The sequence below is a fragment of the Bacteroides rodentium JCM 16496 genome, assembly GCF_000614125.1.
GTDB lineage: Bacteria > Bacteroidota > Bacteroidia > Bacteroidales > Bacteroidaceae > Bacteroides > Bacteroides rodentium.
On the sequence record NZ_BAKJ01000005.1, the window covers coordinates 1 to 57,671 of the forward strand.

Sequence of the window (57,671 nt, forward strand, 5' to 3'; positions counted from 1 at the left end):
ACTCTTCATTACGATGCGAACGGCAATCTGACGAAAGATTTGAATAAGAATATCGCTGATATCCGATATAATTTCTTAAATTTGCCGATATGCTTCAGTTTCAATACCGGAGGTTTCCTTCAGCACGGTTATACTGCCGATGGTGTACGCCGACGGACGATATACAAGGAACTGGACGATCCCACCAACCCGGTTATCACGGTGTATTGTGGAAATGTGATCTATGAAAACAATGTCCCCCGGCTTCTCCTGCACGAAGAGGGCTATGTGGACCTGACGGGCAACAGCTATCACTACTACGTGAAAGACCATCAGGGAAACAACTGCCTGGTGGTGGACAGCAGCGGAGCCGTGGAGGAGGCAAACCATTACTACCCCTTCGGCGGAGTATTTGCAAGCACCGGCAACGTCCAGCCTTACAAGTACAACGGCAAGGAGCTGGATACGGAAAAAGGCCTGGACTGGTATGATTACGGGGCAAGGATGTACGACCCGGCGCTGGGACGTTTCACTACCATCGACCCTTCGTCGGAGAATTATTATTCCACTTCCTTGTTTGCCTATTGCGGTGCAGACCCCGTGAACCGCATAGACCCTACCGGGACGGACTGGTACCGGGACAGTGACGGCAACTATCATTGGGTTCCGGATGGCGGGGATAAAGGTGAGTGGACTTGGGTCGGCCAGACCATTTCAGTTCAATTGAGTGAGGACAGTTTCATCAATTACTATGAGAATGGTGCATCAAGACCAATATGCCAGTAGACGCCTTCGATCTGATTGCCGCCCATCCCCGTTTGCAGAACCTTTTCCTGGGCAAGAACAGCGTGCTGTCCGAGGCGGACAAGTCGAAATTGTTCAACGGGATCGTATCCCGTGAGAACGATAAGATAGGAAGACCGGTAGGGGAATTTCTCGTAGAGAGCGGAGCTGCCGCATTGACCGGAGCCGCCTTGGACAAATTGACCGGATGGGCTGCTAAAGGTGTTGCAGGGTTACTGGGGAAAGGAGGTAATAGAGTAACCTTATGGCCTGCTGCAAGTGTAGATAACACTGTTCTAAATGGTATAGAATATACAAAACATGCTTTAGAAAGAATGCAACCAGTGGGAACCGTTTTTAAAGGAACGGAATTAGGTAGTCGAGGCATACCTCCTTCCGTTGTAGAACATGCTATTAAATATGGGAAAGTGACACCTGGTAAAACTGCGAATGAGGTGGTACGAACATTTGAAAATGTTCGTGTAGTAACAAATCCACAGGGGAATCGTGTTATAACAGTCATAAAAATTGGACATTAAGATGTTAAATGAATATCAATTAAGCTTTTATGCCACATGATTAAGTTTATAGAATTGTATCGCAATAATGTTCTTCGATATTCAAACTTAGTAAATGGGATGGAAAGCGTTTTAGATTTAGGCGATTTCCAAGATGATTTTGTAAAACAGTGGTATGATTATTGGCTGCCTTTAGAAATATTGAATGCTACTCAAGGTGACAATGTTACTTTAAAAGAAGTTGATGCATATCTCTCCGATATGGAATCTTTTTTAAAAACTTTTTTTCAGTCGGAAGAAGAGTTACATAATTGTCTTAAGGAATTGGAATTGTAACCTGTTTTGCAATATTATTTAGAGCCTGTTAAAAATTTCTTGAAATAATTTCTTATGAGCCTTTTCTAAGCTTGTTTTCGTTCTTTTTCTCCTTTCCCATTCGTCACAAGCCTGCTATGCTCCTCATGGGAAAGAAGAAAAAATCCTCAAAAACAACTCTTAGAAAAAAGCTCCAAGAAAATTTAAATAGGCTCTACGCGTATTTAAAAATTGTATAGCAAGGTCACGTTTAGTGATAGAAGAAGGTATGAATTGGAAAGTTCCAGGCGTATTTAGAGAAGCAAATGGTATATGGGAATTAGGAATAAACCCTAAAACAGGAGTTATTTATCATTTTAATTTTGTTTATTAATTATGAAGTTTATAGTAGATTATACAGATTATAATGAACCCAAAAAAATTATATATAACCAGACTGAATATAGCTTAGATACTATACCATGTTGTCATGAGATAGATTTCGAGATAGCTGTAAATTCTATAACCTTGACTGTCGTAGATTCAATTGTTGTTCAACTTTGGGGTATGTGTGGTTTATCTGACGCACAACAAATGATAGACTGTCCTCCTGTAAGCAGAAAAGGATTACTTAAAATAGCAGATGTGGAATCGTATATTGGAAAATCTGGTAGTTTTTTAATTCATGATACGGATTTGCCAATATTCATCAATTCTTTAACGGGTTGGTTATGTATAGGTGATTCCAAAGCGGTAGGTGTTTCTGTTGAATTTATAGATAATTGTATTTTCTTGATAGATGAAAAACAAGAATTTATCGCTCTTTGGATACATCCCTCTTTCGTTTGACAAAATCCTCAAATGGTCATTTTACTAAATATCCGTTCAGATAATTCCTTGCTTATATCGTTGTATGTAAGCAAGGAATATCTCTAATCAATCTATATGGCTTGGGTAAGAATGGCGGCCAGTTACTGAATAAAATAAACTCAATCGCTCCTAAACATTGGAGTCAATATGGTATAAAATGATGAAACGTATAAGAACAAAAATCGGTGATGTGTTTTGCGTGAAACTCTCAGATAAAGAGAAACGCTATTTTCAATTGGTGGCTTATGACCTGACACAATTGAATAGTGATGTGATCCGGGTTTTTAAGCGAGTGTATGACGTGGATGCGAATCCTCCATTATCCGAAATAATCAAGGATGACGTGGACTTTTATGCACATTGTGTGACCAAATTTGGACCAAAATTATCCCTATGGGACAAAGTGGGGTATATTTCAGATGTTGGGGATACACGCCATATATTGTTTAGAGATACTTCTGATATGACTGAAAGGCCTGAGGATAAACCTGTTGAAATATCACACAATTGGTATGTCTGGCATATAAATGACGAAAAGTTTACTTATGTGGGTAAATTAAAAGGCGCAAATAGAAAAGCCGATATTGGTCTTGTAATGAGTCCTTATGAAATCGTACATCGCCTAAAAACGGGAAGATACATGATTCCACTCCCTGGTTTTTAATTGTTTAGGCCTATTAATCCATGGATTATGCATTCCCCATGATGTCAAATATTGATTTCAATCACTCTCATACTCCCGTCTCCGCTGGTATGTTGCAGCAGGAGGCGGGAGTTTTTTTTGCACGGCAATCATTACTGTTTGTACAGCAGTTCTGTAATAAAATGAAAATGTATTCTGCTAGTAATGTAGATTTGTAACAATGTTTTAAATTCACTGACAGCAGGAGCATACTGTGCTCTTCCGGCAGGTATCGGGCGGCGGGCACCACGACACCTATTATATATATGACACTAAAGGGAACCTGTGCTTCGTGCTCCAGCCCATGTACCAGGAGGTGGCGGACCTGGGCAAGTATGCTTTCCAATACAAGTATGACGAGCGCGGCAACTGCATCTGGAAGAAACTTCCGGGAGCGGAACCGGTAACTTACGAGTACGACAGCAACAACCGCCTGGCCTTCTCGCAAGACGGCAACCAGCGTGGGCAAAGCACCCCCAAGTGGGCCTACTACAAGTACGACCACCTGGACCGACTGACGGAGCAGGGGGAATGCACCGGCAAGTCCGATGCTTCAAGCTATCAGCTACAGATACGGAACCATTATGACAACTACAACTTCGTGGGGACCACCGGCTTTACCGACAGCCGCTTCACCCAAGACACGTCGGGCTATGGCAAAGGCTCGCTGACGGGCAGCGTGGCATGTGGCACCGGCGTATGCAGCACTGTTTACACTGCCTACTATTACGACGCCCGCGGGCGCGAAGTGAAGCGTGTGGAAAGCAACGCCATGAGCGGCGGATACGACGTAACCACTACCGCCTACACCTTCACCGACAAGCCGCAGACCGTGACCCATGCGCATGCTTCAAGCTACAAAAGCCTGACGGAAGTCACCACCTACAGCTACGACCACGCCGACCGCCTGGGCAAGGTGCAGCACAAGCTGGACGGCGGTGCCACCGTGACCCTGGCAGAGTACGCCTACGACAACCTGGGCAGGCTGCAAAGCAAGAAGCTGGGAGGCACCGAACAATATCTTAATAATGAACTATCAACAAAAAAAATATTTGTGTAATTCGTGTAATTTGTGTTCCTTTCTCCCGTTTTGACACCACATTTACCCCAAAGGGTGTAGCCATGTTTAATGTGCCTAACCAGTGCCTGCGGCACACATAATCCGTCATTGATTCATGAAAAATCCGTGCCCGTCATCGGTGGGAAGAAAGAAATTTGTTTCAAATCTCCCCGGAATCATGTACCTTTGTGGCGATACCTAAAAAAGGAGGTAACAAGATGATGAACAAGATAAATTCCGTATGCGTATATTGTGCTTCGAGCACAAAGATAGATTCCGTTTATTTCGATGCAGCCCGTGAGTTGGGCACTCTGCTGGGGCGGCGGCAAATTCGCCTGATTAATGGTGCGGGAAATATGGGACTGATGTCCGCTGTGTCCGATGCGGTGCTTCGGGCAGGGGGAGAGGTGACGGGCGTCATTCCCCGCTTCATGGTGGAGCAGGGGTGGCATCACACCGGACTTACCCAACTCGTGGAAGTGGAAAGCATGCACGAACGGAAAAAGACAATGGCCGACTTGAGCGATGCCATCATTGCCCTGCCCGGTGGTTGCGGCACCCTGGAAGAACTGCTGGAAATCATCACCTGGAAGCAACTCGGACTGTATCTGAACCCGATTGTGATACTGAATGTCAAGAACTATTTCGACCCTCTGCTCGATATGCTCCGGCAGGCGGTGGACGAAAACTTCATGCGCGTGCAGCACGGTGACATCTGGCATGTGGCGCAGACACCGCAGGAAGCTGTGGAACTGATATATACCACTCCCTTGTGGGACGCCTCCATCCGTAAATTCGCTGCAATATGATAGGGCTGTTGATGGCTTGGGCAGTAGTGGGGACGGAGGGGATTCCTATTCCATATTCTCCGAGAATGGACGATGGCATCACCGTGGTCCTTTTGTGCTGTTTCTTTCTGTCGGCCTATGTCTTGTCACGCAGCCGCAAGTTCCTGCTGCAACTGGTGAAGGATTTCCTGCTTCATCGCGAACGTACCAGCATATTTGCTACTTCCACAGCCGCCGATATGCGTTATCTGCTGCTGCTCATCCTGCAAACCTGCATTCTTGCGGGTGTCTGTATCTTCAGCTACTTCAATGATATACAGCCGGAACTGGTACACCATGTGCCGCCGGGACTTCTGCTGGGGATTTACATCGGTGTGTGTCTCCTCTATTTGTGCTTGAAGTGGACGCTCTACTCTTTTCTGGGTTGGATTTTTTTTGACGAAAGTGTTACAACGCTATGGCTTGAGTCCTATTCTACGCTACTTTATTACTTGGGATTCGCCCTTTTTCCATTTGCTCTGTTCATAGTCTATTTTGATTTGAGTTTGCAGTTGACGATAATAATCGGATTGATTTTAGCCTTTTTTGCTAAAATATTGATGTTATACAAGTGGTTAAAGCTTTTTTGTGGTAATTTATATGGCGGTTTGCTTTTAATTGTGTACTTTTGTGCCCTTGAAATCATGCCTTGTTTTGTGTTATATCAAGGCGTGACGCAGCTAAACGATTATTTGATAATAAAATTTTAGGACGTTGAAAATTAAGAAAGTACTTGTGTCGCAGCCGAAACCGGCATCAGAGAAATCTCCTTACTACGACATCGCCGAGAAGTATGGTGTGAAAATAGATTTTCGCCCATTTATCAAAGTGGAGAGCCTTTCAGCGAAAGAGTTCAGACAACAGAAAATTTCGGTCTTGGATCATACTGCCGTTATTTTTACTTCGCGTCATGCTATTGATCATTTCTTCCACTTGTGTACAGAATTGCGTGTGACAATTCCCGAAACAATGAAGTATTTCTGCGTGACGGAGGCCGTTGCTCTGTATATCCAAAAGTATGTGCAGTATCGTAAGCGTAAGATTTTCTTCGGAAACACCGGGAAGATTGACGATTTGATACCTTCCATTGTTAAGCATAAGACTGAAAAGTACTTGGTACCAATGTCAGATGTACACAATGATGATGTGAAGAATCTGCTGGATAAGAATAAGATTCAGCACACGGAAGCTGTCATGTACCGTACTGTCAGCAATGACTTTGCTGCGGATGAGGCTTTTGATTATGACATGCTGGTGTTCTTCAGTCCGGCAGGCATCAGTGCCTTGAAGAAGAATTTCCCTGATTTTGACCAGAAGGAAATCAAGATCGGAACATTCGGCTCTACCACTGCCCAGGCAGTCCGTGATGCCGGACTTCGTCTTGACCTGGAAGCTCCCAGCGTGCAGGCACCCTCAATGACGGCGGCGCTTGACATGTTTATTAAGGAGAATAATAAAGGAAAGTAAAAAGAGAGAAATAAAGAGAGAAATAAGGATTAGGGATTAAGGATAAAGGATTAAGGATGAAAGAACCTATTCACCTCCACCTCCTTTATTCTTTATCCCTAATCCTTTATCCCTAATCCTTTATCCCTAATCCCTAATCCTTGTTTCTCATGCCAAATACCTTGCGTAAGTCCGAACGGTTGGACAAGAAGAAAGTGATAGAGAAGATGTTTGCGGGCGGCTCACGCTCGTTTTCGGTTTTCCCTTTGCGTGTGGTGTATCTGCCGGTGGAGGAGCTGGAGGCACCCGTTTCCATTCTTGTAAGTGTTTCGAAGCGCCGTTTCAAGCGGGCGGTGAAGCGCAACCGCGTGAAACGCCAGATACGTGAAGCCTACCGCATGAACAAACACGGACTACTGGCCGTGCTGACGGAAAAAAAGTGCCGTCTGGCCGTGGCCTTCATCTATCTTTCGGACCAGTTGGTAGACTCTTCTGTCATTGAGGACCGTATGAAGACAGCTTTGGCACGCATTGCCGAGAAGGTAGCGGCAAATGCTGAAGCTGAGCAAACTCCGCAGGTGTCATGAAGCGTCTGCTTTCATATCTGCTGCTGCTTCCCATCTATTTCTATCAGAAGTGCATATCGCCCATGATAGGGCCTTCATGCCGTTTTACCCCCACTTGTTCGCAATATGCGGTGGAGGCCATCAAGAAACACGGACCTTTCAAGGGGTTTTGTCTGGCAGTCAGGCGCATTCTGCGCTGCCATCCCTGGGGAGGTTCCGGATATGATCCCGTTCCATGAATATTCCAGTTGACATACATACACACCGGCTTCCGCAAGTACCCGGAACTGCCATTGCAAATTGCTATCCCGAAACGTTCTCTCCACAGAGCGGCGGATGGTATTCGGTGGGGATACATCCCTGGCATATAGGTCGGAGTGGAGGTGAACACTCAGGAGTTGAAGGTGCTGTGGCTAGCAGGGTGTGCGGCCTGGAGGAGTTAGTGCGCCATCCCCAAGTACTTGCCGTGGGCGAAGCCGGGCTGGACAAGCTGGCAGATGCTCCGATGGATTTGCAGGTGGAAGTGTTCAGGTGCCAGGCATGTTTGGCAGAGGAAGTGGGAAAGCCGCTGGTGATTCATCTGGTGAAGGCGGTTGATGAACTGCTGAAGGTGAAGCGGGACTTGCGCCCGTCGAATCCGTGGATAATACATGGTTTCCGTGGCAAGGCGGCGCTGGTGGAGGAATATCTGAAACATGGCTTTTACCTTTCATTCGGGGAGAAATACCAGGAAGCAGCCTTGTGCCGGGTACCTGCCGACCGGCTGTTCATCGAAACGGATGAAAGCGAAGTTTCCATCGGGGAATTGTATGCACGCGCTGCCGAAGTGCGCGGCATCTCTCCCGAGGAGCTTGGAGAAACACTCCGGAGAAATGTCTGCAAAGTCTTTTTTAAACCCTAAGAGTTGTTTCTTCGAATAAAGAGTCGTATTTTTGCGCAGATTAAAATAGGAATCAAACAATTCATAGATAATCACTTAAATAATTAATCAGATAACTTAATCATTCGATGAATTTTGTAGAAGAATTAAGATGGCGTGGCATGCTCCACGATATGATGCCGGGTACGGAAGAACTTCTGGCTAAGGAACAAGTGACTGCATACATTGGTTTCGACCCTACTGCGGACTCTTTGCACATCGGGCACCTTTGCAGTGTGATGATTTTGCGTCACTTCCAGCGTTGCGGACACAAGCCGTTGGCACTGATTGGCGGTGCTACGGGTATGATTGGTGACCCTTCCGGAAAGTCTGCCGAACGCAATCTGCTTACGGAAGAGACGTTGCAGCGCAACCTGGCCGGTATGAAGGCCCAGCTCTCCAAGTTCCTGGATTTTGATTCGGATGCCCCCAACCGTGCCGAGTTGGTGAACAACTACGATTGGATGAAGAACTTCACTTTCCTCGATTTTGCCCGTGAAGTGGGTAAGCACATCACCGTGAACTATATGATGGCGAAAGATTCTGTAAAGAAGCGTCTGAACGGTGAGGCACGTGACGGTCTTTCCTTCACGGAATTCACCTACCAGCTGTTGCAGGGGTACGACTTCCTTCATCTGTATGAAACCAAAGGCTGCAAGCTCCAGATGGGTGGCAGCGACCAGTGGGGTAACATCACCACCGGTGCCGAACTGATTCGCCGTACGAACGGCGGGGAGGTATTTGCACTGACCAGCCCGCTGATTACGAAGGCCGACGGTGGCAAGTTCGGCAAGACAGAGTCCGGAAACATCTGGCTCGACCCGCGCTACACTTCTCCATATAAGTTCTACCAGTTCTGGCTGAACGTGAGCGACGAGGATGCCAAACGCTACATAAAGATATTCACTGCACTGTCCAAGGAAGAGATTGACGCTCTGACGGCCGAGCACGAGGCTGCTCCCCATTTGCGCGTCCTTCAGAAGTGCCTGGCGAAGGAAGTGACTATCATGGTTCACTCCGAAGAGGACTACAATGCCGCCGTGGATGCATCCAACATCTTGTTTGGCAATGCAACTTCCGATGCACTGAAGAAGTTGGACGAAGATACGCTGCTGGCTGTGTTCGAGGGTGTTCCCCAGTTCGAAATATCCCGTGACGCACTGGCTGCCGGTGTGAAGGCGGTTGATTTGTTCGTGGATAATGCTGCTGTATTCGCTTCCAAGGGCGAGATGCGCAAGCTGGTGCAAGGCGGTGGCGTTTCTCTGAACAAGGAGAAACTGGCTGCTTTCGACCAGGTGATTACGACAGCCGACCTGCTGGACGAGAAATACCTGTTGGTACAGCGCGGCAAGAAGAATTACTATCTGGTTATCGCTAAATAACGGTATACTGAGGAATAGTAATCAAGGAAATAATGCTTCGGCAATAAAAATAGCCCTGAAATATTTGCATATTTCGGGGCTTACTCTTATCTTTGCACCGCTTTTTAACAGAAAGCCCTATGTTTGGACTATGGTGTAATGGTAGCACAACAGGTTTTGGTTCTGTTTGTCCAGGTTCGAATCCTGGTAGTCCAACTACGATACAGCTAATTGCAGCTAAAAACCCACTAAAATCGCAAGTTTTAGTGGGTTTTTTTGTTATTCTTTCCCCCTCTTGTTGGCACTATAGGTATAGATTTTTTCTTTTTACGAATCTTTGAACGATATTGCTATATAATTGACACAAATTTATACGGTTTCTCCATTTTCTTTTGTTACATTTGCATCGTGTACGCAAACGATGTGTATTTGATGGCTGAAGTTATAACCTATTAAATGTAGTGCAATCATGAAAACGAACTATGAAATTCGCTATGCTGAGCATCCCGATGATGTGAAAAGCTACGATACGAAAAGCATTCGCTGCGATTTCCTTATAGGGAAGGCATTCTCCCAAAATAAAGTTTCCATTGAGTATAAACTACTTGCAAATCGTACATAAATAGAATATCACTTATTTAAACTTAATAATTTAACGTTATGAATCCGTATTTGAATTTTTCTTTGGAAGGTAAAGTAGCCCTTGTTACAGGTGCTTCTTATGGTATCGGTTTTGCTATCGCTTCAGCTTTTGCAGAGCAAGGAGCAACTATCTGTTTCAACGATATCAACCAGGAGTTGGTAGACAAAGGCTTGGCTGCCTATACTGAAAAGGGTATCAAGGCACGCGGTTATGTATGTGATGTGACAGACGAACCTGCTGTTCAGGCCATGGTAGCCCAGATTGAAAAGGAAGTAGGCTCTGTTGATATCCTCGTAAACAATGCCGGCATCATCCGCCGTGTTCCTATGCACGAGATGGAGGCTGCTGACTTCCGTCGTGTAATCGATATCGACCTCAATGCTCCGTTCATCGTATCAAAGGCTGTTCTGCCTGCCATGATGAAGAAGGGCCACGGTAAAATTATCAATATCTGCTCTATGATGTCCGAACTGGGTCGTGAGACTGTGTCGGCCTATGCCGCTGCCAAGGGTGGCTTGAAGATGCTGACTCGCAACATCTGCTCTGAATATGGTGAATATAACATCCAATGTAACGGTATCGGTCCGGGTTACATCGCTACCCCGCAGACTGCTCCGCTGCGTGAAAAGCAGGCCGACGGTAGCCGTCACCCGTTCGACTCGTTCATCTGCGCCAAGACTCCGGCAGGCCGCTGGCTGGCTCCGGAAGAACTTACCGGTCCGGCAGTGTTCCTGGCATCGGAAGCCTCTAATGCGGTAAATGGTCACATCCTCTATGTAGACGGAGGTATCTTGGCTTATATCGGAAAGCAACCGAAATAAATTTAAGGATAATTGAGAAGGTGATAAAGTGGCAGGATAATGTCACTTGTCACCTTTTTCTTTTGGGCGCGGATTACGCGGATTTCGCGGAAAGGATAAGGAAAATCCGTATAATCCGCGAAATCCGCGCCTAAAAGAAAGTTATACAACTGATTAGGAAAAAGCAATGATTATATGAGAAACTTTCTTTTATTATGTATGGCGGCCCTCTGCTGTCTTGCTTGCAACGATAGCAAGATAGTGACTGTTACGGTAACCAATCCGTTAGCGATGGACCGTTCCGATGAGATGGTAGAGGTGTCCATGACCGAAATCTCAAACCTTCTGAATCTGGCAGACACCGCACAGATTGTGGTTCTGAATGTCGAAGGGGAGCAGGTGCCTTACCAAGTGACCTACGATGACAAATTAATCTTCCCTGCTACGGTAGCCGCCAATGCATCGGCTGCATATACCGTCCAGGCCGGTACTCCCGTCGATGTGGAGGTAAGGGCTTGTGGGCGGCAGTATCCCGAACGTCTGGACGACATGGCTGGGAGAACGACTTGGTAGGCTTCCGTGCCTACGGTCCTGCATTGCAGGCAAGGGGTGAACGCGGTTTCGGCTACGACTTGTTCACGAAGCGAGGCACTGCTGCACCGGTACTGGAAGACATGTATGCCAAGGAACTGGATGCAGACTCCTGGAAGCAGGTTAATGAATTGCGCAAGACAGACCCGAAGGCAGCCGATGAGCTGGTACGCACATTCTCCTATCATATAGACCACGGTTATGGCATGGACTGCTATGCAGTAGGTCCAACATTGGGAGCTGGAGTGTCTGCATTGATGGTGAATGATACCATTATCTATCCGTGGTGCTACAAGACGCAGGAGGTGCTGGACAATGGTCCTTTGCGTTTTACGATGAGGTTGAAGTTCAATCCGCTGGCTGTGAAAGGGGATACTGCGGTGGTGGAAACACGTCTGATTACGCTGGATGCCGGTTCTCATCTGAACCGTACTGCCGTTTCGTATAGCAATCTAAAGGAATCTTTGCCCATTGTTACCGGTATTGTGCTGCACGAACCGGACGGTGCTGTGGTGGCTGATGCCGCCGGTGGCTATATGACGTATGTAGACCCCACTACCGGACCGGATAATGGTAAGATATTTATGGGGGCCGCTTTCCCTGCCGTTGTGAAGGAAGCTAAAACCGTGCTTTTCCCCATAGAGGAGAAGAAGATGCGTAACAATGCGGACGGTCATGTACTGGTTGTCAGCGACTATGAGCCGGGCGCTGACTACGTGTATTACTGGGGCTTTGCCTGGGACCGCGCGGACATCAAGACTGCTGAAGCCTGGAACCGATACATGGCTGATTTTGCACAGAAGGTGCGCAATCCGATGACGGTGAGTATCCGCTAAGTTGATTTTCTTCCTTTTCAGACGGAGAAGATTGAGAAGTTGGAGGTTTGTAACTGTCCGGACGAATGACAAATGTTCTCAGAATAAGCTCTTCCCCTTGTAGACAAGTTCTGCAACGTTTTTGGCCTCCAGTTTTTCCATCAGGCGCTTCCGGTAAGTCTGTATTGTATTGATGCTGAGAAATAGTAATTGGGATATTTCAGAAGTGCTCAGTCCTTGCGAGAGATAGGCGAGCACTTCTTTTTCACGTCTCGACAATTCGGGAAGTGCATATGGTAGGGTGTTTTGTTTTTCCTTGTCCAGTTCGCTGAAAACATTGCTGAAGTATCTGGTTCCGTTTTTCAGTGTACTGATGGCGTCTCTCAATTCGCTGGTGCTGGCATTTTTTGAAACAGCTCCGTTGATGTTTAGGGTGGATAATTTGGCTATGATCCAAGGTTCTTCATGCATGGTATAGATTAAAATGCCGCATTCGGGTATCTGGCTGTGAAGGTGGGATATGAGTTGGAATCCATTCATATCCGGTAGTTCAAGGTCAATGATGCAAAGGTCGAATCTCTCTTTGAGGGTCAGTTGTTCCACGTCTTTTGCACAAGTGGCTCCTTTGCACGTCACTCCTTCGAGTTGCGAGGCCAATGCGATGATGCCTTCAGCAACAATCGGGTGGTCATCTATTACCAGTATTCTGTATGTTTCTTTGTTTGGTTTCATTCGTTTATGTTAAGCAGTAGGGTGAAAACGTTGTTTTCTGTTGACGAGCATACATTGGCGGTAGCGTTGATGGCTCTGATACGGTCGTTTACGGTGCGCAATCCTATGCCGTCATTGTTGTTTGTTGCTGTTTGTTGCTTGTTTGCATTCTTACCGTTGTCTGTAATTTGCAGGGTATATTTATTTTCATTGTCGGCACGGAGACTGATGACTATATGACTGGCTGAGGCATGTTTCACGATGTTCATGGTGAGTTCTTGTACGATGCGGTACAGCTCATAAGCGGTTTCATTGGGAAGATGGCGTGATGCGTTGTTCTCCGTTGGATGATAGCTGACCTCTATGCCGGTGTTCTCGGTCAGTTTGGCAGCATAACGGTCGAGTATCTGGTCTAGACTGAGATGCTCGAATTCGGGAGGCATCAGTTCGTGTGAGATATTCCGCACGTTGTTTCTCAGTTTGCTGACGAGTGAGGCCAGTTCCTGCTCATTCCCTTTGCCGGCAGAAGTTTCTATCTTCATTTGCAGCCCCAGCAGGTCGTTGGCTATACCATCATGCAGTTCCTTGGCAAAATATTTGCATTCCTCTTCCAACCCTTCAATGTAGCGGCGTGCCGAGTTCAGTTCGTTTTCTTGCTTTAGCAGTTCAATCTTCTTTTCGGCTATTCGTTTCTTGTGGCGGAGCGTCAACAAAGTAATGAGAGCAAGACCAGACAGAAGGGCTACAGCAATGGAGGCTTTTAGCAGGAAGGCTTGGTGTTCCAGTTGTTCTTGTTGCAGGTGGGCTATCTCCAATTCCTTTTCTTGTGTGTGATATTTCACGTTGAATTCTGCCATTTGTTGCGTCAGATTGTGCTGTGCCAGCGTATCAGTCCACATGCGGGCACTATCCATATAGGTGTAGGCCAGTTTGGGGTTTCCCAAGGCATCGTAGCATCGTGCCATTTGTGTAAATAATGTTTTGGGCTCGGTACCGGTTTTCCGGTTACGCAGCCAGTGGAAGTCCTTCAAGGCGCGGGCATAGTTTTTGCGGTTTGTTTCGGTGGCTGCCCTCGATTGTATGAATCCTATGGCAGCGATGGAGTTGGATGGTACCCGTTGTAGTAGTTTGTTCCCCAATTTCAAGTAGTGTCTATGGAATCGGGTTGTTCTTTTCGTTCAAAGAGTCTCAGCATGCCGGGCAGGCAGCGTATCTTCCATAAGTCTTCGTTTCCCTCTCCGTGGCAGGCAATGTTCCAGGCTTTGCGGTTGGATTTTTCAGCATCATCCAGCTTGTTCAGCTCAGCCTTTATGGTTGCTCTGATTTGCCAGGTGGTGAAAGCTACGAATGGGTCTTCGGTTCTGGCGGCATGTTCGGTGGCCATGTCGGTATACTTTTCTGCTTCGTCCAGCTGCCTGATATTGAAGTATAGGATGGACACATTGTTGCAGATGTGGGCTATCCAGCTTTCGTCCCCATATTGCAAGGCACTGTCCAGTGCTTTATTGTAATAGTAGAGTGTAGAGTCATTCATTTGGTGCTGACGGTAGAGGAGGCCCAAATCGTTGTATACGCTGATGTGCTTTTCCAAATCATTTATCTGCGGCAGGTAGGGGAGCACATTTTTTTTCATGGCAAAGGCTTCTTCTGTCTTTCCCACATAGATCAGTAGTGTGGCTTGTTCGTTCAGCAAGATGGGATACATGAAGGAGTGCTTTACGTTCCGGGTGGCAAAGGCGCTGTCGAAGCTACGTTGCGCTTCATCGTAGTGTCCTTCTTCCATGAGATTGGCTGCCCGGTTGTAGAAGTGTGCCAACAGAGTGTCTGTTGGTATTTCTCCGGCGTGAAGCAGGATAGTGGTTAAAGAAAAGAGGAGTGATAATAGCTTAGTATGGCGTACCCTCATATCGGTATATTTTAGTGGAATTCAATCTGTGCTTAGTTGTTGCAAATATACGTCTTATTCATTTTGCTTTTTATTGGAGATGCTGAATTTTTTCTGTATGTGGCTGAAAAATCACCTTTTTCAGTGACAAGGAGTGAAAGGAAAAGTTTATTACTTTGCAAAAAATATTAAGCTTTGTCTGGGAATGATAAATGGCCAAAAGTATCTGTCCGGGTTTGAATGGCAGAGTCTTGTTGTCGTGAGATACGGACGGCATTCCTTATACTTTTGTTATTATGGATTTTCCTTAGAGGGATGGGGATAAAACAAGATTTGTAACTTATGAAAATGTTTAAAATGATGGCTGCCTCCATGTTGGGTGTGGCGTTGTGCTTGGGATTCACTGCTTGCAGTGACGATGACGAAAATGAGAATGGTGAGGGTGGCGAAAACACCGCCACTGTGGTCAATCCTTCGCAAGTGTTTACGGGAGGGCTTCCGAAGTCGGTTTCGGGCATGGCGATTTCTCACAATGAAGAAGGGCTGGTGACGAACATTACAACTGAGGATGGGGATAAAGCCGTCTTTGAGTACTTTCCCGCTACTACAAAGGCAGATGTTGCAAAGGACCGAGCAAGAATCACCGTGACGGATGAAGAGGGCGATGTTACAGAACTGAACTTGCAGCTCAACAGCGATGGTTATGTGGAATTTTGCAACTCAATAGACCACGCTGGTACTCCCGATGCCGATGAGTTTACTTGGGAGATGGAATACGACACTGAAGGCCATCTGGTTGTAATGAAACGCTCTGAAAGCGATGGTGAAATAACGAACATCACCTATAAGGATGGAGATGTGGTGAAGACTTCCACACGTTATGTAGCTAGTGGGGATCTCAATGGTGACGGAATTATCGACAGCAATGACGAGTGGGAGTATAGTGCTGCCATAGACTATACGACGGATAATATAACAGCTCCTATCGAGAATAAGGGCTGCCTGATGTTGTTTGATGAAATACTGGATGTGGATATGGACGAGATGATATATGCCTATTATGGAGGCATGCTTGGTAAGGCTACGAAACATCTGCCGCTTGTAGGGCATTATACATACAATGGCGAGGACTCTGTGTCCGATATGTATTTTACATGGACATTGAATTCCGACAGTTATCCTACGGAACTGGTTGTAAAAGACCAGTGGGATGAATACAGATGTACATTTACTTGGTAATTATAAAACATCTGTTTATTCTTGTGGAACAGGACATGAGCCTATAAAATGTAAGGGGTTGCCTTTTGCCGAGACAACCCCTTCTTATTTTATGTGGAATTTATTGTGACAGCAGATGTTGGTAACTTTCTGCTGTTTCAAGTTTATAATACTTTGAATTCATATCCCTCTTCCTTCAGGAAGTCAATGGCGCGCGGCAATGCGTACTGCAGGTTTCCGTTGCACCAGGATTTCAAGGAATCGTGGAAGGTGATGATGGAGCCGTTGCGGGCGTAGCGCATCACGTTGGCTAGCACTTGCGGACCGCGCAGCTTCTTGCTGTAGTCGCGGGTCACGAGGTCCCACATCACAATCTTGTAGGTTCGTTTCAGCGTGAGATACTGGTTGGCGAACATATGGCCGTGGGGAGGGCGGAACAAGAGAGGGTAGAGAACCTTCTCCACATTGCAATTGATGTCCCCACCCATTTCCATGAAAATCTTCGCCTGTTCGGTATTTCCCAGATAATTCTTGGCCGTGTATTCAAATCCACGGATATGGTTGAAGGTGTGGTTACCGATGCGGTGCCCACGCTCAACGACCATCCGGAATTCGTCCGGATGCTTCCGTATGTTGTCACCTACCATGAAGAAGGTGGCTTTGATGTTGTGCTTATCCAGCAGGTCGAGCACCCAGGGAGTTACTTCGGGGATAGGGCCATCGTCGAAAGTCAGATAAACGGCTTTTTCATTGGGGTCCATCCTCCAGACTGCACCGGGATATAGTTTGCGAAAAAACTCAGGAGGTTGTTCTATAAACACGTGATTAAGGATTAAGGGATTAGGGATTTTAAGGATTAGGGATTTTAAGGATTAGGGGTTAAGGATTAGGGTTAATGATTAGTGATGAACTGCACAGGCTAATCCCTAATCCTTTAATCCCTAATCCTTATTCTCACTCCTTCATTCTGTCCACATACATATTATACAGTTCTTCCACCTTCGGCTCGTAGATTTCGGCGAGCTTGGAGTTGTACTTCTTCATGGCCTTCACCTCGGCATCGAGTACAGCCCAGTGGTATTCAAATTCACGGGTAGAAATCATGAAGCGGTTGTCGTCCAGGCTCAGATACCAGGTCAGGTACTCTACAGCCTTGTCAGCAAGGGCTTTCATCATCTCGTCCGCCTTGGCGGTTTCGCCCAGTTGGTAGTAGGCTTCCGCCATCTGTACGGCACCGTTCTGCCAGTCGTAAGGCACGTTGTAGGCGGGAATCATCTTTTCGGCATAGTCCAGGGCGGCTTTTGCCTTGTCTTTCTTGCCCTCACGCATCAGCTGCTGCACGAGTTGGGAGAAGATGCGACGGTGAGAGTGACACATGCGCATTGCGTTCTCGTCGATATAGATGCCCGGCTTGTCGATGCCACCGAACTTGAACTTGTTCATCAGGTTGTCGTACATCTTTTCGGAGTCTATTGTCACGCCCGTCTTACTGGTGTCGAACGGAGTGAAACGATAGGCAAGACCTTCCTGAACGAAGTGGTTTTCCATATTCAGCTGGTTCTCCCTGCCTACGCTGACAGCGATATAGATGGGGCGTTCCCAGTTGGCCTCGCTCAGCATTTCGAGCATCATCAACTCGCTCTTGTAGAGGGCGCGTTTGCCTTTCAGCGAAATGTGCATGTAGTCGGGGATTGAGTCGCCCGGTATCATCATGCCGCTGCGGCGCACGGCTTCCTTGTCTACCTTGATGACGATGCTGTCGGTAGGAATCACCTTCAAGTCCTGATTCTTGTTGCGCACCCAGTTCTTGAGGATATTCTTTAGCTCATACGGGTTGTCACCGAATTCTTTCTTTACATTGACTAGTGCTTCGGGATTACCGTCCAGTGCCTGCTTCTCGGCTTCGGCATAGAGCTGGTCGATGCTTTTCTTGTACTCAGGCTGGATGGGGACGTATTCGTTGGTGCCTTCTACGTACTCCATACGGTCCCAGGTGATGGGGAGAGAAGGACTGTCGTAGGCGGGGCGCTTCATCTGGTCGATGTACCAATCGGTCTGCAGGTACGAGAGGTTGCAGGTACGGGCGTCGGTACGGAAACCTTCGGTCTCCTGGTTGTACCAGAGGGGGAAGGTATCGTTGTCACCATTGGTATAGATAATCGGGTTGCCGCTTTCTTGCAGGGACATCAGGTAGTTCTGGCCGAAGTCGCGTGCCATGTAGCGGTCGCTGCGGTCGTGGTCGTCCCAAGTCTGGCTTGCCATCTGCACGGGGACAAAGAGGCAGGCTACGGAAACGATGGCGGCAGCAGGCAGTTCCTTCATCTTGGCATAGTCTTGAAGCAGACGGACGAGTCCTGCCACACCCATACCAATCCAGATGGCGAAGGCGTAGAACGAACCGGCGTAGGCATAGTCACGTTCGCGCGGTTGGCTCGGAGTCTGGTTCAGGTAGAGCACGATGGCAATACCGGTCATGAAGAAGAGGAAGAAGACCACCCAGAATTGCTGGATGCCTTTCTGCCCACGGTAGGCTTGCCATAGCAGGCCGATGATACCTAGCAGCAGGGGTAGGCAGTAGAATACGTTGTGTCCCTTGTTGTCTTTCAGTTCCTGAGGCAAGAGGCTCTGGTCGCCCACCAGCCAGTTGTCGATGAACGGGATACCGGTAATCCAGTTGCCGTGTTCAATTTCTCCGCTGCCTTGTATGTCGTTCTGGCGTCCGGCGAAGTTCCACATGAAGTAGCGCCAGTACATCCAGTTGAGCTGGTAGGAGAAGAAGAACTTGATGTTTTCCCACTGTGTGGGCATGTTTACCATAATCATGTTGCCGCATTTGTCATAGGGCACATCGTAACCCTTGATGTCCTGCCAGGCATGGTATTGTTGTGTATGGGCACTGCTGTACATACGCGGGAACAGCATGTTCTGGGCGTATTCGTACTCAATGCGTCCGGGGATTTCGATGTACGAATCCTTTTCGTCGGGCGTAGCTTTCTCCTTGCGGATGAACTTCGTGCCGTTGTACTTGATGCGCGGTTCGCAGTAACCGTCTTTCACGTCCAGCGCCACTTGCGAGGAAAAGGCAGGGCCATAGAACAACGGGCGTGTGCCATACTGCTCGCGTCCCAGGTATTCGCCCAGTGTGAAGATGTCCTCCGGAGAGTTCTGGTCCATCGGCGTGTTGGCGGTGGAGCGGATGACGATAAGTGCATACGAGGAATATCCGATGACAATCATCATGGTGCAGAGCAGCGAGGTGTTCAGCGTGCGTGCCGATACGCGGAATTTCTCTTTGACGGCTGCCTGCGTCTTCGGACGGAGGTAGAGCCACAATGCGGCAATGACAATGACACCGATAACTACCGAGCTGGTACCGTGTCCGTAGAACGGGATACCCAGCATGGCGATGGTGAGTATGAACGAGAGTGCCATACGTGCCTTGTTGCGTTCGGTATAGCTTTCGTAGATACCCCAGATGAGGCAGGCTGCCAACAGGATGATATATACGATGACACCCGTGTTGAAGGACATGCCCAGCGTGTTGACGAAGAGCAGTTCGAACCAGCCGCCCACTTTCACGATACCCGGCACGATGCCGTAGAGCACGGCTGCAACCAGTATGCCCGAAGCGAGCAATGCCAGCAGGGAGCCTTTCGCATTGGCATCGGGTACCTTCTTGTAGTAATATACCAGTACGATGGCGGGCAGGCAGAGCAGGTTCAGCAAGTGCACGCCGATACTCAGGCCGGTCAGGTAGGCGATAAGAATCAGCCAGCGGTCGCTGTGAGGCTCGTTGGCAACGTCCTCCCACTTCAGTATCAGCCAGAATACCACGGCGGTGAACAGTGAGGAGAAGGCATAAACCTCGCCTTCCACAGCACTGAACCAGAAGGTATCGCTGAACGTGTAGGCGAGTGCGCCCACCAGACCGCTACCCATGATGGTGGCCATCTGTCCGCGTGTGATATTGTTTTCGTCTGTCACCACGAGTTTGCGTACCAGATGCGTGATGCTCCAGAAGAGGAACAGGATACAGGCGCCGCTCATCAGCGCGCTCATGTAGTTCACCATCTTGGCCACGGTGGAGGCATCGGAAGCAAATTGTGAGAACAGGTTGGCTACCAGCATGAAGAACGGTGCGCCGGGCGGGTGTCCTACTTCCAGCTTATAGCCGGTGGTGATGAACTCCGGGCAGTCCCAAAAGCTTGCAGTGGGTTCGATGGTCATGCAGTAGACCGTCGCTGCAATGAGGAAGGTAATCCAGCTACAAGGTTGTTTACGGTTTTGTACTGTTTCATTCAGATGAAATTCGTTATAATTCAGTTTTGTTTTTTACAAGTTGTTTTGCCATCCGCTTAGTTAACATAACGGCATATATGGGTGCAAATATAATGATTTCGCTTCTAAATAGGTGACAATAAGCTGCATTATTAGGATAGGTTAAGGGATTTGCTGCATCTATAGATGCAGCACGGTGGAAGTATAGATGCAACGCGGTGGATATATAGATGCAACAATGATGATTCTATAGAAGGAATATCCGGCCGATAAAAGGGGATGCGGAAAGGAAGTATCTTCCTTGCTTGTTTAAATGAATCTTTCGTTTATAACCGAAAATCTTGCCTTTTTCACCAACTTTTTGGGTTATGGACGAAAGAATGGATATACTTAGGAAGTACAATCTCTGGACAAGAGGAGATTTATATTTTCATCGACGAAGTGCAGCTCATCGAAGAATGGGAAAAGTCGGTCAATTCTTATTCGCAGGACTATACCGAGGAGTACGAGCTCTTTATCAGTGGCTCCAGCTCACGGATGCTGTCCGGTGAGCTTGCCACGCTGCTTTCCGGGCGATACGTCCAATTCCCGGTATATCCCTTCAGCTATCAGGAGTATACAGAGATAAGGCATCTGGAACAGAACCGTGAGAGCTATATGGGCTATATGAATACGGGCGGAATCCCAGAACTTTTTGTCTTGCCCGAAAAGCAGGAGGTGCAGCGCAATTACTTGTCTGCCTTGAAGGACACCATCTTGCTGAAGGACATCATCCAACGCTACAGCATACGTGACCCCCGGCTGCTTGAGGACCTTTTTGCGTTTCTTGTAGGCAATGCCTCTAATTTAGTGTCCATCGGCAACATCGTGAACTATTTCAAGAGCCAAGGCCGGAAGACGGGCTATGATGCCGTGGCTGCCTACATAGGCTATATCGAAGACTCGTTCTTGGCGTATCGTTGTGAACGCTTCGACTTGCGCGGAAAGGAAATACTGTCCGGTACGGCGAAATATTACATCAACGACCTTGCCTTTAAGAATTTCCTTTATCCCGGAACGGCCTATGGTGTGGGTTATAAACTGGAGAATCTTGTCTATCTGGAGTTGCTCAGGGCAGGCTATGATGTCTATACCGGATGTGCCAAAGAAAAAGAGGTGGACTTCATCGCCTGGAAAGGCGACCGTACGATATATCTGCAATCCACCTACATGCTGGTATATGAACAGACGGTGCGCCGTGAGTATGCTTCGCTGGAGGCGATACAAGATAATTATGAGAAACTGGTTGTCTCGCTTGATGACTTCTGCCTGCCGTCTCATGAAGGAATACGGCATGTGCGGGCGTGGGAACTGCATGGGTTGTTGTAAAAGGTGCTGAAAGACGGAAATATCCCTATAACCTTGACAAAAAGTAATGCTTTTCCCGGTTTTCCTGCCGCACTTGGTTTTATAGAAGAACGGATTTGGGATATATTGTGGATATTCAGCTCATAAAGATGCGTTCTTTTTGCATATTCTTCCGCTTTTGTGGGGCTTTTATGCAGAAATTGGCTGCACCTTTAAGCTAAAAAGAGTATACCGTTTTACTAAAAGGGGAGTTGTGTTTTAGTAAAACGGTTACTCTGTTTTAGTAAAACGTTCTTTTGCTTTTGCCTTTTCGGTGCATCGAGGCTTTCGGAGAGGTGATTCCGATTTATCGTAAGGACGTTCGTTTTGGTATAATGCTTATAACCTGACACTTACGGATTTTCGCTCTCGTATTTACTGCTGCGTGGGCAATGGGACGGAAATACGGGATTCTCGTGCGATAGAAAATACAAAGTGTCAGAATGACAAAATCATATTTATCTTCTGTAGGTATCAGCCTCAAAAATACTTTCCAATCTTTTTCTTGTTTTCATTCTTTATCGTTAAATTTGCCATCGAAGCAAGGAAGTGTCCTTAGCTTCAATGTTTTGTGAAATGATATTGTAAGAAGCGTTGTGCTTCATTCTTGTCTTTGAGAACCTGAGAAATTTTCGAAACTATACAAGAATGGCATGGACTGCTCCTGCGCTGGTTTCGGCGTGGGTCTGCTGTCTGTTCATTTGTATAGTGGGGTTTTCTCAGGACCTTCAAAGACGATGGATAGCACGCAGTTCCACGTTCTTTTTTTATATTCAGCAATACTCCCTCCTGAACCAAAGCTCGAATATCGGATCGGAGAAAGCATACTTGTTTCCTTCTTTCTCAATGAAATCACGTTCTGTCAGCATACGCTTGTTGCGTGTGATGGTCTGTGCACTGCCCAATTCATATTTCCGCACTACGGGGATGGAGTTGAAGCGGTATTCACCATCGGCTACAGCACGAAGCATGGCAGTTTGGGCAGCAGTCAGGTTCTCGGTGTCGTTCATGAACATAGGCATGTTGGTGTCTATCAGTTGGCGGGTACGGATTTCGATAATCTCATCTGTCACTTTTTCAGACGTACCGCTCCAGATGAAATAGCACAACTGTTGCAAATACCACGAATGGCATTTCACGATGTCGCACAGTTGTTCTGCTTGCTGTTCGCTGATTTCTTTGTTCGTCCGGTGGAAGGCATTGACGATGAAGGGCACCCATTCCTCTTTCTTTATCTTTTGCAGGAACAGTACTTGTCCGAAGCGGTAGAAGGGGTTAGAAGAATTGTTGAAGATGTCCATCATCATATGCCGCTTGCTTCCGTAAAAGCAATAGGAAACTTGTTGCTGCTTCTGCCAGGCAGAGCGCATTTTTCCCTCCATACTTTTGTAGCCGGGTAGTAGTGCCAGTTGTTGGAACTCGTCGATGCAGACAATCAGGTGTATGCCTTTGGCAGCTGCTATCTTTTCGGGTAGTTCCAGTATCTCCATGACACTTTTTTCTTCCAGTTCCAATTTCAGGTCAAAGGAGAGGGTATCGGTTGGGTCGCTTTTCAATGTGATACTGGGAGAAACGGCTTTAAGAAACTGTTTCACATCTTCAAGCCTCTTTTCAAGGGTGGAGGCGGCGCAAGAAATGACTTCTCGCGCAAAGATGCGGTAGAATTCAGCTTCCGTCTTGATGCTGAATGCATCAATGAAGCAGACACGGATATGCTTGTCTTCTTGTGTCAGTTCGTCCATAGCTACTTTTACAAGCGACGATTTTCCCCATCGGCGCGGTGAAATAAGCATTACGTTGATGCCCGATCCAAGTAATTCTTTCAGTTGCTTTCGTTCTTCTACCCGATTGACGAAACTTTCTTTATCAACCAGTGTGCCGTATTGAAAAGGTGATTTCATAAACTTTCTGTTCTTGATTTAATGACAAATATACAAATTATACATCAATGTATAATACATCAATGTATAATTTTGTTTGAGCACATGTGCAAAAACACCCACTTTTTGCACATGAAACGGAGAACGTGAGCAAAAAAGCCTTATTTTTGCTCGCGTTATTGATTCCGAATATAATGTTAAATACAAATATACTATGAAAAGTAAGGTTCTTGCATTGATTCTATTATGCGGTGCCGCCTCGTTGGGCGCCAAAGTAAAACTGCCTGCACTGGTGGGCGACAACATGATACTCCAGCAGCAGACTGAAGTGAAACTGTGGGGAACGGCTGCTCCGGAAGCCGAAGTACGCGTTACGCCTTCGTGGAACGGACAGACAATGACTTGCCGTGCCGATAAGGATGGCGGTTGGACGCTTGCCGTGGAGACTCCGGCAGCAGGATACACGCCTTATGAGATAACTTTTGATGACGGAGAAAAAACTACGTTGAAGAATATCCTAATCGGTGAAGTATGGCTTGCTTCCGGCCAGAGCAATATGGAAATGCCCCTGAAAGGTTTTGCTGGCTGTTGCATCATGAACGGAGCGGATGACATCATAGTTTCTGCCGAGAATAAGGGGGTGCGTATGTTCACCGTTCCCAAGCACCAGACTTATGAACTGCAAACCGACTGCAAAGGTAGCTGGAACATATCTTCCATAGAAACCGCACCCGATTTCAGTGCGACGGCCTACTATTTTGCCACTTCGTTGAGCCGTGCCCTCCGGATTCCGGTCGGCATCATCTGTAGCGCTTACGGTGGATCCACTGTAGAAGGTTGGATAAGCCGTGAACTGCTGGAAAACTATCCAGACATATCTCTCAACCCCGATTCCATCGAACGCCTGCATCCCATGCTCCGCCCCATGCTGATGTACAATGCCATGCTGAAGCCGCTTCAGAACTATACCATCAAAGGGTTCATCTGGTATCAGGGAGAGTCGAACGTAGGTCGCCATGAAACATATGCCGAACGCTTGGCCGACATGGTGCAGCTGTGGCGCAAGGAATGGGGGCTGGGCGAATTGCCTTTCTACTTTGCCGAAATAGCGCCGTACGCCTATGGAGGTACCCAGCAAGAGAAAGCTGCTTACCTACGTGAAGCGCAATTCCGTGCCCAAAGCCTGATTCCGAACAGTGGTATGATTTCGACAAACGACCTTGTAGAGCCTTATGAGATGTACAATATCCATCCCCGCAACAAGACAAAGGTAGGTCAACGCTTGAGCTATCTGGCATTGAACCTTACCTATGGATTGAAGCAGATACACTGTTTCGGCCCACAATATAAGTCATGGACTGCTAAAGGCAGTGAAGCATGGGTTTCCTTCGACCATTTGGAAATGGGTATCTGTCGCAACTATGACCTTCGCGGTTTCGAAGTGGCGGGTGAGGACCGTGTGTTCCATCCTGCCGACAAAGTATGGCTGCACTGGCAGACGAATGAAGTGGTAATCTCTTCAGAAAAGGTATCCCATCCCGTCAGCGTGCGCTATTGTTTCCATGATTTCCAGATTGGTACGATGATTGGCGGAAATGAATTGCCTACCATTCCGTTCCGTACGGATAATTGGTGAAAGAACGGAAAGTAGATAAACACTTTCATTATACTATAATATTAGGCGCGGGTTACGCGGAATCCATGGATGCAGTAAACTAAATCCGTGAAATCCGTGTAATCCGCGCCTAAAAGAAAACATCCAGAGGGTTTTGTTCCCCCTCTGTCTTTCTTATTGTTTCAGCAACTGTTCTGCTGCAAGTACCAGGAACATATAGTGGGATGAACCTCCTCCCAGCACATATTCAGTTTGCTGCCAGAGGAACGGGAACGTGAGGAGTTCCGGGAAGTCGGGACGGATAAGAGCTGTACCGGAAATGACTCCACCGGGAATATACGACCAGTCTGCGCGGTTCAGTCCGTAGCCCACAGTGGCTGATTGTGCGCCGACACCCGAGGCGAAGGAAGCTTGGTTGGAGCCCGGGTGGCATCCGAGAATGAAGTTGAGGGCATTGAATACCGGTGCTTTCGGGAATATTTCCGGATAGGCGGTTGTCAGGAAGTAGTGCTGGAAGCCGAAACGCTGTATATCCCAGCCTGCACCCCAGATATGTGGACGGTAGGGAATGCCGTAAGGAGTCTCCTGCACTTGCTTGTTCAGCTCTTGTTCATATCCGGTCAGAGCTTTGCGGAAAGCGGTGGAGAAAGCTTTGGCTTTCTTGTTCTTCATTTGTGCAAACTGTTTTTCCACACGTGCCGTGTACCAGCCGATGCGGCCTATCTGCTTGATGATGAGCTCTTTGTTGTCCAGAATGAAGTCCATATAGGGTTGTTCGCCCGTGGTGAGGTACAGTTCTACGGCTGCCTGCACTTTGGGGAACAAGGCTCTGTTGTTGCCGTTTCCGGTAGAAGCATATACTTTGCGGGCAATGTCGAGACAATGTACACTCAATGTATCATTGAAGCCTTTCAATACGCGTGATACGGCAGCAAGTTGGGCGGCTGTCGACAGTTCTCGTCCGGGGTTGTCCTCTGTAAATATCCAACGGTCGTCTTCATTACCGATTTTTCCGTCCGTCATGGCGGCGGCATCACCCAGAAGTACGTATTGGCGAAGGTCGTTGCAGATGATTCCCCGGTAGAGACGTCCCAGTGCCAGGTAGCCGTTGACTACCGTAAGGGCGCCGTTCTCTACTTGTTGCAGCAAGTCATTCTTACCGTCGGGCTGGTGGATTTCCGTCACACGGTTTATCTGGTCGATGGAAGTCACGTCGAGATTCGGGTGGAAAGCTTCGTAGGCCAGTGCCAGGATATAGGATTCTCCGGCTTGGGATTCGATGCGGAGGTCAAAGTCTCCGGCATCGTGCCAGCCGCCTATGTTCACTCCGGGAACCACTTCACCCGGTTTGAACTTGGACAGGCCCTCTTTCTGGTCGTAGCCGTCGATATGATTGTGTGCCGGTGCCATCTGGGCATCGTCCATGTGGCAGCAGTCGTGCCATACGCGGTATTTTTCGTTGACGCGCATGTGGCACATCTGTACGGGAAGGAAGTATTCCAGTACGGGCTGCCATACGCCACGGGCATATACGTCATTGTCGATGCGGAAGATGGGAGACACGGAGGTATTGTATTTAATCTTATAAAGCCCCGGTTCCTTTACATCTGTGAAGTTTACTTTCAGATAGTTATACCTCAAGAATTTACCCCAGTTGGCAGGAGTGACGTTCTTGACAACCTTTTCGCCGTCGGCATCAATGCGGATGATTTGTGCCGTTTCCTTTCTGTTGTCACGTATATCCATTTCGATGACGGCTTCCTTGTCCTGAGTGGGATGATAACCTATCTGTGAAGTCTGGATAACCGGCTGATACATCCAGTCGGCCACTACGTTCGGAGTGATAATCCATTTGACGGCACCTTTGGTGACACCCGGTTTTATGTTGCTGCGCAGTACGAACCAGCCGTTGTTGTGGTTCATACGCCCGTCAAACAGTTGCAGGTCACCGCTCAATGATTCGATGGTAACTTTGTTGTAAGGGTCATCGGGCCGGGAGGTGAACTTGGTTCCTTTGGCATAAGGTTCGCTGATGATGTCGTCTGCCACAATCGGGCTGTAACCTTTTCCTATCAGTTTGTTCATGTCTGCCAGCGATTTTTTGCCGTCATGGTAGTTTCCTGTATGCAGATAGTTGGGCTGGGTTGTCATCAGGGGGAGTTGGGCTGTTGCGGGAAGATGCCGCTCTGACCGTCCATAATCCAGGGCTTGCCGAAGAGGGAACCCGGGAAGAATTCAAGGTTGAAGCCTACTTTTCCGATGAATTCCTGGGGAATGGGGCGGTCAAGGTCTACGGTCACCTCTATGTTTTTACCTTTGCTTTCCACGTTTACCGTATATATAAGGTGGAGGTCCGGGTAAATCATCGGGTTGAATCCGGTGAGATGGCGTGAGGAGTCGGGATAGCACAGCGTGGCGGTGATGCTGTTGTCACCGAGCTTCCGGTCGAGCTGTTTCGGTACGGGTTGCCATTGTCCGGGCGTGGCTTCCAGGCGGATGTCTCCGTTTGTTGCCACACGGTGTCCGTTCATAATGATGCATACCCCTCCCTGGTGTCCTTCGGGATAGATGTCATCAAAAGCCATGACGTCGACTCCCTGGTTCTTGAAATAACCGGAGGATGTCAGCTTGAAGTCTTGCGCATGCAGCGTACTGCTGCCGCAAAGCAGTGCCAAGACTGATGCAAATAGGAAATGTTTCTTTCTCATAGTATCTATTTTTGAGTTACGAAATTTTCTACTAATATACGGACTAAAAAGGAAACGGATGGCTTTTGTTTGTAGCCAATAACGTTATGAAATGTGTCTTTTTCCTCTATTTTTATGATATTCATTGTTATATTTGTCATACAATGGTGTTTGAACTGCCAGATACCAACGTTTGAGCTAATAAAAGCTGATGTCTGGTAAAACAAGGACTCAGTACCCAAAAACAGCCTTTATCGGAACCAATTGTATCCATTGAAAAAGGATGGTAGTGAGTAGTGGCAACTTGTTTTTTTGTACATTTGCAATGTAACTATGATTAATTCCTTAAATCGCTATATTATGAAACGTATGTTTTCCGTTTTTTTGCTGATTACAGTATGGTTGCTGGTTACACCTTTCCTGCAAGCACAGTCACACGTAGACAAGGTTTTAAAAGATGAAATAACCTCGGACTTGAAAGAGAATATCCTCTCTTTTTGGGAAAGATACAGCGTAGATTCTTCCGGAGGCTTTTATGGTTCATTGGGACGTGACGGTGCCCCGATAGCGGATGCTCCCAAAGGTGGTGTACTGAATGCCCGCATCCTTTGGACTTTTTCAACCGCCTACCGGATGTATGGCGATACTGCCTACCGTAAATTGGCTGACAGGGCGCAACGGTATTTCATAGACCACTTCATTGATTCGCAGTATGGAGGCGTATATTGGCTGATAAAAGCGGACGGTACCCCATTGGATACGAACAAGCAGACTTACGGCTGCTCTTATGCTATCTACGGTTTGTCCGAACATTTTAGAGCAACGGGCAACAATGAAAGCCTGCAAAAAGCCATAGAACTTTACCGGACCATGGAGAGCAGAATCAAAGACCCCGTAAACGATGGTTATATAGAATCTTTCACCCGCGAATGGGGAGTTCCCCAAAAGCTGGGATATGATGGAGATGGCGTTGCCACCAAAACAATGAATACCCATATCCACGTATTGGAGGCATACACAGCTTTATATAAAGTATGGAAGGATAATGGCCTACGCGAACGTCTTACAAAAGTAATAGATTTGATAATAACCAAGCTCTACAATCCACAAACACATCACCTGATATTGTACTGTGATTCGAATTGGAACAATCTGGATGACATCGACTCTTACGGGCATGACATCGAAACTTCCTGGTTGCTGACGGAAGCTGCAGAGGCTCTGGGTGACCCGGAGGTTATCGGGAGGTGCAGGAAGGTAGCATTGGAACTTGCAGACGCCTCCTTGAAAGAGGGCATCAACCGATGGGCGCCATGATGTACGAACGGCATAAGGACAAAATCAGGAAGGATGCTTCCTGGTGGTGCCAGGCGGAAACTGTGTCGGTTGTATCAATGCCTGGCAACTGACTGGTGAACAATCTTATTTGGACAGTGCCGTCCGCACTTGGAACTTCATCAAATCACGGATGATAGACAAGGAGTATGGTGAATGGTTCAGAACGGTGCTGGAAGATGGAACTCCCCGCTACAAGGAGCCTAAAGCAAGTATGTGGAATTGTCCCTATCATAATAGCCGTATGGGGTTTGAGATTGATACCAGACTGAAATGACAACCTTTTATAGATTTGATATTATGAAGAATTTACGAATTTTCCAGTTTGGAATAGTTGTATTGCTGTGTGGTATATTATCTCTGCCGCTTTCTGCCCAGACGGAAGTGATGGCATGGAGCAATATCACGGGTGTCCGTGTAGACGGTGAATTGATAGACTTTGAGTCATCCCTGCGTGTCGGAACCTTGAAAGGAGATATGGAGATTACTGGAAAGGAGAAGCAGGTCCGTCCCGTTTTCCATCGTGAGGGGGATATGCAGGAAGTGACGACTACTCTGCGAGGTGTAAAGTTCCATCAGAAAGTGACTGATAAGGGAAAAGGCTTGGTGGAGATTTCTATTGATGCGCTGTCGGACACGACTTTGAACCAGACAGCCTATTACTGTATTGCTTTAAGTCCGGAAAACTACGTTGATGCCAAAGTAAGGACAAGTGGCAGGAAGCTGACCGTTACTTCGGCCAATAGGAAGTTGGAATTCAAGTTCAATAAGTCTGTAAAGGCCACGGTTGAAAAAGAGTCTACCGGTACTGTTGTGTATATCTCGCTGATGTCGATTCTGAAAAAGGCTGGGAGAACAGCATTGTCTATGGAACTGCATGCTTCCGGAGTGATAGATCACAGTGACGCGGAAATTACATTGGATATGCAGAATCCGGGAAGTTTGTTTGCAGGCTTTGGAGGGAATTTCCGCCTGCAGAATCCTGCTGCCGACCCTAAAGTGATAGATTACTGTCTGGAAAATTTGCGCGTAGCTTATGGCCGTGTGGAATTTCCGTGGAGATTGTGGCAACCCGAAGAAGAATCCGATCCTATTGCCGTGGCACAGAATGGGGGACTGAACAAGCGGGTGGAGGAAAGTCTCCTCATGGCAAAGCGCTTGAAGGCGATGGGAATGCCGGTAATACTAAGCTGTTGGTTTCCGCCTGCATGGGCCATTGACGGAGGTCCTGCAAGTTATGCCCGTCAAGGTGGTGTCATTGCTTATCGTCTGGATAGCCGGAAAAAGGAGAAGATTTATAAATCCATGGCAGATTATCTGTTGTATGCTAAACAGCATTATGGTATTGAGTTCTCCATGTTCTCGTTCAACGAATCGGATTTGGGTATTGATGTCCTTCACACGCCGCAGGAGCATGCAGATTTCATTCAGGAATTCGGTGCTTATCTGGCAGGTTGAATCTTCCTACCCGTATGCTGCTTGGCGACAATTCGGATGCTACGACTTTTGATTTCATCCTTCCTGCTTTGAACAATCCTGAGACTCATAAGTATATTGGTGCAGTTTCTTTCCATTCATGGCGTGGTTGTGATGATGTTACGTTAAGGAAGTGGGCGGATGCTGCCAAAGCGATTAATGTACCACTCTTGGTTGGTGAGGGTAGTACGGATGCCGCTGCTCATGGTTATGCCGAGATATTCAATGAGTCGACGTTTGCACTTTATGAAATCAATCTGTATACGCGTATTTGTGCTATTTGCCAACCACTGTCCATCTTGCAGTGGCAGCTCACTTCAGACTATTCGTTGTTGTGGGGAGACGGCATTTATGGCTCCAAAGGTCCTTTGCGTCCTACACAACGTTTCTGGAACATTAAGCAGCTGGCCTCCACTCCGGCCGATGCCTTGGCCATTCCAGTCAGTAGCAGCAAGAAAAATGTAAACTGTGCAGCTTTCGGAAATATGGTGCGCGGAGAATATGCCGTCCATATGGTCAATAATGGGGCGGATTGTGAGGCTGTCATCTCCGGTATCCCTGCAGAAGTGAAGGAACTGAAAGTCTATGTGACCAATACAAAGGACTGCATGAAGGAAACTGCTGTGAAGGTGGAGAATGGACTGGTACGGGTACACTTGCCGCTATCAGTTTCATTACCTTATTGTCGGATAAATAATTTTGAAATGGAATAATATTAATATATAAAGAATAGTGATATGAATATAACTACATGTCTGTTTACAGTTCTGGGAGGAATGGCCACTTTAGGGCATCCTTCAGAAACTGTACGTTTGAATCAGTTAGGGTATTATCCCCAGCAGGAAAAAGTAGCTGTGGTGAATGCCGGTGAGGTACGTGAATTTACCATAGTAGATGCAGCCACGGGCAATCGGCTACTTTCCGGCAAACCCGGATATACCGCTTCATCCGCTTGGTCGGATAAGAGCAGGACAATATTGGATTTCAGTGACATCACGGTACCGGGAAGATATCTTCTGTTGGTTAACGGCGATTCAGTGGCATTCGAAGTAAAGGAAAAGGTGCTGTCCCCTTTGGCCGATGCCGCTTTGAAGTCTTTCTATTACCAACGTACGGGTATGCCCATCGAAGCGACTTATGCGGGTCGGTGGAGCCGTCCGGCAGGCCATCCAGATGACAAGGTGCTGGTACATCCCAATGCTGCCGGGCCGGAACGTAAGGCGGGAGCGGTGATTTCTTCTCCGGGAGGATGGTATGATGCCGGAGATTATAACAAGTACATTGTGAACTCCGCTTATTCCATCGGATTGATGCAGGCGATTTATGCCCGCTTTCCTGACTATTTTATCCGTCAACGGGTGAACATCCCGGAAAGCGGAAACCACACGCCCGATTTGCTGGACGAGATGTACTATAACCTGAAATGGATGCTGACCATGCAAGACCCTGCCGACGGAGGAGTCTACCACAAGCTGACTACCCCTTCGTTCGAGGGATTTATCAAGCCTACGGAGTGTAAGCAGCCCCGTTATGTAGTTCAGAAATCAGTAACGGCGGCATTGGACTATGCTGCGGCTTTAGCGCAGGCTTCCGTGTTGTTTGCTCCTTACGAAGAGGATTATCCTGGCTTTTCGGAAGTGGCTTTGCAGGCTGCCGAACGTGCTTATGCCTGGGCAGAAGCACATCCGCAGGCACTCTATCATCAGGATCTTCTCAACAAGCAATATCAACCTGCCGTAGTTACGGGAGCTTATGGTGATCGCAGTGCTGATGACGAATTCTTCTGGGCGGCTTCCGAGCTCTATCTTGCTACGGGAAAGACCGTTTACCGGGAACAAGTGAAGAAGCATCTCCCCACCGCATATAAGACTCCTTCTTGGGGCAATACCACAGCGTTGGGCGTGTTTGCCTGGCTGCAACCGGGCAGGGAATATCAGGGTGAAGACGTGGAGTTGGCAAATGCATGAAGGACCTGCTACTGGACTATGCTGCCGAGGCTGTGCGGGGTGCTGACCGCTCTCCTTTCCACGCTCCTTACGGCAACGATGCCAAAGATTTCTTTTGGGGATGCCTTGCCGAAGGGTGTGCTAACCAAGCCACTTCACTGGTTTGCGCCTATTTGCTTACGGGTGAGAAGTCGTACCTGACGAACGCCTACCGCAATATGGACTACATTTTAGGAAAGAATGCCACGGGATATTGTTATGTCACCGGTTTCGGGATGAAAAGTCCTCTGTATCCGCACCATCGTCTTTCTGCATCGGATGATATAGAGGCACCTCTTCCCGGTTTCCTTGTTGGCGGTCCCAATCCTGGCCAACAAGACGGTGTACCCTATCCTTCCAATCTGCCGGATGAGTCTTATGCAGATGTGGAAGGTTCGTATGCTTCCAATGAAATAGCCATTAATTGGAGTGCTGCTTTGGTGGCGTTGGTGTCTTCGTTGGATGCTTTGATGTCAAAATAATGTTTCTATTCAGCCTGCTGCCTTATAAATTCGGATGGGCTGATGTTGAACTCTTCTTTAAAATGTTTGGAGAATATCTTGGGGGAGTTATACCCCAAGGTATATGCAATTTCCGAAACTTGCATCTGGCTTTCTGTCAAGAGTTGTTGTGCACGTTTCATACGGATGGTCCTGATGAATTCGATGGGTTTCTTTCCCGTTATCTTAATCATTTTCTTGTAGAAATAGCTGCGTGATATATTCAGGCTGCTGGCAAGCTCCTCGACGGAAAACTCGGTTTCGCTGATATTGTCCTCTACAATCTGGATGGCTTTTTCCACCAGCTGCTGGTCAAGGGGAGTGATGGTGATACGGCTTGGCTCGATTTTAATGTCCTGATTGAATATTTCCTGACGTTTGACGTTCATCTCGATAATCTTGTTGATGCGCAGCTTGAGGACTTCCATATTGAAAGGCTTGGTGATATAGTCGTCTGCGCCAACGCTAAGCCCTTCCAATTGGTGTTCTTCACTTGCTTTAGCTGTCAGGAGGATAATGGGGATATGGGAGTAGCGTATGTCATTCTTGATGGTTGAACATAGTTCCAGACCATCCATCTCGGGCATCATGATGTCACTGACCACTAAATCAATATCTTCCTTTTCCAGTACATTCAGTGCATGTTTTCCGTTTGTGGCTTTTAATACATGATACTGCCTGGCAAGACTTTCAGAGAGAAATTTCAAGAAGTCGTAGTTGTCATCTACGAGTAGTATGGTGAATGGATGGGATTCTTCTTTTATTTCCGGTCCTTCGACCGGTTCTCCGTTTTTGGTTTCATTACTGTTCTGGTGTAGGGGTAGGGTAATCAGGAATACAGAACCACAAGGCTGGTTATCCCTGACACAGACAGTACCCTGATGCATCTTTACGTATTCGGAAACAATGTGCAGTCCAATGCCGCTGCCTCCGTTGTTCGACTGGTTTTTGCCCGACTGATAGAATCTTTGGAATATTTTCTCCTTGGCTTCATCCTCTATGCCGCAACCGGTGTCGGTAAAGGTCAGTTCCAGATTTGTGCCTCTTACGGCAATATCCAGTGAGATGCTTCCTTTATTGGGAGTGAACTTGAATGCATTTGACAGGATATTTGTGCATATCTTGCGTATCTTGTCATAGTCGAAATCCATGAATACAGAATGTTGTGGAGCGGTAAGGCTATAGCTGATGTTCCGTTTCTGTGCTATCGGATCGAAAGAGTGGAATATTTCACTCAGAATGATAAGGATGTTGTCATGTTTGCATTTCAGGGTTTCAGCCTTGGCATCCAGCTTTCTGAAATCCAGCAGTTGGTTAATCAGTTCCAGCAGATAGTCGGCATTTTGTTTGACCATATCCAGAATGCCTTTACGATATTCGGGATGGTCTACGAAAAACTCTTCAAGCGGATTGATGATAAGTGACAAGGGGGTCCGCAGTTCGTGACTTATGTTGGCAAAGAACTGCAGTTTCATATTGTTGATTTTCTGCTGCCTTTCATTTTCCACCTCGATGGCCTGCATGATTTGTTTCTGCTTTTGGCGTAAGCGCAGATTGCGGATAATGGACAGAAGGATGCACAAAACGATACCGCTATATATGGTATAAGCCCACCAAGTGCGCCACCAAGGAGGGAGTATCTTTATTTTCAGTTCCTTGACGTTGGGGCTCCATATGCCTTGTGAGTTGCATGCCTTGACGGATAAAGTATAGTTTCCGGCAGTCAGCATGGATAGGTTTACTTTGTTGTTTTCAGCATAAATCCAGTTGGAATGAATCTTATAGGCATATTTTATCTTATCCGTTTCCACCAGGTCGAGGGCAGAGAAGGACAGAGTGAATGAATTTTCCTTTTCAGTGAAGGAAAGATGTTGTGCACATTCAAGTGAGCTGCCGTTCAGGATGTCCGGATGGGTCATTCCGGATTTGAGCTCAATACCGGTAAGGTAAATATTGGCATCATAACTTGTGGTCAGGATGTCTTGTGGAATGATAGTCTGGTAACCTTGTGGCGTGCCTATCAGTATATTGCCGTTCTGTAGCTTGAGGATGGCGTGGACATTGGTATCGTTGCATATCAGTCCGTCGCTTACGGAGTAGTTCACGATGGCGTATGTACCGTTTGTTATTTTGATTCGTGAGATGCCGTTGCCGGTACCAATCCACATCTGGTTGTTGTTGTCTTCCGTGACGGCTCTGACGAGGTTGGCGGCAAGTCCGTTTTTCTGGTCAAGGAAGTAGATGGAGTCGTTCTTCTGGTTCCATATACTCAGTCCGTGTGGATGTCCTATCCAAAGAAGGTCTCGGCTGTCCTTATAGACAGTGAGCATATTGTTCTCCTTGAAGCGGCCGGCTTCGGCGTAGATATTATAGGCTTGGGTTTCCGTATCGATGATAATGAGTCCTCCTTTGGTCGCTACGTAAAGGGTACTGTTTTTATCATAGTACATATCTCGGACAAAGAATTCTCCCGGACGGTACAAGATGGTGTCAAACTGCCCGGTTTCCGGATTTAACCTCTGTATGTATCCTTTCATGGTACCTATCCAGATGTATCCGTGTTTGTCTACCTTTACTGTATACACATTGTTCTCGAGAAGCTGGCTGTTACTTACTGTGTATTGTTTGATTTGCCCTTTCGAGTAGCATAGCAGTCCTTTCTGGAAGGTGCCTATCCATAGGCGGTTTTTGGAGTCGATGGATAAGTCGACTACAATATTGGCGGGAGTTGCTATCTTTTCGTATGAATCGGTCACTAGTGAACGTCGGATTAGTCCCGTACCGTCTGTTCCGTAGTAAATGTATTCCTGGCTTGTGTCTTCGCAGAAGGTCAGGATATCATCATATTCCAGGGATTTGTTGCATAGTATGATTTGGGACATGGGGCTATAATAGGAAATACCGTGTTTGAAATTCCCTATGTATATGGTTCCGTCTTTGTCCCGGTAAATGGTATTCAGATTGTTGCTGGCAATGGTGTGCGGTTTCAATGGATTGTGCACCAAGTTGGTAAGCGATTTGGTCAGGGTGTTGTAAACGAACAGCCCCATATGGCTGGTAAGTATCCATACGTTGCCGTCTCCCAGGTCGAGGATGCGTTGCACGCGATTGTACTGTATGTGAGTGTTATTGTTCAGGCTGATGTCCTCCCATTGCTGTGTAAAACTGTTCTTGTGCAAAAGTAGGCTGTTTTGGAAGGTGTATACCCATAGGCTTTCGTTTTGGTCTATGTAAATGTGTGGCTCATGATTCTCCAGCAAAGGTCTATAGATGGTGGGAATGGCTATTTCCTTGACTTCGGAAGTCTGCTTGCTGATACTGTATAGGGTACCGTTGGAGTACATTATATAAATGAACTGGACACCTATATAGAGGTTTGAAATCTTTTCAACTACCAGTGGATAGGCTTTGATGGAGCTGTTGTCCATGCTTCGTATGTAAAGTTTGGAATAGTCGTAGGCCCAAAACTCATTCTTGGATGTTTTTCCCATCCTCAGAATGTTTTTACTGGGGATTTGCAGCCCATCGAGTATGGGTTTATAGTCATTGTCGAATTCACCGGTCTTATAATTATAGATACTGTAGCCGCTGGAAGTCCTTATCCATACATTGTCGTCCGGTCCTTCGAAAATTTCGCTGATGGCATCGTCCGGCAGGTCGGAGTTGTTCTGGTAATACTGCTGGAAGGAGTAGCCGTCGTATTTGTTGAGTCCTGATTCTGTCCCCACCCAGAGGAATCCCCTATTGTCTCTGTAGATGCTTCGGACACTGTTGTTGGAGAGTCCTTCTGTTGTAGAGAGCTGCTTGAACATGACAGCCGGCGGGATTTCCGCTGAGTTACCTTGAACAGTAAGGAGGAAGGCCAGGTTGCATATAAGGAATAGGAGCAGTTGTTTCATGTATTTTCTTTATTAGAAGGATTAACAATATTGTAACTGCAAACTTAAATATAATCCTTCGAACGAGCAAGGAAAGATTTGCGTATTCGTGTGGGATGATATCCTCCGTTTGGTGAAAAATAGTATGCATTTTGTTTCCAATGGCCCTATATGGGTTCTATGAAACAAAACCGGATATTAAAAGACATTTTTAAGGCATCTGTGTTTCCTTTAAGAAAAATACATTTGCAGGCGAGATCATTTAAATCCTAATAGTATGAAGAAAGAACTTTTAGCAGTGGCGATGCTGTTGTTTGCCGGTGGCAATCTGTTGGCACAGCCACATGTCAATGACGGTACTTCGTATTTGATGAACCAACCTCTGGACATGAGTACCGATTTCCGTGACTTGAGTAATACCTTGTTTTTTGCAGATCACCTGGAGTCATTCGATGCCAAGTCGGGTGAAGGGCTGGTGAATTGGAAACGCGGGCATCTGATGCCCCGCCAAGCCTTCAATACCAACGGTGCACAGCCCCGTAAAATGAGAATGCTCGATTTCCCCTTCACTGCCTATGAAAATGACCCTAACCTCAAATTCAAGATTGACTTTGTAACTCCGCGTACGGTACGTATCCGTATGCTAACGACCCCGGTGGAACCCAAACCTGCCGCTTCCATCATGTTGGCAAAGGAACCGGGCAGGGATGGAAGCTGGAAAGTTATCGAGACGAATGACAAGATTATCTATTCCAGCGACTATGGAACCATTCAGATTAACAAGAATCCTTGGAGAATCGTCTTGAAGGATAAAGCCGGACGTATCTTGAGCCAGACTGCCGCTTTGAGCGACGCGGACTCTACGCAGGTAAAATATACGCCGTTCTGTTTTGTGAAGCGGGGAAGCGACAATGCTCGCCGCATCAATCCGGTATTTACCTTGACTGCAGATGAAATGATTTTTGGTTGCGGAGAGTCTGCCACTGGGCTGAACAAGGCCGGACAGAAGGTGAACTTGTTCGTTACAGACCCACAAGGGCCTGAGACGGACCAGATGTACAAACCGATTCCTTTCTTTATGAGTAACCGGGGATATGGTATGTTTATGCATACATCCGCTCCCGTGACTTGTGATTTTGGTGCTACCTATATTGGGCTGAACAAAATGTTCATGGGTGACGAGAACCTGGATTTGTTCGTTTTCTTCGGCGAGCCGAAAGATATTCTGGACGAGTACACCGATTTGGTAGGAAAGCCGGGCATGCCCCCCTTGTGGTCTTTCGGTACGTGGATGAGCCGTATTACCTATTTCAGTGAAAAGGAAGGTTATGATGTAGCGGCCAATATCCGTAAGAACAAGTATCCGTGCGATGTTATCCATTTCGATACCGGCTGGTTTGATGTGGACTGGCAGTGTGACTATAAATTCTCCGAGAACCGTTTCCAGAATCCACAGCAGATGTTGAAGGATTTGAGGTCACAAGGTTTCCATGTATGTTTGTGGCAGTTGCCTTATTTCACTCCTAAAAACCGTTATTTCTCTGAACTGATAGAGAAAGACATGTATGTGAAGAATGGAAATGGTGAACTTCCCTACGAAGATGTGGTGCTCGATTTTTCCAATCCGGAAACTGTAAAGTGGTATCAGGACAAACTGGCGGGGTTGCTGAATATCGGTGTCAGTGCCATTAAAGTAGACTTTGGCGAGGCTGCTCCACTGAACGGTATTTACGCTTCCGGCAAGAGCGGATGGTATGAGCATAACCTCTATCCGGTGCGTTATGATATGGCAGTGTCCGAGATAACCAAGAAGTTGCACAACGAGAATATAATGTGGGCACGTGCCGCATGGGCCGGTTCCCAGCGTTATCCATTGCATTGGGGCGGTGATGCTGCAACTACGAACACGGGACTGCTGGGTACGCTTCGTGCAGGCTTGTCCTTCGGCTTGTCCGGTTTCTCCTTCTGGAGCCATGATATGGGTGGCTTTGTAAAATCCACTCCGGAGGACTTGTATTGCCGCTGGATACCGTTCGGTTTTCTTACTTCCCATACCCGCGCGCATGGGGCACCTCCGACAGAGCCGTGGTTGTACGACAGCAAGCGTGTGCAGGATGTCTTTCGCAAGAGTGCGGAGATGAAGTACCGTCTGATGCCTTATGTGTATGCTCAGGCTAAGGAATGTACAGAAAAGGGCTTACCGATGCTGAGAGCCTTGTTTGTAGAATTCCCCGATGATCCGGGAGCATGGAAAGTGGATGACGAGTATCTCTTCGGTTCGCAGATTCTGGTTGCCCCCTTGCTTGAATCCGGTATGACTGGCCGCACTGTTTACCTTCCCGAAGGAAAATGGATAGACTACCAGACAGAGAAAGTCTACGAAGGCGGATGGCACCGGATTGAAGCAGGCAGTCTGCCGATAATCATGCTGGTACGTGACGGTTCGGTACTTCCTCATCTGAAGTTGGCACAGTCCACTGCTGAGATGGATTGGAGCAAAATGAACCTGAAGGTATACAGTGCTGACAAGAAGCAGGCGGAAGGATTGGTTTGTCTACCTGCCGACAACCGTATTCAGGTTGTGAAAGTGGATTGTGGAAAGGCCAAACCGCAACTGTTGAACCAGGTTGAAGGCACTTCCCTGAGTTTCTGAACTTAATCTTTGAAAATCTATATTGAATTCACCCCTGCCGGTATGGAAGAGAAAGGGATATAGTTACCGAAATATTGTGTCGCATATCTTTTTCCCGATGTGCTTATGACCGGGGTATTTGTTAAACCTAAGTATTTAGTATTTATGAGAAATGTGATGAAGTATTTGGGCATCATGTCAGTATCGCTGGCATGTGCCGGACCTCTCTTTGCAACAAGCGTACAGCCGTTTGCAGGTGTCACTGTCGTACAGCAGAGTGTAGTTACTGTGAAGGGCCAAGTGGTGGATGAGAAAGGCGAGCCCATCATCGGTGCCAATGTCATTGTGGAAGGTACGACAAACGGTATGATTACCGATTTGGACGGTAACTTCTCCTTGCAGTGTCCCGTAGGTGCTACGCTGAAGACCAGTTACATCGGTTATCTGGCACGGACGGTCAAAGTAACCGGGAATATGAATGCTCTGAAAATTACTTTAAAGGAGGATACCGAAACCTTGGATGAGGTAGTTGTTGTGGGCTACGGTACGATGAAGAAATCCGACCTCACCGGTTCTGTCACTTCTGTAAATGCAGAGGAGATGATGAAGCGGAATCCGGTGAACTTGGGACAAGGTTTGCAGGGAGCTGCGGCAGGTGTATCTGTCATCCGTTCTTCCGGTTCGCCCGACGGGGGATTCAACATCCGTATTCGTGGTGTAGCCACCGTAAACGGTAGTTCCGATCCTCTTTATGTAGTGGATGGAGTGCAAGTCGGTACTTCCATTGACTTTCTTAATCCAAACGATGTGGAGAGTATTGAAATCCTGAAAGATGCCTCTGCTACAGCCATTTATGGAACACGCGGTGCCAATGGTGTTATCATGATTACCACTAAAAACGGAAGCAAGGGCAAGGCACAAGTCAACTTCTCTGCCAACTATTCTCTTCAATTCAGCAACAACAAGATAGACGTGGCCGATGCAGATCTCTTTGCCAAGGCAGTGCGCGAATCTTGCCGTAATGGTTCGGTCATGACCAATTTGGCTTTTGGCGAAGAGTACATTGGCAAATTGAATAGTATCGATTGGCAAGATGAAATGTCACGTACAGCATTGCAGCAGAACTATAATCTTTCCGCTTCGGGTGGTACGGAAGCCACACAAGCCAACCTTTCGGTGGGATATCTGAATAATGAAGGTGTTGTCATTGAGTCTTATTTCAAACGTCTGACAGCTCGTGCCAATATCACTCATAAGGTAAAAGATTTCATTCATGTGGGATTGAATTTGAACTATACACATGCTCAGCATCATTTCAGTGGCAATATGCGTAGCTATGCGCAAGCCATTCCTACGATGGACTATGTAGAGAATGGAGTCTTTTATTCTATGCCTATCGTTTTGCCCGACGGTTCATGGGGACATTATAAACAAGAGTCTGATGGTGACATCAACAAGGGAGCCGATAACTTGGTGGCTGCAGCCAAGACCAGTACCGACCAGATTTCCAAATGGGACCGTTTGGTGGCCAGTGCATTCCTGCAATTGGACATTGCAAAGGGATTGACTTTTAAAACCATCGGTAGCTACAACTATTTTACAAAAGGCTATGATGGATATACCCCTTATAATCCTCGTACATTTGGTTCGAAAGACCGTAAGGACAGTTATTCTATCAATCAGAATCAGAACTCGGAGATTGCCTTGGAATCGTTTGTCAACTACGACTGGTCGAATGCCCATCATCGCGTAAGCGCTATGGCAGGTTTCTCTATCAGCGATACGGACGGTGTTTGGCTGAATACCAGTGCCAGTGATTTCCCGGCTGACAACATCCGCCAGATTTCTTTGACAAACGACCCCAGCTCCAAAAATACAAATGGCGGGCGTGACTTGAAGACCCGTTATCAATCTTATTTCGGACGTCTGACCTACAGTTTGAATGATCGTTATATCCTGACTGCTACAGTACGCCGCGATGGTTCTTCCAACTTCGGTTCGGGCAACAGGTACGGTACTTTCCCTTCTGCTTCTCTGGCATGGCGCTTGTCAGAGGAAGACTTCATCAAAAATCTGAATCTTTTCAGCAACCTGAAGATACGTGCAGGTTGGGGGCAGACCGGTAATGCAGGTGGTGGTACCAGTCTTTCTGTTCCTCAGCTCTCTTCTTTGGATTGTATGTATTATGTGATGGCTGGGGGTAGCATGATGAATGCAGCCGGTATCGCACAGCAAAAGGAAATAGATACAAACCTGAAGTGGGAAACCAACGAACAGACCAACATCGGTCTGGACATGGCCTTTATGAACAATGAGCTTTCATTCTCGGTTGACTACTTTATCCGTGACTCGAAAGATTTGCTTATTTATCGTCAGATTCGCCCTTCTACTGGTTTTACGTCTGTCTATACCAATGCCGGACATATCCGTAACAAAGGTTTTGAGATTAGTGCTGCGTGGAATAAGAGTTTTGGTGATTGGAATGTAGGAGTACGTGTGAATGGCTCTACCTTGAAAAATGAGGCGGTAGAAGTCGGTGATCCTATTTTCTACAAAAACAACAGTTCTGGTGGTACGCAGGATGGTGATGACTGGGATAATCATTCCATCACACAGAACGGTTATGCCGTAGGTTCTTATTATGGCTGGAAAGTAGCCGGCATTTTTCAGAACCAGCAGGAAATTGATGCTTTGAATGCTCAATCACCTACGGGCAAATATCAGGATGGCGACACTGCTCCAGGTGACTTTAAGTATATCGACCTGAATGGCGACGGCCAGATTACAGACGAAGACCGTACTGTTATCGGTAATGGTTTCCCAACTCTTTCCTACGGTTTGACTCTTACTGCTTCCTACAAAAATTTTGACTTTTCGATGAATATGTATGGGGTAGCTGGTATGGATATCTATTCTTATAGTGCTGCCCGTCTGACTTCTATGTATGGTCCTGATGGTGGTTACCAGAACGTTTTGGCAGAATACGTGAAGAATGCCTGGACTCTTGAGAATCCCAATGGCAAATATCCGCGTATCACCAAAGGCGATCACAATAAGAATCACCGTTCCAGTGACGCTTTCATTAAAAAAGGCGATTATTTGAAGATTTCGAACATTCAGTTTGGTTATACTTTCCCGAAGAATTTGGTAAAGCATGCGAAGATGGAGAATGCCCGTGTATTTGTCAGTGCAGACAACATATTGACGCTTTCCTCGTATAACAAATGGGGTGATCCGGAAGTCGGATCAGACAAAGTGCTGCTGACAGGTTTCGATGGCGGACGGTATCCGTTCCCGTTGTCCGTATCTTTCGGTGTGAATGTACAATTCTAATACTTAACAGATAAACAGATATCATTATGAAAAAGAGTTTTTATCATATATTGTTGCTGGGTGTTCTCACTTTGGGTACCACCAGTTCTTGTGATGACTATTTGGAAGTAGATCATTACGATATCCTGCCTGAAGATTTCATGTACCAGAATGAAGCAAATATAAAGTCAGGGCTTTATGGTATTTATGATACTTTTTATACCTATCAAGGCAGTGATAATAGTGGCGATGATACGACATGGGGATTTAAGCCCAATGTATTTATTGCCGGACACAGTACGATGGATTGCCAGGCGTCCGGCTGGGATGCCGAATGGCAGCGTCATGCGGTATTAGCCAATAAAGGCTCGCTGGATACGGCTTGGCGTATGAGCTATAAAGGTATTGACCGTGCCAATCGTTTTCTGGCCGGGTTGCAGAATGTGGATGTTTCCGTGCTTTCTGCCGAAAAGAAGGTGCAGTTTGAAGCTGAAGCGCGTGCCATTCGTGCATACAATTACTTGTATTTGTCAAAAGTTTTTGGCCCTGTTCCCATGTTGCTTACGGGTGAGACCTATACAACCAGTGCAGGAAAGGCGCGTCCTGAAAATTTGGAAGGCACTTATCAGGTTATTGAGGAAGACCTTAAGTTTGCTATGGAAAAGTTGGATTGGGAACCTGCCGATGGAGAATACGGTCGTATTACGAAGGGTTTCTGCAAGGCATTTTTGGCAGAACTCTATATGTATCAGAAGAAATTCACTGAGGCCAAGAAGGAATTGAATGATATTATTACCAGTAATACCTATGCATTGGAGCCGTGCTATGCCAATCTTCATGCTTGGGATAACCATTGGACAAAAGAATCGGTTTTTGAGGTTGCTTATCATACTCACGGTAATATGAATTGGGGAGGCAACAGCCACGATGACGGTAAGATATGGTATGGCTATATGTGTGCTGCTCCCGAGTATGGTGGTTGGGGGTCCTTGGCGCTGTCTTGGGAGTATTATCGCTCTTTTGAGCAGGGAGACAAGCGAAAGGAATATACTTGCGTAGGTACGGGGGATGTACATCCTATTACCAATGAGAAGCTGGGTACCAATCCTTCTTATAGTGGATATGTACAAGGCTCTGAAAATGTGCCTTGCGTATATTCACTGAAGTATTGGAGAAAACAGCCGGGTAAGGATGGGTTTGTGTATTGCCCGATTTCATTGACTTTCAAACGTTATGCAGGCATATTGCTGGATTATGCCGAATGTTGTTTCGAGACGGGTGAGGAAGCAACCGGTTGGGAGATGCTCAGGCAAATACGTAATCGTGCGTGGGGTAACTTGGAAATTGGTGTACAGGCTATTGATTTTCCGCAATCAATGTTGAATACAACAGTTGTCGATGTGCCCGATGCAAAGACTGTTTATGCTGAATATAAGACGCGGAAAGGGTATGCTTGTGATGTCTGGAAAGTGGCTTTGACACAAGAACGGCGTCACGAACTCAATGCGGAATTTTCTTTATATTTCGACCTTTGCCGCATGGGGCTGGCTGAAGAATGGTTCAGATGTGAATATCCGAAAACGAAGGCTAATTCAACACCGGAAGAGTGTTGGAAGACTGGCGATTCTTTCCGTTATTTTGAGCACCAGAAATATCAGGAAATTTTCCCGATACCTACTAACGAGATTCTTAATAATCCCCTCATCAATCCGGAAGACCAAAATGAGGGATATTAATGAGTTATTGATAATAAATGATTTGTGAATAAAATATCAGACACTGGTGTCTATCATACAAAGCTGTCACGATAAAGACTAGTATTTGTTACGATAAACGCTAGTGTCTGATAAATGGAGCAATCTCTATAAGATTATTCATGAGGATATGTCATAATGCTTAATAAACACAAATTACACGAATTGTGCAAATCTGGTTATGAGAAAGAAGATGTTTTATTGGATAGCACTGCTGGTTGCATATTGTCTGGCAGGTTGCCGGTCGCATTCAGGGGAGGCAGATATGCAGACACGCATGCGTACAGAGATTGTCACGAATGTCAGAGACAGCGTGTTGCCGTTTTGGATGGATTATGCAGTGGCTCCCGACGGCGGTTTTTATGGAACTGTATTGCGGAATGGTACTCCGGTAGTGGATGCTCCGAGAGGAGGGGTTCTGAATGCCCGGATTCTGTGGAGTTTTTCTGCCGCATACCGTACGTTTAAGGATGAGGCTTATCTGAAGCTTGCGGATAAATCGCAACGCTACTTCATTGATACATTTATAGACAAGGAACATGGTGGGGTATATTGGCTGGTCAATCCTGACGGTGAGGTGCTGAATGCTTCCAAATATACGTATGCCATGACCTACGCCATCTATGGGCTGGCTGAACACTATCTGGCAACGGGTAACAGCGAGAGTCTGGATATGGCTGTCGGTTTATATCATACCTTGGAGGAGAAAGGCCGTGAACCGCAATATGACGGTTATGTGGAATCTTTTACTGAAGATTGGAAACAACTGGATAATTATGATAACAATGTACCCAAGACTATGAATGCGCATTTGCACGTGCTGGAGGCTTATACCCTTTTATATCAGTGCTGGAAAGACGACGGACTGAGGAAACGACTCAAGTTCTGCACCGGGTTGTTTATGGACCGTATTTATGACTCTTCAAGGCGGCATTTTAATTTGTTCTTTGATAATGCATGGAACAGTTTGGTTGAGATGGACTCTTATGGACATGATGTAGAGGCGGGATGGCTGCTTTGTGAGGCTGCCCGTGTGTTAGAAGACCGGCAACTGATGGATAGGGCGAATCGGCTTGCGCTGGATGTGACGGATGCTTGCTTGGTGGAAGGACTGAGTGACAAAGGTATATGATGTATGAAAAGAAGGGCGGAAGAAAAACCGGACATGCCTCATGGTGGGGCCAGATTGAAACGATGATAGCTTGTGTCAATGCCTGGCAAATCAGCGGGAATGACGTTTATCTGCAATCGGCTGATACGGTTTGGACTTTCGTAAAGGACTGTATGATAGACCGGGAATACGGTGAATGGTACAGTGATTGTTTTGATGGAGAACCCAAGAAGGATACTCCCAAAGTGAGTATGTGGCGTTGCCCGTATCATACGGTACGCTTGGGAGTGGAAATACATAATCGTTTAAAATAGTATTTATGAAGAAATTTATAGCAGGTGCAGCATCACTGATGCTTTGTATGGGGCTGCACGCCCAGGATTTCAAAATCAATCCATCGGGATATTTTGAGAATGGCGGGGCCAATGTGATGGTGTTCAGTGACGTCTACCCTGAAGGACACCAGGGAGGACTGACCCTTGTTTTGAATGGAGACCGCAGGGCTGCCAATGGAGATGTGCGCTTTGAAATCTCGCAGGGGCAGTGGCAGGGATTGCCCAAGATGAGAAGCCGGGTGGTGGATGAGGCTGACAATGAAATCCGTGTCACATTGAGTTATCCGGATTCGGCCAAACACATGGCAGGCTTTAATCCGATGCTTTACCCGGATTTTGTTTTTGGCTATACCATTAAGGTCAAAGGCGAGAAGGATTATCTGGTATTGACCGTTGATTTGGACCAACCGGTGCCCGAGCGGTTTGCCGGCAAGTTGGGCTTTAATCTGGAATTGGTACCTTCCACTTTGCTGGGCAAGCCGTGGATTATGGACAACCGGACGGGAGTTTTTCCCCACCAGGCGATGGGACCCACCATGAAACAGTCTTCCAATATGGAGCATATCGGAGATTTCAACTGGCGGGAAAGCTGATTTGGACCAGTTGCTGTTGGATAGAAAGACTTATAATCCGATGATTGCCGATGATATCGTCTCTGCTCCTTTTGCCGAGGGGAAAAAGTTTGTACTCAATCCTCAGGATGATTTGGCAAAGATTACGATTGAAAGTGAGAAAGGAGACTTGCTGCTGTATGATGGAAGGGTAAATCATAACAACGGTTGGTTTGTGCTCCGTTCGGAGTTCCCGGCAGGGACAAAGGAAGGTGCGGTGAAATGGATAATCCGTCCGACAGTTACTAAAGACTGGCGTTATGCACCGGTGGTGCAAGCCTCTCAAGTAGGTTACCATCCTGGACAGAAGAAAGTGGCTGTCATAGAGTTGGATAAACGGGATACAGACTTCAAGCAACCTGCCCTTTATCGCATTGCTGCCGATGGCAGGAAACTGGTAAAGCAGCAGGCTGCCAAGGATTGGGGAGATTTCCAACGCTACCACTATCTGCAGTTCGACTTCACGGAAGTGACGGAAGAAGGGCTCTATCAGGTGATGTACGGCGATGCTGCTTCTCCGGTGTTCCGCATTGCCAAAGATGTGTGGGACAAGGGTATCTGGCAGGCAGAGGTGGAATACTTCTTGCCGGTACAGATGTGCCACATGCGTGTGAACGAAAAATACCGTGTATGGCATGACTTCTGTCATCATGACGATGCACGTATGGCCAAAACCGATATCAACCATATAGACGGATATACTCAGGGAACCTCTACTCTTTGCAAGTACCAGCCGGGTGATTTGGTTCCAGGGCTGAATGTGGGTGGATGGCACGATGCGGGGGACTATGACCTGCGTGTGGAATCCCAGGCAGGCGAGGCCTATATACTTGCCATGGCTTGTGAGAACTTTGGTACCTATTGGGACGAGACTTCCATAGATTTTGAAAAGAAGATAGTCGAGATTCACCAGCCGGATGGAAAAAATGATTTGTTGCAGCAGGTGGAAAACGGTGCTTTGACGATAGTGGCGGGTTGGAAGGCTCTAGGGCGTCTCTACAGAGGGATTCTGTGTCCTACCGTACGCCAGTATGCACACCTGGGTGATGCGTCGGCCCATACAGACCATGTCAGTGGGACTGCCGACGACCGCTGGGTGTTTACGGAAGACAACCCTGGTAGGGAACTTCAGGTATCCGCTTGGCTGGCAGGTATTTCACGTGTCTTGAAGGGACATAACGATGAATTGGGAGCGGATTGTCTGGAGATAGCCCGTGAATTGTTCAGGATTACCCGCTGTGACAACAACCGGGTGCTGACAGCCAAGGTACATGCTGCCGTAGAACTTTATCTGGCGACAAAGGAAGTGGAATACCGTGATTTCGTTTTGCAGCAGCAGGATTTCATCTGCAAGAATATCCGTCAGACGGGTTGGTTCATCGGACGTTTCGACAAAGCTGTGGGAAATGCACGTTTCAGCAAGGCTGTTCGCAAAGCACTGCCGGAGTTGCAGGCTATGTATCAGGAGTATAGCAGTAAAACTCCGTATGGAGTGCCGCATGACAGAGGTAACCGTTCTTCCGGTTCATGGGAACCCCAGCATCTGGGCTACAATTACTGTTACCTGCATGCTGCCTATCCTGACTTGTTTGCACCGGACTATATTTTCAATGCTGTCCAATACCTGCTCGGTATGCATCCGGGACGTAATCAGGCAGCGTTTGTAACGGGAGTCGGTGCCGAAACGATGAAAGCCGCCTATGGTGTCAACCGTGCCGACTGGTCTTATATTCCGGGTGGAGTGTCTCCGGGAACAAATCTGATTCGTCCGGACTTGCCCGAATTACTTCATTTCCCGTTCTTATGGCAGGAGGGTGAGTACTGTTTGGGCGGACATGCTACGTGGTTTATGTATATGGTATTGGCATCTCAGAAAATATTGAATGGTAATGAACAGTAAAATAAAGGTAGATAAGTTTGTAATTGTAGCTTTTCTGCTCTGCATGGTCTGCACTATGGCCATGCAGGCAAAAGCTTATGACAATTTTAAGGTATCGGTCTATGTACGTGCCTACGAGGTAGACAAGATGAAGGACATCCATTGGCTGGATTCGACTTGGAATGTGATTTCACAACAATTGGAAGTGGACAAGATTTATCTGGAAACACATCGTGATTTACTGATTGTGGATGACGCCACCCTGGAGCAAGCTAAGAAATTTTTCCATGACCGGGGAATAGAGACTGCCGGAGGAATTACCTACACCATCAACGAGGCGAACAGTTTCGAGACGTTCTGCTATTCCAATCCTGAGCATCGTGAGATGGTGCGAAAGATTGCAGAACATACAGCAAAGCACTTTGACGAGTTTATTCTGGATGACTTTTTCTTTACCAGTTGCAAGTCGGACATAGAGATAAAAGCCAAAGGTGCGCAGAGCTGGACGGAATACCGTTTGAAGCTGATGACTGAAGCCGGGCGCGACCTTGTGCTGAAACCTGCCAAGAAGGTGAATCCTCGTGTAAAGGTAATCATCAAGTATCCCAACTGGTACGACCATTTCCAAGGTTTGGGCTTTAATCTGGAGGAAGGTCCCCAGCTCTTTGACGGTGTCTGGACGGGTACCGAAACAAGGGACCCTGCCGGCAACCAGCATCTGCAGAATTATCTAAGCTATAATATTATCCGCTATTTCGATAATCTGCGTCCGGGCTACAACGGTGGAGGATGGGTGGACTCCGGTGGACTGAATCTGGGCATGGACCGCTATGCTGAGCAGCTGCATCTGACCATGCTTGCCAAGCTCCCGAAATCATTCTCTTTGCCTATAACCAGCTTCTGGGCGTGAAGTTGTCTCCCAGGTTCCGTACCCCTTGGCAGGGCATGGGCACCAGCTTTAATTATGATGAGATGACTGCCCCTATCCGGCAGAAGGACGGAACTTCCATAGAGCCTACCACCATGGCACGCATTGCGGATGTTGTATTGAAACAGACTGATAAACTGGTAGGTAAGTTGGGTAACCCCATTGGCATCAAATCTTACAAGCCTTTTCATGTGGCGGGTGATGATTTCTTGCAGAATTATCTGGGCATGATAGGTTTGCCGATGGATATGCGTCCCGTTTTTCCGAAAGACCAACAAGTGGTGCTGCTGACTGCCCAGGCGGCTCAAGCTCCAGAGCTCATGACCGACATTAGGAAGCAATTGCAAAGCGGGCGGGATGTGGTGATTACAAGCGGCTTGCTGAAAGCCATTCCTGAAAAAATTGCCGAAATAGCGGAATTGCGTTGTACCGATTTGAAAGCTCTTGTCAATGATTTTGGCCGATACGGACAAGCCGGACGCGATTTATTGATACCGCAGGTTCAGTATTATACGAATGACGCTTGGGAAGTAGTCAGTGCGGGCCGTCCGTTGACGGGAGGAGTATCGGGGTATCCTATTTTGTTGAGAGCTCCCTATGCCGCCGGCAATCTGTATGTATTGACCATTCCCGATGATATGGGGAATTTATATGATTTTCCGGCAAAAGCCTTGAATGAGATTCGCCGCATTATGAGTAGGGATATGGATGTCTATCTGGAGGCTCCCTCCAAAGTAGGATTGTTTGTGTATGACAATAAAACACTGGTGGTGGAGAACTTCAATGATGAACCGGTGGAAGTGCGTATTGTTACCGATGATGAGGTGACGAGGTTGGAAAATCTAGAGAGTGGGGATATTCTGGCTCCCCTTCCTGCCGAACCCGTACAGAGCAGGCGTCCGGTGACACCAAAGAACTCTTTCCGTTTGTCATTACTGCCCCATTCGTATAAGGCTTTCCAATATAAATGACGGGTAAGAAGATTGTCGGATAGTTATTCGGAAGGGTAACGGGAGGTCGGTTCTACAATGGGCCGGCCTCCTTTGCTTCCACTCATCCGTGAGAATGCTTGTGTTCTTTCAATATCCTATGCGGCAGTGTCCCGTGCCCCAGCAACTCTATCGGGCAGTTGAAGTTGCGTTCCAGCCATTCTTCTGTAACGCCGGTATCGGGATGGTAGTCCAGGGTTTCGTTGACGCAGGCAATGGACTTGACTTGCTGCAACACCGTGCCGATGTCATGGCTGACAAGAATAATGGCGCAATCCTTGTTTATCTCTGCCAGCAGTTCGTAGAGGCGGGCTTCGAAACGCTTGTCGATGTATGTGCTGGGTTCGTCGAGAATCACCACCTGCGGGTCGGAGATGATGGCACGGCCCAGGAGGGCACGTTGCAACTGTCCGCCGCTCAGGCGCCGATGGCACGCTGCTCCATGCCTTCCAGCCCCATGCGGGCTATCACGGCAGAGGCTTTCTCGCGGTGCCGGGCGGTGAAGCGTGAAGCCAGCGGTTTCTTGCTGCTGAGTCCTGAAAGGATGACCTCCTCTACGGTGATGGGAAATTTCCGGTCGATGCTGCTGTACTGGGGCAAGTAACCCATGGACAGTTGACAATTGACAGTTGATAATTGACAATTGGCAATTTCGGAGGGGGATGGGGGCAGGAGTGATATAGAATCTCCCCGGCAGTGGGTTTCAGCAGTCCCAGTATACATTTGATAAGGGTAGTCTTTCCACCACCGTTGGGACCGATGATGCCCAGAAAATCACGTTCGTAGATGGTCAGGTTTATATCATGCAGCACGGTCCGGTTATCGTATCCGGCACTGAGGTTCTTTATCTCGATGAGTGCCGCTCCTCCGGTTTTTTCCCCGCAGGAAGGGGGGCAAATGTTTTCGACAGTTGTTTTCTCGTTCTTCATTATCCTTTTATCCTTAATCCCTAATCTTTTACAAGCGCTTTGGCGGTATTCATCATCTCCTCCTCCCAGTCGTATGAGAGGGGATTGATAGCCACCACTCGGGTTCCGGTCTGCTGGGCGATAAGGTCGGCATTGCGGCGGTCGAATTCCGGCTGTACAAAGATGACGCGTACCTTCTCCTTCTTGCAGGAGTTTATCAGGTTCTTCAGATGGGCGGGGGAGGGTTCCTTTCCACCTGCTCGATAGGAATCTGGTGCAGGTTGTAGTCGCGGGCAAAGTAGGAAAGTGCCGGATGATAAATCATGAAGGCACGGTCGGCATTCGGGCTGGAAAGCATCTGGCAGATGAGGCTGTCTGTATGCTCTATCCGTCGGATGAGTGCGTTGTAACGTTCCATGTAGGCGTTTTCATTGGCTTTGTCTATGGTACAGAGTGCATTCAGTATGTCCCCGGCAATGATTTGGGCGTTGATGGTGGAGTTCCAGATGTGGGGTTCCACACCACCGACGTGCGTATGGCCTTCGTGTACATGCCCGTCTTTATGGTGATGCGCATGGGTGTCGTCCAGAATAAGTTCCACATTCTTGGACATATCGAAGAATTGCAGGTGGGGAGCATTGTCCGTCAGCTTTTCCGTCCATGTCTGCTCGAAACCGATGTAGCCGATGCGGAAATAGGCTTTGCTTTGCGCAAGGTCGACGAGCTGCTGGGGCGTGGGGTCGTAGGTTTCCGGACTTGAACCTTTGGGCACCATGCTGACGACGGTGAATTCATCGCCGGCAATGGCTTCGGTGAAATACCGCAGCGGCTCGATGGTGACGGTAATCACGGGTTTATCGTCATTCTTCTTGTTCTGTTGGCCTCCTTGCTTGCACGAGAAGAGCAAGGTGGCTATGAGGAGTAAAAAACAAAACTTTTTCATTTACAATTTACTATTTACAATTTACAATTTGGCTGCGCTGTGGCAGGGGGCATCAACTATTCATTATCAACTATTCCTTATCCATTTATCACTTCCTCTTTCCTTCCCCTCAGTATCTCCCGTTTCCTCCGGGGGGACCTGGAAGACGCTCTACCTTGAATCCTACGGCTTGCAGCATGCGGCGTACTACTCCTTTGGCGCAGTAGGTGGTCAGCACGCCGTCGGTGCTCATGGCGGCATGGATATTCCGGAAGACTTTTTCCTCCCACATTCCCGGTTGCTTTTCGGGTGCAAAGGCATCGAAGTAGACAACATCGAACGGAGATTTATTAATCATTAACAAACTGTCAATGCTTATTGTTTCGACATCTGCCCGCACTTTTCTCAGTGTGAAATAAGGAGTTATGGCAACTTCTTCTTCCCACGCAGTCCGATGCAGTTCCTCGAACAGAGGATTGTCGCTATATTTTAGCGCATCCACCTCCGGCCATGTAAGCGGATAGAGTTCGATACCGGTATAGTGCACAGGTTTCTTTTCCTTTTCGGCAGTTTCCAGTGTGAGCAGGGCATTCAGCCGGTGCCGAAACCGATTTCAAGGATATGCGGGCGGGCAGTAGCGGATGCTTTCAGTCCCATGTCAATGAAGATGTGCTGTGACTCTGTACGTGCCCCCTTTACCGAATGATAATGTTCATTCAGTTCCGGTACAAACAGTGTCGCACTTCCGTCTTCCGTCTTCTCTATGATTCGTTGCATCACTTCTGCTTTTGTTGAATGTTTTTTGTTTTTAATTCAATAATTCATCATCGAAATGGCTCCTTGCAGCGCCCACAGCATAGCTATGTAGCGCACCAGTTTCCCTGCAAACATGGACGTGGTGGTCAGTATCAGATTACTGCGCATGAAGCCCAGTGCAATGGCTATGGCCTCTCCCACAAAAGGCAGAAAGGCGAAGAAAGCCATCAGTGCCCCTTTCCCTTGGAGGAAATGCTGCATCCGTTCTATCTTTTCCCTTTTTACCTTGAAATATTTCTCAATCCAGTCTATACGTCCCAGACGTCCCATGTAGTAGCACGTCATGCCTCCCAGCGTATTTCCCAAGGTGGCGGAGAGTACGCACAGTGCCGGGCTCAGACCGACCTTGACCAGTGCTACCATCACTATCTCGGAACTGAACGGAATGATGCTTCCTGCCAATAGGGCAGAGATGAACAGACCGACATATCCCCAGTCAATCAGCAGCTGTACGAGTGTATCTACAAAAGCGTCCATATGTTGAATCCTAATAGAATGAATAATCCGATAAATGCACAAATGAAGAATATATTGGAACTGCGGCTATTTGTCAGTACAAACAAGTGTCCCGCCAGGATGCTGACACCGATGAGCAGGAAGGACATCAGGTGGACGCTCAATACCGGTTGCAGTCCGATATAGACAAAGATGCAGAAATTCAGCAGGATGAGGAAGTGCAGATAGCTCCGGGTGCGTATCTTGTCTTCATAGCCGGCAATGAGACAGTGTGCCGCGCTGACGATGAACAGAACAAGGAGATACCCGAGGGTGGCGAGTTCCCATGGCTGATAGTCGAACCGGATGGGAGCGAAGGTCACCAGCTCGCGGAAGGGCTGGCAGAAGAGTTCCATTTGCCCGTAGTAGAGGCGTGTCCCAGCAACAGCCAGTAGGGTACGCTCCATCCTACCAAGGAAGCGAAGAAACTTTTGGGTTGGAGAGACTGGAAGTTGTAGGCGCCTATCCAGAAGATGGGGGCAAACAGCATGAGCTGCGGAAAAAGCAGGCTGCCCAGTCCGATGAAGACAAAGGCGTGGAAGAGACTGCCTGTGGGCCGTGCCTGCTGGTAGCTCCTGAAGAGGAAAAACAGTGCCACCAGGAAGGAGGCGGATGCCAAGTCTCCCGCATACAGCATGTGCAGGCTGGGGCAGACGGACAGCAGCAGGAAGTAGACAGAAGTCTGTACCGATGCCCGCATCCGGATGATGGCAAACGTATTGTTGAGCTGTATCAGGAAATACCCGATGACGGCATACAGAATAAAGCTGAAGAGACGGTTTGCCAGGTGGGGATGCAGAAGTCACAGAATGTTTCCCAAAGGGAATATCCGCTTTGCTGTGTCTCCGTTTCGGGCAACAGAACGGCAGTCAGTATCCAGCAGGATACTGAAATCAGGATAGCGGCGGGTAGTGTGAACCGCCCTGCCGTTATCCGGTTCTGGAATCTCTTCGTTCTCATTTATAAGTCAAATCCTATATCTCTTCTGAAATATTTCTTCTCGAAGTCTATCATGTCGGCCACGCGGTAGCTCTTCTGCAAGGCTTCTTCCTTCGTTTCACCATAGGAGCAGACGGCGATGACACGGCCACCGGCGGTTACGGTCTGTCCGTCTTTGGTGGCTGTTCCGGCATGGAAGAGGATGCTGTCTGTTTCGGCAGCCTTCTCGAATCCGGTCATCACCTTGCCCTTTTCGTAGGCTTCCGGATATCCTCCGCTCACCAGCATGACGCAAGCGGCTGTGCGAGGGTCGAATTCCAGTGTACGCTGGTCGAGGTCGCCCTGGGCAACGCCTTTGAGCAGGTCTACCAAGTCGCTCTTGATGCGCAGCATCACACTTTCGGTTTCGGGGTCGCCCATGCGGACGTTATATTCGATGACCATCGGTTCGCCCTTCACGTTGATAAGTCCCAGGAAGATGAAGCTTGATAGCCGATTTCTTCTTCCAGCAGACCGTTTACGGTAGGTTCGATGATGCGGGTGCGTACTTTTTCCATAAATGTTTCGTCGGCAAAAGGTACGGGAGTCACGCTGCCCATACCGCCGGTGTTGAGGCCTTTGTCGCCTTCGCCGATGCGCTTGTAATCTTTGGCTACGGGCAATACCTTATAGTGGCGGCCGTCTGTCATCACGAATACGGAACATTCGATGCCGCTGAGGAACTCTTCAATGACTACCGTGGCGCTGGCATCGCCGAACATGCCGCCCAGCATTTCCTTCAGCTCTTTCTGAGCTTCTTCCAGTGTGGGGAGAATCAGCACGCCCTTGCCTGCACACAGTCCGTCGGCCTTCAGTACGTAAGGCGCTTCGAGGGTTGCGAGGAAATCGAGTCCTTCTTGTAAGTTGTCGGCGGTGATGCTCTTGTAGCGGGCAGTGGGGATGTTGTGGCGCATCATGAAGCCTTTGGCAAATTCCTTGCTACCTTCCAGTGTGGCACCTTTGGCAGTGGGGCCGATGATGTCGATATGGCGGGTGGCAGGGTCTTCCTTGAAGCTGTCGAAGATGCCTTGTACCAGCGGGTCTTCGGGGCCCACAACAATCATGTCGATTTCTTTCTCAAGGGCAAAAGCTTGAGTGCGGGAAAGTCTGTCGCCTTCAGGTTCACATTCTCGCCTGCTTCGCTTGTACCTGCATTGCCGGGAGCAATATATAGTTTCTCTACTTTCGGGCTTTGGGCAATCTTCCATGCCAGAGCGTGTTCGCGGCCACCGGAGCCTAATAATAATATTTTCATAACTAGTTTATTATGGTTCAATTTATTCTTCACTCAATTTTGATGTTTTATTTATCCATCTAATTCCTTTTATAAGTAGCAGTATAAGGCTGTATAAAACTCTGAGTTCTATATATAGAAGAACTAAAACACAAAAGATACTACAACTAAATTCAAAAGGTGGTATTTTGCGAATTAAAGGATACGCATCAGGTAAATACTCTTGGTATATACTGAATGATTTATATTGTTCCCTTGGGGGATATTTAAAATCTAAATTAAAGTTTTCATAATTATCAAATAAAAGAATCAGCATTTTTGTGCTCTTTTTGTCAAAACATCCTTGATTTAACCCATTTCGTACAAAAGATATAAGCGCAATAGTTTCACTTCTCAAATTAGATTTTCTTTTGTAATCTATATAGTATGTAAGCAATTTTTTATCATTGAGTACATATTCTTGGAGCTGTGATAAGGCGTCTGCCTTTTGCTTTTCGAATTTTGTTTTTTGTTTTTCAAATTCTGCAATCCTTTTATTTTCTTCTTGCTCCCATTTTCTTTTTTCTTCTATATATTTAGTATATTCTTCTTTTTCATAGTATTTTGCTATTGCATAAGTAATTATACTTAGGGCTAATGCTAGTCCTAATACATAGCCAAATTTTTTCAGTTCTTTGGCTAGTCTTATTTGTGTTTTTACCTTCATACTATTATATTTATAAGTAATCTTCAAAATATCTTGTTATCTTCTCGTGCAGATGCACACGGTCGCGCCCCAGGACGTTGTGCTTGTGCGTGGGATAGATAAACAAGTCGGGATAGGTACGGGCATCCACGCACGCCTTCATGAATGAAAGGGTGTGCTGCGGCACGCAGGTGTCGTCGTGGTCGTCGTGTATGATGAGCAGATGTCCTTTCAAGTTACCGGCAAGGTTTTTCAGGTTCGTCTGCTTATAGCCTTCCGGGTTCGCCTGCGGAGTGTCCATATAGCGCTCACCGTACATTATCTCGTAGTATCCCCAGTCGATAACCGGTCCACCGGCAACGCCTACCTTGAAAATTTCGGGATAGCGTAGCATCAGTGCCGTGGTCATGTGTCCTCCGAAGCTCCAGCCGTGCACGCCGATACGCTCTCCGTCCACGTAAGGCTGGCTTTTCAGGAATTCTACACCCTTCACCTGGTCTTTGCCCTCTTCGATGCCCAGCTGGCGGAAGGTGGCGTTTTCAAACTCCAGTCCACGGTTGCTGCTGCCACGGTTGTCGAGGCTGAACATGATGTAGCCTTTGTTTGCCATGTAGATGTCCCAGCCGCGGGCACCGTTCATCCAGCCGTTGGTTATCATCTGGGCGTGCGGGCCGCCGTATACGTAGACGATGGCGGGATACTTCTTTGCCGGGTCGAAGTCGGCAGGCTTTATCAGGCGGTAGTACAAGTCTGTCTTGCCGTCGGCGGCTTTGATGGTGCCTACTTCTATGCTGGGCATTTCAAAGTCTTCGTAGGGGTTCTTGGCTGTCAGCAGTGTGTGTTCCCGTTGTTTCTTCGGGTTGGTGGACATCAGTTTTATGATACGGGGGCAAGTGGGCGAAGAGGCATTGTCGATGAGGTAAGTTCCCATGAAACCGGAGATTTGTGCCGAGTGCACGCCGGTTGGGTCTCCTATCAGGCTGCGTTTGCCATTCTTCAGGTTGACAGCGTAAAGGTTGCTCTGTAAAGGAGAAATTTCCGTACTCTTGATGATGAGCTCTTTCGTGTTCCGGTTAAAACCTACGATGTCTTGT

General features: G+C 47.4%; 40 protein-coding genes, 1 tRNA gene and 10 pseudogenes (1 of these 51 running past the window's edge). 34 read left to right on the top strand and 17 right to left on the bottom strand.

Annotation, left to right across the window (positions count from 1 at the left end; genetic code table 11):
- The 17 genes and pseudogenes from JCM16496_RS03205 to JCM16496_RS03280 all read left to right on the top strand — a co-directional run.
- The coding region (locus JCM16496_RS03205; RefSeq protein ID WP_145973813.1) for an RHS repeat-associated core domain-containing protein at positions 1-765 on the top strand (765 nt) is incomplete at its 5' end.
- Positions 756-1,301, top strand: a complete 546-nt coding sequence (locus JCM16496_RS03210) for a DUF4258 domain-containing protein (RefSeq protein ID WP_025832284.1) — start codon at positions 756-758, stop codon at positions 1,299-1,301. The genes JCM16496_RS03205 and JCM16496_RS03210, both read left to right, overlap by 10 nt.
- Before the next feature lie 99 nt (positions 1,302-1,400).
- A complete protein-coding gene (locus tag JCM16496_RS03215) occupies positions 1,401-1,616 on the top strand; it encodes a hypothetical protein (RefSeq protein WP_025832286.1) in 216 nt (71 codons plus the stop codon).
- 354 nt (positions 1,617-1,970) lie between these two features.
- Positions 1,971-2,423 (top strand): hypothetical protein, encoded by a 453-nt coding sequence (locus JCM16496_RS03220; RefSeq protein WP_025832289.1) that lies wholly within the window; start codon positions 1,971-1,973, stop codon positions 2,421-2,423.
- Between the two features lie 178 nt (positions 2,424-2,601).
- On the top strand, positions 2,602-3,108 hold the full coding sequence (locus JCM16496_RS03225) for an Imm26 family immunity protein (protein WP_209441600.1): 507 nt from the start codon (positions 2,602-2,604) through the stop codon (positions 3,106-3,108).
- A gap of 232 nt (positions 3,109-3,340) precedes the next feature.
- Positions 3,341-4,186 carry a hypothetical protein gene (locus tag JCM16496_RS03230; RefSeq protein ID WP_025832293.1) on the top strand — a complete coding sequence of 282 codons (846 nt, stop codon included), beginning with the start codon at positions 3,341-3,343 and terminating at the stop codon, positions 4,184-4,186.
- Between the two features lie 221 nt (positions 4,187-4,407).
- The gene (locus JCM16496_RS03235) at positions 4,408-4,995 is read left to right on the top strand and encodes an LOG family protein (protein WP_025832294.1); all 588 of its coding nucleotides are present in this window, start codon (positions 4,408-4,410) and stop codon (positions 4,993-4,995) included.
- Positions 4,992-5,723, top strand: a complete 732-nt coding sequence (locus tag JCM16496_RS03240; RefSeq protein WP_025832296.1) for a DUF4271 domain-containing protein — start codon at positions 4,992-4,994, stop codon at positions 5,721-5,723. The genes JCM16496_RS03235 and JCM16496_RS03240 overlap by 4 nt, the downstream gene beginning before the upstream one ends.
- A gap of 4 nt (positions 5,724-5,727) precedes the next feature.
- The gene (locus JCM16496_RS03245; RefSeq protein ID WP_005834069.1) at positions 5,728-6,480 is read left to right on the top strand and encodes a uroporphyrinogen-III synthase; all 753 of its coding nucleotides are present in this window, start codon (positions 5,728-5,730) and stop codon (positions 6,478-6,480) included.
- Between the two features lie 149 nt (positions 6,481-6,629).
- On the top strand, positions 6,630-7,046 hold the full coding sequence (gene rnpA / locus JCM16496_RS03250) for a ribonuclease P protein component (RefSeq protein WP_022400586.1): 417 nt from the start codon (positions 6,630-6,632) through the stop codon (positions 7,044-7,046).
- Positions 7,043-7,264 carry a membrane protein insertion efficiency factor YidD gene (gene yidD, locus JCM16496_RS03255; protein WP_005831056.1) on the top strand — a complete coding sequence of 74 codons (222 nt, stop codon included), beginning with the start codon at positions 7,043-7,045 and terminating at the stop codon, positions 7,262-7,264. Before rnpA ends, yidD begins: the two co-directional genes overlap by 4 nt.
- Entirely contained in the window at positions 7,261-7,926 is a 666-nt protein-coding gene (locus JCM16496_RS03260) for a TatD family hydrolase (protein WP_025832306.1), read from the top strand. The genes yidD and JCM16496_RS03260 overlap by 4 nt, the downstream gene beginning before the upstream one ends.
- A gap of 107 nt (positions 7,927-8,033) precedes the next feature.
- A complete protein-coding gene (tyrS, locus tag JCM16496_RS03265; RefSeq protein ID WP_025832308.1) occupies positions 8,034-9,326 on the top strand; it encodes a tyrosine--tRNA ligase in 1,293 nt (430 codons plus the stop codon).
- Positions 9,327-9,450: 124 nt separating this feature from the next.
- Positions 9,451-9,521 (top strand) — tRNA-Gln (locus JCM16496_RS03270).
- A 253-nt stretch (positions 9,522-9,774) separates the two neighbouring features.
- Positions 9,775-9,909, top strand: a pseudogene (locus tag JCM16496_RS23365) (5-keto-4-deoxyuronate isomerase); the annotation flags it as partial.
- A 56-nt stretch (positions 9,910-9,965) separates the two neighbouring features.
- The gene (locus JCM16496_RS03275) at positions 9,966-10,769 is read left to right on the top strand and encodes a gluconate 5-dehydrogenase (RefSeq protein ID WP_005831048.1); all 804 of its coding nucleotides are present in this window, start codon (positions 9,966-9,968) and stop codon (positions 10,767-10,769) included.
- Positions 10,770-10,943: 174 nt separating this feature from the next.
- Positions 10,944-12,175: pseudogene (locus JCM16496_RS03280) on the top strand (BT3233 family polysaccharide utilization protein).
- Between the two features lie 78 nt (positions 12,176-12,253).
- Here the strand turns inward: JCM16496_RS03280 and JCM16496_RS03285 are convergent.
- From JCM16496_RS03285 to JCM16496_RS23375, 3 genes are read right to left on the bottom strand one after another with little or no spacing between them, the layout of a single operon-like run.
- Positions 12,254-12,886, bottom strand: coding sequence for a response regulator (locus JCM16496_RS03285; RefSeq protein ID WP_025832309.1), 633 nt, complete (start codon positions 12,884-12,886; stop codon positions 12,254-12,256).
- On the bottom strand, positions 12,883-14,004 hold the full coding sequence (locus tag JCM16496_RS23370) for a sensor histidine kinase (protein ID WP_244440211.1): 1,122 nt from the start codon (positions 14,002-14,004) through the stop codon (positions 12,883-12,885). The genes JCM16496_RS03285 and JCM16496_RS23370 overlap by 4 nt, the downstream gene beginning before the upstream one ends.
- A 2-nt stretch (positions 14,005-14,006) precedes the next feature.
- Positions 14,007-14,771 (bottom strand): tetratricopeptide repeat protein, encoded by a 765-nt coding sequence (locus JCM16496_RS23375; protein WP_244440212.1) that lies wholly within the window; start codon positions 14,769-14,771, stop codon positions 14,007-14,009.
- Positions 14,772-15,092: 321 nt separating this feature from the next.
- On the opposite strand from JCM16496_RS23375, the gene JCM16496_RS03295 reads away from it, so the two are divergent.
- Positions 15,093-15,989, top strand: coding sequence for a DUF4595 domain-containing protein (locus JCM16496_RS03295; RefSeq protein WP_005831035.1), 897 nt, complete (start codon positions 15,093-15,095; stop codon positions 15,987-15,989).
- A 143-nt stretch (positions 15,990-16,132) separates the two neighbouring features.
- Here JCM16496_RS03295 and JCM16496_RS03300 read toward each other — a convergent pair whose 3' ends face one another.
- A complete protein-coding gene (locus JCM16496_RS03300; RefSeq protein WP_005831030.1) occupies positions 16,133-16,789 on the bottom strand; it encodes a polysaccharide deacetylase family protein in 657 nt (218 codons plus the stop codon).
- Positions 16,790-16,922: 133 nt separating this feature from the next.
- Positions 16,923-20,266, bottom strand: a pseudogene (locus JCM16496_RS03305) (DUF2723 domain-containing protein).
- 259 nt (positions 20,267-20,525) lie between these two features.
- Here JCM16496_RS03305 and JCM16496_RS03310 point away from each other — a divergent pair.
- A complete protein-coding gene (locus JCM16496_RS03310; RefSeq protein ID WP_025832312.1) occupies positions 20,526-21,614 on the top strand; it encodes an ATP-binding protein in 1,089 nt (362 codons plus the stop codon).
- Positions 21,615-22,405: 791 nt separating this feature from the next.
- Here the strand turns inward: JCM16496_RS03310 and JCM16496_RS03315 are convergent.
- Positions 22,406-23,533, bottom strand: coding sequence for an AAA family ATPase (locus JCM16496_RS03315; protein WP_008662419.1), 1,128 nt, complete (start codon positions 23,531-23,533; stop codon positions 22,406-22,408).
- A 193-nt stretch (positions 23,534-23,726) separates the two neighbouring features.
- Here JCM16496_RS03315 and JCM16496_RS03320 point away from each other — a divergent pair, with 193 nt between their 5' ends.
- Positions 23,727-25,148, top strand: coding sequence for a sialate O-acetylesterase (locus tag JCM16496_RS03320; protein WP_005831010.1), 1,422 nt, complete (start codon positions 23,727-23,729; stop codon positions 25,146-25,148).
- A 153-nt stretch (positions 25,149-25,301) separates the two neighbouring features.
- On the opposite strand, the gene JCM16496_RS03325 is transcribed toward JCM16496_RS03320, so the two are convergent.
- Both JCM16496_RS03325 and JCM16496_RS23380 read right to left on the bottom strand, forming a co-directional pair.
- A complete protein-coding gene (locus JCM16496_RS03325; RefSeq protein ID WP_244440213.1) occupies positions 25,302-27,278 on the bottom strand; it encodes a glycoside hydrolase family 9 protein in 1,977 nt (658 codons plus the stop codon).
- The gene (locus tag JCM16496_RS23380; protein ID WP_244440214.1) at positions 27,278-27,835 is read right to left on the bottom strand and encodes a hypothetical protein; all 558 of its coding nucleotides are present in this window, start codon (positions 27,833-27,835) and stop codon (positions 27,278-27,280) included. Before JCM16496_RS23380 ends, JCM16496_RS03325 begins: the two co-directional genes overlap by 1 nt.
- Before the next feature lie 339 nt (positions 27,836-28,174).
- Between JCM16496_RS23380 and JCM16496_RS03330 the strand changes: the two genes are divergently transcribed.
- From JCM16496_RS03330 to JCM16496_RS03340, 5 genes and pseudogenes are all read left to right on the top strand, one after another.
- Positions 28,175-29,131 (top strand): AGE family epimerase/isomerase, encoded by a 957-nt coding sequence (locus JCM16496_RS03330; protein WP_262482746.1) that lies wholly within the window; start codon positions 28,175-28,177, stop codon positions 29,129-29,131.
- 43 nt (positions 29,132-29,174) lie between these two features.
- On the top strand, positions 29,175-29,426 hold the full coding sequence (locus tag JCM16496_RS24545) for an AGE family epimerase/isomerase (protein WP_262482747.1): 252 nt from the start codon (positions 29,175-29,177) through the stop codon (positions 29,424-29,426).
- A 23-nt stretch (positions 29,427-29,449) separates the two neighbouring features.
- The gene (locus tag JCM16496_RS23385; RefSeq protein WP_244440215.1) at positions 29,450-30,607 is read left to right on the top strand and encodes a hypothetical protein; all 1,158 of its coding nucleotides are present in this window, start codon (positions 29,450-29,452) and stop codon (positions 30,605-30,607) included.
- On the top strand, positions 30,604-31,338 hold the full coding sequence (locus JCM16496_RS23390) for a hypothetical protein (protein WP_244440216.1): 735 nt from the start codon (positions 30,604-30,606) through the stop codon (positions 31,336-31,338). The genes JCM16496_RS23385 and JCM16496_RS23390 overlap by 4 nt, the downstream gene beginning before the upstream one ends.
- Positions 31,339-31,362: 24 nt before the next feature.
- Positions 31,363-33,092: pseudogene (locus JCM16496_RS03340) on the top strand (glycoside hydrolase family 9 protein).
- 5 nt (positions 33,093-33,097) lie between these two features.
- Here JCM16496_RS03340 and JCM16496_RS03345 read toward each other — a convergent pair.
- Positions 33,098-37,009 carry a hybrid sensor histidine kinase/response regulator transcription factor gene (locus JCM16496_RS03345; RefSeq protein ID WP_025832317.1) on the bottom strand — a complete coding sequence of 1,304 codons (3,912 nt, stop codon included), beginning with the start codon at positions 37,007-37,009 and terminating at the stop codon, positions 33,098-33,100.
- A gap of 256 nt (positions 37,010-37,265) precedes the next feature.
- Here JCM16496_RS03345 and JCM16496_RS03350 point away from each other — a divergent pair, with 256 nt between their 5' ends.
- From JCM16496_RS03350 to JCM16496_RS25380, 9 genes and pseudogenes are all read left to right on the top strand, one after another.
- Complete coding sequence (locus JCM16496_RS03350) at positions 37,266-39,641, top strand: glycoside hydrolase family 31 protein (protein ID WP_025832319.1); 2,376 nt, start codon at positions 37,266-37,268, stop codon at positions 39,639-39,641.
- 144 nt (positions 39,642-39,785) lie between these two features.
- Positions 39,786-42,953, top strand: coding sequence for a SusC/RagA family TonB-linked outer membrane protein (locus tag JCM16496_RS03355; protein WP_025832321.1), 3,168 nt, complete (start codon positions 39,786-39,788; stop codon positions 42,951-42,953).
- 26 nt (positions 42,954-42,979) lie between these two features.
- Entirely contained in the window at positions 42,980-44,668 is a 1,689-nt protein-coding gene (locus tag JCM16496_RS03360; RefSeq protein WP_025832323.1) for a RagB/SusD family nutrient uptake outer membrane protein, read from the top strand.
- Positions 44,669-44,867: 199 nt separating this feature from the next.
- On the top strand, positions 44,868-45,818 hold the full coding sequence (locus tag JCM16496_RS03365) for an AGE family epimerase/isomerase (protein WP_262482750.1): 951 nt from the start codon (positions 44,868-44,870) through the stop codon (positions 45,816-45,818).
- The gene (locus tag JCM16496_RS24555) at positions 45,815-46,111 is read left to right on the top strand and encodes an AGE family epimerase/isomerase (protein WP_262482751.1); all 297 of its coding nucleotides are present in this window, start codon (positions 45,815-45,817) and stop codon (positions 46,109-46,111) included. The genes JCM16496_RS03365 and JCM16496_RS24555 overlap by 4 nt, the downstream gene beginning before the upstream one ends.
- Before the next feature lie 5 nt (positions 46,112-46,116).
- The gene (locus JCM16496_RS23395) at positions 46,117-46,725 is read left to right on the top strand and encodes a hypothetical protein (protein WP_244440217.1); all 609 of its coding nucleotides are present in this window, start codon (positions 46,117-46,119) and stop codon (positions 46,723-46,725) included.
- 1 nt (position 46,726) lies between these two features.
- Positions 46,727-48,643, top strand: coding sequence for a glycoside hydrolase family 9 protein (locus JCM16496_RS03370; protein WP_244440218.1), 1,917 nt, complete (start codon positions 46,727-46,729; stop codon positions 48,641-48,643).
- Between the two features lie 61 nt (positions 48,644-48,704).
- Positions 48,705-49,930: pseudogene (locus JCM16496_RS23400) on the top strand (hypothetical protein); the annotation flags it as partial.
- A 324-nt stretch (positions 49,931-50,254) separates the two neighbouring features.
- A complete protein-coding gene (locus JCM16496_RS25380; protein ID WP_500778592.1) occupies positions 50,255-50,521 on the top strand; it encodes a putative glycosyl hydrolase in 267 nt (88 codons plus the stop codon).
- Positions 50,522-50,603: 82 nt separating this feature from the next.
- Here JCM16496_RS25380 and JCM16496_RS03380 read toward each other — a convergent pair.
- The 8 genes and pseudogenes from JCM16496_RS03380 to JCM16496_RS03415 all read right to left on the bottom strand — a co-directional run.
- Positions 50,604-51,393: pseudogene (locus tag JCM16496_RS03380) on the bottom strand (metal ABC transporter ATP-binding protein).
- A 95-nt stretch (positions 51,394-51,488) separates the two neighbouring features.
- Positions 51,489-52,390, bottom strand: a pseudogene (locus JCM16496_RS03385) (metal ABC transporter solute-binding protein, Zn/Mn family).
- 77 nt (positions 52,391-52,467) lie between these two features.
- Positions 52,468-53,146, bottom strand: a pseudogene (gene mnmC2 / locus JCM16496_RS03390) (tRNA (5-methylaminomethyl-2-thiouridine)(34)-methyltransferase MnmC2).
- A 36-nt stretch (positions 53,147-53,182) separates the two neighbouring features.
- A complete protein-coding gene (locus JCM16496_RS03395; protein ID WP_025832326.1) occupies positions 53,183-53,662 on the bottom strand; it encodes a YqaA family protein in 480 nt (159 codons plus the stop codon).
- A pseudogene (locus tag JCM16496_RS03400) lies at positions 53,647-54,640 on the bottom strand (hypothetical protein). The gene JCM16496_RS03395 and the pseudogene JCM16496_RS03400 overlap by 16 nt, the downstream one beginning before the upstream one ends.
- Positions 54,641-55,913: pseudogene (purD, locus tag JCM16496_RS03405) on the bottom strand (phosphoribosylamine--glycine ligase).
- A 22-nt stretch (positions 55,914-55,935) separates the two neighbouring features.
- The gene (locus JCM16496_RS22625) at positions 55,936-56,598 is read right to left on the bottom strand and encodes a hypothetical protein (protein ID WP_025832328.1); all 663 of its coding nucleotides are present in this window, start codon (positions 56,596-56,598) and stop codon (positions 55,936-55,938) included.
- A gap of 10 nt (positions 56,599-56,608) precedes the next feature.
- A protein-coding gene (locus tag JCM16496_RS03415; protein WP_439644512.1) for a S9 family peptidase crosses the window boundary here: on the bottom strand, positions 56,609-57,671 show its 3' portion. It continues 893 nt past the right edge of the window; 1,063 of the gene's 1,956 nt are visible here — the last part of the coding sequence; its start codon lies beyond the right edge, outside the window — the gene reads right to left on this strand; the stop codon is at positions 56,609-56,611.

Bases quoted from the DNA above. Each gene is read 5' to 3' on its own strand.
- JCM16496_RS03210 (WP_025832284.1), top strand. From the start codon at position 756: ATGCCAGTAGACGCCTTCGATCTGATTGCCGCCCATCCCCGTTTGCAG.
- JCM16496_RS03215 (WP_025832286.1), top strand. From the start codon at position 1,401: ATGGAAAGCGTTTTAGATTTAGGCGATTTCCAAGATGATTTTGTAAAA.
- JCM16496_RS03220 (WP_025832289.1), top strand. From the start codon at position 1,971: ATGAAGTTTATAGTAGATTATACAGATTATAATGAACCCAAAAAAATT.
- JCM16496_RS03225 (WP_209441600.1), top strand. From the start codon at position 2,602: ATGATGAAACGTATAAGAACAAAAATCGGTGATGTGTTTTGCGTGAAA.
- JCM16496_RS03235 (WP_025832294.1), top strand. From the start codon at position 4,408: ATGAACAAGATAAATTCCGTATGCGTATATTGTGCTTCGAGCACAAAG.
- JCM16496_RS03240 (WP_025832296.1), top strand. From the start codon at position 4,992: ATGATAGGGCTGTTGATGGCTTGGGCAGTAGTGGGGACGGAGGGGATT.
- rnpA (WP_022400586.1), top strand. From the start codon at position 6,630: ATGCCAAATACCTTGCGTAAGTCCGAACGGTTGGACAAGAAGAAAGTG.
- yidD (WP_005831056.1), top strand. From the start codon at position 7,043: ATGAAGCGTCTGCTTTCATATCTGCTGCTGCTTCCCATCTATTTCTAT.
- JCM16496_RS03260 (WP_025832306.1), top strand. From the start codon at position 7,261: ATGAATATTCCAGTTGACATACATACACACCGGCTTCCGCAAGTACCC.
- tyrS (WP_025832308.1), top strand. From the start codon at position 8,034: ATGAATTTTGTAGAAGAATTAAGATGGCGTGGCATGCTCCACGATATG.
- JCM16496_RS03275 (WP_005831048.1), top strand. From the start codon at position 9,966: ATGAATCCGTATTTGAATTTTTCTTTGGAAGGTAAAGTAGCCCTTGTT.
- JCM16496_RS03285 (WP_025832309.1), bottom strand. From the start codon at position 12,886: ATGAAACCAAACAAAGAAACATACAGAATACTGGTAATAGATGACCAC.
- JCM16496_RS23375 (WP_244440212.1), bottom strand. From the start codon at position 14,771: ATGAGGGTACGCCATACTAAGCTATTATCACTCCTCTTTTCTTTAACC.
- JCM16496_RS03295 (WP_005831035.1), top strand. From the start codon at position 15,093: ATGAAAATGTTTAAAATGATGGCTGCCTCCATGTTGGGTGTGGCGTTG.
- JCM16496_RS03310 (WP_025832312.1), top strand. From the start codon at position 20,526: ATGCGGAAAGGAAGTATCTTCCTTGCTTGTTTAAATGAATCTTTCGTT.
- JCM16496_RS03315 (WP_008662419.1), bottom strand. From the start codon at position 23,533: ATGAAATCACCTTTTCAATACGGCACACTGGTTGATAAAGAAAGTTTC.
- JCM16496_RS03320 (WP_005831010.1), top strand. From the start codon at position 23,727: ATGAAAAGTAAGGTTCTTGCATTGATTCTATTATGCGGTGCCGCCTCG.
- JCM16496_RS03325 (WP_244440213.1), bottom strand. From the start codon at position 27,278: ATGACAACCCAGCCCAACTATCTGCATACAGGAAACTACCATGACGGC.
- JCM16496_RS23380 (WP_244440214.1), bottom strand. From the start codon at position 27,835: ATGAGAAAGAAACATTTCCTATTTGCATCAGTCTTGGCACTGCTTTGC.
- JCM16496_RS03330 (WP_262482746.1), top strand. From the start codon at position 28,175: ATGAAACGTATGTTTTCCGTTTTTTTGCTGATTACAGTATGGTTGCTG.
- JCM16496_RS23385 (WP_244440215.1), top strand. From the start codon at position 29,450: ATGAAGAATTTACGAATTTTCCAGTTTGGAATAGTTGTATTGCTGTGT.
- JCM16496_RS03345 (WP_025832317.1), bottom strand. From the start codon at position 37,009: ATGAAACAACTGCTCCTATTCCTTATATGCAACCTGGCCTTCCTCCTT.
- JCM16496_RS03350 (WP_025832319.1), top strand. From the start codon at position 37,266: ATGAAGAAAGAACTTTTAGCAGTGGCGATGCTGTTGTTTGCCGGTGGC.
- JCM16496_RS03355 (WP_025832321.1), top strand. From the start codon at position 39,786: ATGAGAAATGTGATGAAGTATTTGGGCATCATGTCAGTATCGCTGGCA.
- JCM16496_RS03360 (WP_025832323.1), top strand. From the start codon at position 42,980: ATGAAAAAGAGTTTTTATCATATATTGTTGCTGGGTGTTCTCACTTTG.
- JCM16496_RS03365 (WP_262482750.1), top strand. From the start codon at position 44,868: ATGAGAAAGAAGATGTTTTATTGGATAGCACTGCTGGTTGCATATTGT.
- JCM16496_RS24555 (WP_262482751.1), top strand. From the start codon at position 45,815: ATGATGTATGAAAAGAAGGGCGGAAGAAAAACCGGACATGCCTCATGG.
- JCM16496_RS23395 (WP_244440217.1), top strand. From the start codon at position 46,117: ATGAAGAAATTTATAGCAGGTGCAGCATCACTGATGCTTTGTATGGGG.
- JCM16496_RS25380 (WP_500778592.1), top strand. From the start codon at position 50,255: ATGGATGTCTATCTGGAGGCTCCCTCCAAAGTAGGATTGTTTGTGTAT.
- JCM16496_RS03395 (WP_025832326.1), bottom strand. From the start codon at position 53,662: ATGGACGCTTTTGTAGATACACTCGTACAGCTGCTGATTGACTGGGGA.
- JCM16496_RS22625 (WP_025832328.1), bottom strand. From the start codon at position 56,598: ATGAAGGTAAAAACACAAATAAGACTAGCCAAAGAACTGAAAAAATTT.